Origin of the sequence: Oceanisphaera ostreae (assembly GCF_042676125.1) — a bacterium.
Taxonomy (GTDB): Bacteria; Pseudomonadota; Gammaproteobacteria; order Enterobacterales; family Aeromonadaceae; genus Oceanimonas; species Oceanimonas ostreae.
In genome coordinates this window covers 57,672-114,921 of sequence record NZ_JBHTJS010000006.1, presented here as the reverse complement: position 1 = coordinate 114,921, position 57,250 = coordinate 57,672, and the positions used below count along the sequence as shown (strand labels likewise).

Annotated in this window: 57 protein-coding genes (2 of these 57 only partly in view); 28 read left to right on the top strand and 29 right to left on the bottom strand. The window is 50.1% G+C overall.

Translation table 11 applies throughout. From position 1 onward, the window contains the following. The 11 genes from ACFQ1C_RS02925 to leuS all read right to left on the bottom strand — a co-directional run. Positions 1–118, bottom strand: partial view of a serine hydrolase gene (locus tag ACFQ1C_RS02925; protein ID WP_379557035.1) — the start only. It extends 1,049 nt beyond the left edge of the window; only the first 118 of its 1,167 coding nucleotides appear in the window; the start codon lies at positions 116–118; its stop codon lies off the left edge, out of view. Between the two features lie 71 nt (positions 119–189). Then, positions 190–1,110: a septal ring lytic transglycosylase RlpA family protein gene (locus ACFQ1C_RS02920; RefSeq protein ID WP_379557034.1), complete on the bottom strand. Its 921-nt coding sequence runs from the start codon at positions 1,108–1,110 to the stop codon at positions 190–192. Further along, complete coding sequence (gene mltB, locus ACFQ1C_RS02915; RefSeq protein ID WP_379557033.1) at positions 1,094–2,068, bottom strand: lytic murein transglycosylase B; 975 nt, start codon at positions 2,066–2,068, stop codon at positions 1,094–1,096. Before mltB ends, ACFQ1C_RS02920 begins: the two co-directional genes overlap by 17 nt. A gap of 12 nt (positions 2,069–2,080) precedes the next feature. Next, a complete protein-coding gene (gene rodA, locus ACFQ1C_RS02910) occupies positions 2,081–3,187 on the bottom strand; it encodes a rod shape-determining protein RodA (protein WP_379557032.1) in 1,107 nt (368 codons plus the stop codon). Beyond that, positions 3,180–5,072 (bottom strand): penicillin-binding protein 2, encoded by a 1,893-nt coding sequence (mrdA, locus tag ACFQ1C_RS02905; RefSeq protein ID WP_379557031.1) that lies wholly within the window; start codon positions 5,070–5,072, stop codon positions 3,180–3,182. The genes rodA and mrdA overlap by 8 nt, the downstream gene beginning before the upstream one ends. Positions 5,073–5,074: 2 nt before the next feature. Further along, positions 5,075–5,545 (bottom strand): 23S rRNA (pseudouridine(1915)-N(3))-methyltransferase RlmH, encoded by a 471-nt coding sequence (gene rlmH, locus ACFQ1C_RS02900; RefSeq protein WP_379557030.1) that lies wholly within the window; start codon positions 5,543–5,545, stop codon positions 5,075–5,077. Beyond that, positions 5,545–5,886 carry a ribosome silencing factor gene (gene rsfS, locus ACFQ1C_RS02895; protein WP_379557029.1) on the bottom strand — a complete coding sequence of 114 codons (342 nt, stop codon included), beginning with the start codon at positions 5,884–5,886 and terminating at the stop codon, positions 5,545–5,547. Before rsfS ends, rlmH begins: the two co-directional genes overlap by 1 nt. 34 nt (positions 5,887–5,920) lie before the next feature. Continuing rightward, positions 5,921–6,568 carry a nicotinate-nucleotide adenylyltransferase gene (nadD, locus tag ACFQ1C_RS02890; RefSeq protein WP_379557028.1) on the bottom strand — a complete coding sequence of 216 codons (648 nt, stop codon included), beginning with the start codon at positions 6,566–6,568 and terminating at the stop codon, positions 5,921–5,923. Between the two features lie 379 nt (positions 6,569–6,947). Further along, a complete protein-coding gene (gene holA, locus ACFQ1C_RS02885) occupies positions 6,948–7,970 on the bottom strand; it encodes a DNA polymerase III subunit delta (protein WP_379557027.1) in 1,023 nt (340 codons plus the stop codon). After that, positions 7,970–8,455 (bottom strand): LPS-assembly lipoprotein LptE, encoded by a 486-nt coding sequence (locus ACFQ1C_RS02880; protein ID WP_379557026.1) that lies wholly within the window; start codon positions 8,453–8,455, stop codon positions 7,970–7,972. The genes holA and ACFQ1C_RS02880 overlap by 1 nt, the downstream gene beginning before the upstream one ends. 116 nt (positions 8,456–8,571) lie before the next feature. Next, positions 8,572–11,154 (bottom strand): leucine--tRNA ligase, encoded by a 2,583-nt coding sequence (gene leuS, locus ACFQ1C_RS02875; RefSeq protein ID WP_379557025.1) that lies wholly within the window; start codon positions 11,152–11,154, stop codon positions 8,572–8,574. A 125-nt stretch (positions 11,155–11,279) separates the two neighbouring features. Here leuS and ACFQ1C_RS02870 point away from each other — a divergent pair, with 125 nt between their 5' ends. Further along, positions 11,280–11,765, top strand: coding sequence for a zinc ribbon-containing protein (locus ACFQ1C_RS02870; RefSeq protein WP_379557024.1), 486 nt, complete (start codon positions 11,280–11,282; stop codon positions 11,763–11,765). Between the two features lie 180 nt (positions 11,766–11,945). Here ACFQ1C_RS02870 and lnt read toward each other — a convergent pair whose 3' ends face one another. The 5 genes from lnt to miaB all read right to left on the bottom strand — a co-directional run bounded on the left by lnt (position 11,946) and on the right by miaB (position 17,503). Further along, positions 11,946–13,502, bottom strand: a complete 1,557-nt coding sequence (lnt, locus tag ACFQ1C_RS02865) for an apolipoprotein N-acyltransferase (RefSeq protein WP_379557023.1) — start codon at positions 13,500–13,502, stop codon at positions 11,946–11,948. 2 nt (positions 13,503–13,504) lie between these two features. Next, complete coding sequence (gene corC / locus ACFQ1C_RS02860; RefSeq protein ID WP_379557022.1) at positions 13,505–14,386, bottom strand: CNNM family magnesium/cobalt transport protein CorC; 882 nt, start codon at positions 14,384–14,386, stop codon at positions 13,505–13,507. A 9-nt stretch (positions 14,387–14,395) separates the two neighbouring features. After that, positions 14,396–14,860 (bottom strand): rRNA maturation RNase YbeY, encoded by a 465-nt coding sequence (gene ybeY, locus ACFQ1C_RS02855; protein WP_379557021.1) that lies wholly within the window; start codon positions 14,858–14,860, stop codon positions 14,396–14,398. After that, positions 14,857–15,948, bottom strand: a complete 1,092-nt coding sequence (locus ACFQ1C_RS02850; RefSeq protein ID WP_379557020.1) for a PhoH family protein — start codon at positions 15,946–15,948, stop codon at positions 14,857–14,859. The genes ybeY and ACFQ1C_RS02850 overlap by 4 nt, the downstream gene beginning before the upstream one ends. 124 nt (positions 15,949–16,072) lie before the next feature. Then, on the bottom strand, positions 16,073–17,503 hold the full coding sequence (gene miaB / locus ACFQ1C_RS02845; protein WP_379557019.1) for a tRNA (N6-isopentenyl adenosine(37)-C2)-methylthiotransferase MiaB: 1,431 nt from the start codon (positions 17,501–17,503) through the stop codon (positions 16,073–16,075). Between the two features lie 211 nt (positions 17,504–17,714). On the opposite strand from miaB, the gene ACFQ1C_RS02840 reads away from it, so the two are divergent. The 9 genes from ACFQ1C_RS02840 to ACFQ1C_RS02800 all read left to right on the top strand — a co-directional run bounded on the left by ACFQ1C_RS02840 (position 17,715) and on the right by ACFQ1C_RS02800 (position 28,274). Continuing rightward, entirely contained in the window at positions 17,715–18,896 is a 1,182-nt protein-coding gene (locus ACFQ1C_RS02840) for an FAD-dependent monooxygenase (protein ID WP_379557018.1), read from the top strand. A 345-nt stretch (positions 18,897–19,241) separates the two neighbouring features. Then, entirely contained in the window at positions 19,242–20,360 is a 1,119-nt protein-coding gene (locus ACFQ1C_RS02835) for a bifunctional tRNA (adenosine(37)-C2)-methyltransferase TrmG/ribosomal RNA large subunit methyltransferase RlmN (protein ID WP_379557017.1), read from the top strand. A 483-nt stretch (positions 20,361–20,843) separates the two neighbouring features. Beyond that, positions 20,844–21,758, top strand: a complete 915-nt coding sequence (locus tag ACFQ1C_RS02830; RefSeq protein WP_379557016.1) for a RodZ domain-containing protein — start codon at positions 20,844–20,846, stop codon at positions 21,756–21,758. An 18-nt stretch (positions 21,759–21,776) separates the two neighbouring features. Beyond that, positions 21,777–22,895, top strand: a complete 1,119-nt coding sequence (ispG, locus tag ACFQ1C_RS02825; RefSeq protein WP_379557015.1) for a flavodoxin-dependent (E)-4-hydroxy-3-methylbut-2-enyl-diphosphate synthase — start codon at positions 21,777–21,779, stop codon at positions 22,893–22,895. 109 nt (positions 22,896–23,004) lie between these two features. Next, positions 23,005–24,276, top strand: coding sequence for a histidine--tRNA ligase (hisS, locus tag ACFQ1C_RS02820; protein ID WP_379557014.1), 1,272 nt, complete (start codon positions 23,005–23,007; stop codon positions 24,274–24,276). After that, complete coding sequence (locus ACFQ1C_RS02815) at positions 24,277–24,921, top strand: YfgM family protein (RefSeq protein WP_379557013.1); 645 nt, start codon at positions 24,277–24,279, stop codon at positions 24,919–24,921. Then, positions 24,921–26,093, top strand: a complete 1,173-nt coding sequence (gene bamB, locus ACFQ1C_RS02810) for an outer membrane protein assembly factor BamB (RefSeq protein ID WP_379557012.1) — start codon at positions 24,921–24,923, stop codon at positions 26,091–26,093. The genes ACFQ1C_RS02815 and bamB overlap by 1 nt, the downstream gene beginning before the upstream one ends. A 72-nt stretch (positions 26,094–26,165) precedes the next feature. Continuing rightward, entirely contained in the window at positions 26,166–27,704 is a 1,539-nt protein-coding gene (gene der / locus ACFQ1C_RS02805; protein WP_379557011.1) for a ribosome biogenesis GTPase Der, read from the top strand. Between the two features lie 129 nt (positions 27,705–27,833). Continuing rightward, positions 27,834–28,274 carry a universal stress protein gene (locus tag ACFQ1C_RS02800; protein ID WP_379557010.1) on the top strand — a complete coding sequence of 147 codons (441 nt, stop codon included), beginning with the start codon at positions 27,834–27,836 and terminating at the stop codon, positions 28,272–28,274. 103 nt (positions 28,275–28,377) lie between these two features. Here ACFQ1C_RS02800 and accC read toward each other — a convergent pair whose 3' ends face one another. The 9 genes from accC to ACFQ1C_RS02755 form a co-directional block, all read right to left on the bottom strand. Further along, positions 28,378–29,718, bottom strand: a complete 1,341-nt coding sequence (gene accC / locus ACFQ1C_RS02795) for an acetyl-CoA carboxylase biotin carboxylase subunit (RefSeq protein WP_379557009.1) — start codon at positions 29,716–29,718, stop codon at positions 28,378–28,380. A gap of 9 nt (positions 29,719–29,727) precedes the next feature. Beyond that, positions 29,728–30,189, bottom strand: a complete 462-nt coding sequence (gene accB / locus ACFQ1C_RS02790; RefSeq protein WP_379557008.1) for an acetyl-CoA carboxylase biotin carboxyl carrier protein — start codon at positions 30,187–30,189, stop codon at positions 29,728–29,730. A gap of 32 nt (positions 30,190–30,221) precedes the next feature. Then, complete coding sequence (gene aroQ, locus ACFQ1C_RS02785; protein WP_379557007.1) at positions 30,222–30,671, bottom strand: type II 3-dehydroquinate dehydratase; 450 nt, start codon at positions 30,669–30,671, stop codon at positions 30,222–30,224. 383 nt (positions 30,672–31,054) lie between these two features. Beyond that, complete coding sequence (acs, locus tag ACFQ1C_RS02780) at positions 31,055–33,004, bottom strand: acetate--CoA ligase (RefSeq protein WP_379557006.1); 1,950 nt, start codon at positions 33,002–33,004, stop codon at positions 31,055–31,057. A gap of 317 nt (positions 33,005–33,321) precedes the next feature. Continuing rightward, a complete protein-coding gene (locus ACFQ1C_RS02775) occupies positions 33,322–33,753 on the bottom strand; it encodes a YqaA family protein (protein WP_379557005.1) in 432 nt (143 codons plus the stop codon). Then, positions 33,753–34,442: a gamma-glutamyl-gamma-aminobutyrate hydrolase family protein gene (locus ACFQ1C_RS02770; protein ID WP_379557004.1), complete on the bottom strand. Its 690-nt coding sequence runs from the start codon at positions 34,440–34,442 to the stop codon at positions 33,753–33,755. The genes ACFQ1C_RS02775 and ACFQ1C_RS02770 overlap by 1 nt, the downstream gene beginning before the upstream one ends. Beyond that, a complete protein-coding gene (locus ACFQ1C_RS02765; protein ID WP_379557003.1) occupies positions 34,430–35,398 on the bottom strand; it encodes an amidoligase family protein in 969 nt (322 codons plus the stop codon). Before ACFQ1C_RS02765 ends, ACFQ1C_RS02770 begins: the two co-directional genes overlap by 13 nt. Positions 35,399–35,453: 55 nt before the next feature. Beyond that, complete coding sequence (locus ACFQ1C_RS02760; RefSeq protein ID WP_379557002.1) at positions 35,454–35,822, bottom strand: DUF2956 domain-containing protein; 369 nt, start codon at positions 35,820–35,822, stop codon at positions 35,454–35,456. Beyond that, entirely contained in the window at positions 35,823–36,443 is a 621-nt protein-coding gene (locus ACFQ1C_RS02755) for a molecular chaperone TorD family protein (RefSeq protein WP_379557001.1), read from the bottom strand. A gap of 290 nt (positions 36,444–36,733) precedes the next feature. Between ACFQ1C_RS02755 and glyA the strand changes: the two genes are divergently transcribed. Next, positions 36,734–37,987, top strand: coding sequence for a serine hydroxymethyltransferase (gene glyA, locus ACFQ1C_RS02750; protein ID WP_379557000.1), 1,254 nt, complete (start codon positions 36,734–36,736; stop codon positions 37,985–37,987). Between the two features lie 577 nt (positions 37,988–38,564). Here glyA and ACFQ1C_RS02745 read toward each other — a convergent pair. Beyond that, entirely contained in the window at positions 38,565–39,578 is a 1,014-nt protein-coding gene (locus ACFQ1C_RS02745; RefSeq protein ID WP_379556999.1) for an IS110 family transposase, read from the bottom strand. A gap of 569 nt (positions 39,579–40,147) precedes the next feature. Between ACFQ1C_RS02745 and nrdR the strand changes: the two genes are divergently transcribed. From nrdR to ACFQ1C_RS02690, 11 genes are all read left to right on the top strand, one after another. Next, the gene (gene nrdR, locus ACFQ1C_RS02740; RefSeq protein WP_379556998.1) at positions 40,148–40,597 is read left to right on the top strand and encodes a transcriptional regulator NrdR; all 450 of its coding nucleotides are present in this window, start codon (positions 40,148–40,150) and stop codon (positions 40,595–40,597) included. Beyond that, complete coding sequence (ribD, locus tag ACFQ1C_RS02735; RefSeq protein WP_379556997.1) at positions 40,598–41,761, top strand: bifunctional diaminohydroxyphosphoribosylaminopyrimidine deaminase/5-amino-6-(5-phosphoribosylamino)uracil reductase RibD; 1,164 nt, start codon at positions 40,598–40,600, stop codon at positions 41,759–41,761. Positions 41,762–41,834: 73 nt separating this feature from the next. Next, complete coding sequence (gene ribBA / locus ACFQ1C_RS02730; RefSeq protein WP_379556996.1) at positions 41,835–42,944, top strand: bifunctional 3,4-dihydroxy-2-butanone-4-phosphate synthase/GTP cyclohydrolase II; 1,110 nt, start codon at positions 41,835–41,837, stop codon at positions 42,942–42,944. Between the two features lie 129 nt (positions 42,945–43,073). Continuing rightward, the gene (siaA, locus tag ACFQ1C_RS02725; protein ID WP_379556995.1) at positions 43,074–45,077 is read left to right on the top strand and encodes a biofilm regulation protein phosphatase SiaA; all 2,004 of its coding nucleotides are present in this window, start codon (positions 43,074–43,076) and stop codon (positions 45,075–45,077) included. 10 nt (positions 45,078–45,087) lie between these two features. Then, entirely contained in the window at positions 45,088–45,630 is a 543-nt protein-coding gene (gene siaB, locus ACFQ1C_RS02720; RefSeq protein ID WP_379556994.1) for a biofilm regulation protein kinase SiaB, read from the top strand. Beyond that, positions 45,627–46,034, top strand: coding sequence for a biofilm regulation phosphoprotein SiaC (gene siaC, locus ACFQ1C_RS02715; RefSeq protein WP_379556993.1), 408 nt, complete (start codon positions 45,627–45,629; stop codon positions 46,032–46,034). Before siaB ends, siaC begins: the two co-directional genes overlap by 4 nt. Further along, entirely contained in the window at positions 46,015–46,797 is a 783-nt protein-coding gene (siaD, locus tag ACFQ1C_RS02710; protein ID WP_379556992.1) for a biofilm regulation diguanylate cyclase SiaD, read from the top strand. The genes siaC and siaD overlap by 20 nt, the downstream gene beginning before the upstream one ends. 51 nt (positions 46,798–46,848) lie before the next feature. Beyond that, entirely contained in the window at positions 46,849–47,406 is a 558-nt protein-coding gene (locus tag ACFQ1C_RS02705; RefSeq protein WP_379556991.1) for a HutD/Ves family protein, read from the top strand. 1 nt (position 47,407) lies between these two features. After that, a complete protein-coding gene (locus tag ACFQ1C_RS02700; protein ID WP_379556990.1) occupies positions 47,408–48,076 on the top strand; it encodes an alpha/beta hydrolase in 669 nt (222 codons plus the stop codon). A gap of 258 nt (positions 48,077–48,334) precedes the next feature. Continuing rightward, on the top strand, positions 48,335–48,682 hold the full coding sequence (locus ACFQ1C_RS02695; RefSeq protein ID WP_379556989.1) for a HopJ type III effector protein: 348 nt from the start codon (positions 48,335–48,337) through the stop codon (positions 48,680–48,682). A 15-nt stretch (positions 48,683–48,697) separates the two neighbouring features. Further along, positions 48,698–49,609 carry a DUF808 domain-containing protein gene (locus tag ACFQ1C_RS02690; protein ID WP_379556988.1) on the top strand — a complete coding sequence of 304 codons (912 nt, stop codon included), beginning with the start codon at positions 48,698–48,700 and terminating at the stop codon, positions 49,607–49,609. 14 nt (positions 49,610–49,623) lie between these two features. Here the strand turns inward: ACFQ1C_RS02690 and ACFQ1C_RS02685 are convergent, their stop codons facing one another. Then, complete coding sequence (locus ACFQ1C_RS02685; protein WP_379556987.1) at positions 49,624–50,526, bottom strand: DMT family transporter; 903 nt, start codon at positions 50,524–50,526, stop codon at positions 49,624–49,626. Between the two features lie 382 nt (positions 50,527–50,908). On the opposite strand from ACFQ1C_RS02685, the gene ACFQ1C_RS02680 reads away from it, so the two are divergent. The 5 genes from ACFQ1C_RS02680 to ACFQ1C_RS02660 all read left to right on the top strand — a co-directional run bounded on the left by ACFQ1C_RS02680 (position 50,909) and on the right by ACFQ1C_RS02660 (position 54,625). Continuing rightward, the gene (locus tag ACFQ1C_RS02680) at positions 50,909–51,862 is read left to right on the top strand and encodes a mechanosensitive ion channel family protein (RefSeq protein ID WP_379556986.1); all 954 of its coding nucleotides are present in this window, start codon (positions 50,909–50,911) and stop codon (positions 51,860–51,862) included. Between the two features lie 143 nt (positions 51,863–52,005). Beyond that, complete coding sequence (gene ribH, locus ACFQ1C_RS02675; RefSeq protein ID WP_379556985.1) at positions 52,006–52,476, top strand: 6,7-dimethyl-8-ribityllumazine synthase; 471 nt, start codon at positions 52,006–52,008, stop codon at positions 52,474–52,476. Positions 52,477–52,486: 10 nt separating this feature from the next. Further along, on the top strand, positions 52,487–52,897 hold the full coding sequence (gene nusB / locus ACFQ1C_RS02670; protein ID WP_379556984.1) for a transcription antitermination factor NusB: 411 nt from the start codon (positions 52,487–52,489) through the stop codon (positions 52,895–52,897). Positions 52,898–52,943: 46 nt separating this feature from the next. Continuing rightward, the gene (gene thiL, locus ACFQ1C_RS02665; protein WP_379556983.1) at positions 52,944–53,906 is read left to right on the top strand and encodes a thiamine-phosphate kinase; all 963 of its coding nucleotides are present in this window, start codon (positions 52,944–52,946) and stop codon (positions 53,904–53,906) included. A gap of 239 nt (positions 53,907–54,145) precedes the next feature. After that, positions 54,146–54,625, top strand: coding sequence for a phosphatidylglycerophosphatase A family protein (locus ACFQ1C_RS02660; RefSeq protein ID WP_379556982.1), 480 nt, complete (start codon positions 54,146–54,148; stop codon positions 54,623–54,625). Between the two features lie 183 nt (positions 54,626–54,808). Here the strand turns inward: ACFQ1C_RS02660 and ychF are convergent, their stop codons facing one another. Beyond that, a complete protein-coding gene (gene ychF / locus ACFQ1C_RS02655; RefSeq protein ID WP_379556981.1) occupies positions 54,809–55,900 on the bottom strand; it encodes a redox-regulated ATPase YchF in 1,092 nt (363 codons plus the stop codon). A 68-nt stretch (positions 55,901–55,968) separates the two neighbouring features. Continuing rightward, entirely contained in the window at positions 55,969–56,565 is a 597-nt protein-coding gene (gene pth, locus ACFQ1C_RS02650; RefSeq protein WP_379556980.1) for an aminoacyl-tRNA hydrolase, read from the bottom strand. Between the two features lie 404 nt (positions 56,566–56,969). Between pth and ACFQ1C_RS02645 the strand changes: the two genes are divergently transcribed. Then, positions 56,970–57,250: the 5' portion of a sulfite exporter TauE/SafE family protein gene (locus ACFQ1C_RS02645; RefSeq protein WP_379556979.1), read on the top strand. 448 nt of this gene lie beyond the right edge of the window; only the first 281 of its 729 coding nucleotides appear in the window; the start codon lies at positions 56,970–56,972; the stop codon falls past the right edge of the window.

Below are 57,250 nucleotides of genomic sequence, written 5' to 3'. Positions count from 1 at the left end.
ATAGATAAGATTTTGCTGCAATAGAAGGCGCCTCTGGGATCATGGGCGTTAATACTTGCGCTTGGCTAGAAAAAGACACCACAGCGGCAAGAAAGAAAGTTGGAAGAGTATTAAGCATGCGCATAACGTCGGTGAAAACCCTGTAAGTATAGGCAAAAACTGCCAATGATAAGTTAAAAACCAAACCCATTAATTAAGAAAATAGGCCTGAGCATACCCTTCGGCAACTAGCCGATTTAAGGTTGCTTGTGTTTTGTTGGTTGGAATTGGACCCATTTGCAGGCGGTACCATTCAGACTGACGCTCAACTCGGGCCGGAAAACCATACTCTTTGCTTAGCTGAGCGGCAAGCTCCTTGGCTTTATCGCCAGAACGGGTGGCCAGTAACTGTATGTGCTTACCGTGAGCCGATGCTGTTGGCTTCGTTTGCGCCAAGTTTATGTCTTGGTTGCTCGCTTGTTTACCATTGGCCTGTTGCGCCAATTGCGTTTCTTTGCCGGTGGGAGCAACCTTGATCAGCTCCACTTTTACGGCGGCCGTACCCGTAGCCAGTATGCCCAGCTTGTAAGCTGCGGCATAAGACAAGTCAACTACTCTGCCATCATGAAAAGGGCCTCGGTCGTTAACGCGTACCACCACCTGCTTGCCATTTTCTTTGTTGGTAACACGCAAGAAAGAGGGCAACGGTAAGTGTTTATGGGCTGCGGTCATGGTGTACATGTCGTACACCTCACCGTTAGAAGTATGGTAGCCATGAAACTTGGCGCCATACCAAGAGGCCATACCCTCATCACGGTAATTTTCTACATCTTGCCAGACCTCGTAGTCTTGACCCCACACATTGTAATTCTTATTACCGCCACGCGTATAGGGTTCATAACGGGGCACCGCATCTTTAACGTGATCTAAGTTAGGCGCCTTACCCGGCGGCTTGTCTTGGCGCAAGCTATAACGGCCTCCGGCAGTTTCCTTTTCCCACTTGGCATCCTTGGCTTCGTTTTGAGGTTTGCCGTGCTTTTGCTGTTCTGCTTTCTCGATGCTGGACTGAGAGCTACAGGCCGTCAATACCAAGACGGTTAGGGGCAGGAGAGCTTTATAAAGATTTTTCATAGGCTTGTTTTAGCTGCTCACTCAGTTGATAAACCGCCATGGCGTATAGAGGGCTGTGATTATAACGGGTAATCACATAAAAGTTATGTCGAACTACCCAATATTCAGGGCCCTCTGCACCTTCTAAAAGAAGCAGTTTAACGGGGGTGTCGGCGTCTAACTCTTGCTCAAGCACCACACCGGCCGCCACTAATTCAGCCCAGCTATGAGAGATCTCAAGAGCGGGGTTCAATAATGCTGCGGCGGCGTCAGGATTGGTTACTTTAGCCGGGTAGGCGACGCCTTCATTTGGGTGCCATTTATGTTCGTAAAAATAGTTGGCGACACTGCCAATGGCGTCGTCAGCAAGAAAGAGGTTGCGCTCGCCGTCGGAGTCGAAGTCTACAGCGTAGTGGCGATAGCTGGAGGAAATAAACTGCCCCATGCCCATCGCGCCCGCATAAGAGCCTTTTTGTTCACCTACAGACCAGCCTTGCTCTTTGGCCAACTCGAGGTAGTGGCCAAACTCCGAGCGAAAGAATTCCCCCCTAGGTGGATAATGAAAACCTAAGGTATACAGTGCATCCAACACTTTATGGCTGCCCATGTTGGTACCATAAAAGGTCTCTACGCCAATAATGGCGGTGATCATCTCGGCTGGCACTTGTAGCTCTTGTTCAGCTTGAGCGAGCAGCTCGCTATGCTGTTGCCAAAACTCCACCCCTTTATCTAAGCGCTTTTCGGTTAAAAAGATGGGGCGATATTGATGCCACGGCTTCGCTTCGGCCGGGCGCGTCATGGCGTCAATAATGGATTGCTGATACTCAGCCTTGGCGAGCGCGTCGTTTAACTCGCTAAGGGGTAATTCAAACTTGCCAGCCAGCCCATCCAGCCAAGCTTGTTGTTCTGGATTAGAGTCTGCGGCCAACACCGAAGAGCTCAGTAATAAGCCAGCAGCAGAAAGAAGAGCAACACGCATTCAATAATCCTTTTATTTAGCCAATAGGCGCTTGTGGGTATGCACAGACATAAGAATGCCAAATCCGGCCATGAGTGTCACCATGGAGGTGCCGCCGTAACTGATTAACGGCAATGGAACGCCCACTACCGGCAACAAGCCGCTCACCATGCCGATATTAACAAATACATATACAAAAAAAGTAAGGGTGAGAGCTCCGCCGAGTAGGCGTGGAAAAGCGCCGTGTGCCTGCATGGAAATATACAGACCGCGCCAAATAATAAACAGATACAGTACCATCAGTAGGCACACGCCTACCAAACCAAACTCTTCACTTAATACCGCAAAAATAAAGTCGGTATGGCGTTCGGGTAAAAACTCCAATTGTGACTGGGTACCTTCCAACCAGCCTTTTCCCCACAGGCCTCCCGAGCCAATGGCAATCTTGGATTGAATAATATGATAACCGGCGCCTAACGGGTCGCTTTCTGGGTTAAGCAGAGTCAAGACTCGTCGCTTCTGATAGTCGTGCATCAGAAAAAACCACAGCGCGGGTAAGAACGCGGCGATGCTCACCACGGCGGCTAGAATAAGGCGCCAAGACATACCGGCCAAAAAAATCACAAAAAATCCCGATGCCGCCACCAAGAGTGCGGTGCCTAAGTCGGGTTGGTTGGCAATTAACAAGGTGGGCAGAAGGACCATACCTAACGCCAAAAATACCCGCAATAGGCTTGGTGGTAAGGGATAGCGGCTGATGTAGGTGGCGATCATCATTGGCATTACTAACTTCATGATTTCGGAAGGCTGAAAACGAATGCCACCAACTTCGAGCCAGCGCTGGGCACCCTTACCGATATCACCGACTAATAACACGAGTATTAGTAAGATAGCGCCTAAAATAAAGATCGGCGGAGCCCAGCGGGAGTAAAAGCTCGGTGGTAATTGGGCAAGCCCTACCATCACCACTATGGATATGCCAATGCGTATGGCTTGGCGGAGCAGGGAGTCCATATCCTCGCCTGAGGCGGAATATAAGATGGCTAAGCTGGCACTTAATAAGGTAAGAATAGCCAATAACAGCGGCCAATCTAGGTGCAAGATTTCCCATAGTGGGCGACGGTGCTGATGTTTATTCATCGGCTTGCTCCTGGGAGTCGGGCGCGTTGAGTATGTCGGGGATCATATACAAGTCGAGCAAAGCTCGGGCGACGGGAGCAGCATTAGAGCTACCACCTCCGGCATTTTCTAATACCACAGACACCACTACTTCGGGGTTTTCATAAGGAGCAAAGGCGATAAACAGGGCGTTGTCGCGCAGATGTTCTTTAGTGCTGTCGTGGTTATATTGTTGGTTTTCCGCCAAGCTAAATACTTGCGCCGTGCCCGACTTACCCGCAGCCGTATAAGGCGTGTTGGCAAAGGCGCGTCTGGCGGTGCCTTCTCTACCATTAATGACTCGGTGCATGCCGGTTAATGCCACATCCCAATAGTTATCTTGTTTAAGCTCAATGGGGGTGCCTTTACTGACCGGCATAGGGATCATGCCATCGGGTCCGCCAATGCCATTTAGTAATCTGGGGTGAATGGTTTCCCCTCGGTCCACTAGTATGGTGGTGGCGCGCGCCAGTTGTAGCGGGGTTGCCGTCCAATAGCCTTGGCCAATGCCCACCGAAATAGTATCGCCCTGATACCAAGGCTGTTTGTGCCGCGATTTTTTCCATTCGCGCGAGGGCAAGTTGCCGCTGGCTTCTTCGTGCAGGTCAATGCCTGAATATTCACCAAAACCAAAGCGGCCCATATAGTCATTAATGCCGTCTATGCCTACTCGATACGCGAGATCATAAAAAAAGGTATCGGCCGAAATTTCGATGGCTCGGTACACATCCATCCAACCATGGCCCCAGCGACGCCAATCGCGAAACTTGCGTTTGGTGTTAGGTATTTGAAAATAAGGGCCACCAAAGAAACGGGTGTTGGTCGTAAAGGCACCTTCGTTTAGCCCCATAATGGCTAGCATAGGTTTAACGGTAGATGCTGGCGCGTAAATGCCTTGGCTGGCACGGTTAATCAGCGGTCGGTCGGGGTTGTTGAGCAATTCCCGATATTCTGGGCCGCTAATGCCATGAACAAATAAGTTAGGATCGTAACTGGGGCTGGAGATCAGGCTCAGTATTTTGCCGTCTTTCGGCGTCATGATCACCGCGGCACCGCGACGATTGGCCATCAGCTTCTGAGCTTTTTGTTGCAACTTCACGTCAACGTTCAAGTAAATATCACTGCCGGGGATGGGGGGCTGATATTTAAGGGTGCGTATAACGCGGCCCCGATTGTTCACCTCAACTTCTTGATAACCGGTTTGGCCATGCAGAGTGTCTTCGTAATAACGCTCGACCCCCAGTTTGCCAATATCGCGGGTTGAGGCGTAGTTGGCCAGCTTGTTGTCTTCTTTTAGTCGTGTTACGTCTCTATCGTTAATACGCGCCACATAGCCAATAACGTGGGTAAAGGTGTCGCGATAAGGATAAAAGCGTTTTAGATAGGCCTCAATGGCGGCACCGGGATATTTATGCTGATTAATACTGAAGCGAGCCACTTGTTGTTCGTTAAGTCGGTTGACCAGTACTACGGGAGTAAAGCGCCGTTGGCGACGTACTTCAGTAAAAAACCGGTTTTTAACAGTAGGATCGAGATCAAGTAGGGTGATGATTTCATCCACGGTATGATCAAGGTCTTGGGCTTGCTCGGGGGTAATCTCTAGGCTGTAAATAGGGCGATTTTCAGCTAGCAAGATACCGTTACGATCATAAATAAGACCGCGTGTTGGGGCGATAGGCAGTACTTTGATGCGGTTGTCGTTCGAGCGGGTTTGATAGATTTGGTGTTCGTTAATCTGCAGGTGATAAAGATTAGCAACTAACACCCCCATTAGCACCACGATGCCCGTAAAGGCAATCACAGCACGACGCCAATACAAGGATGATTCGGCGCCATGATCGCGCATCTTTACCCGAGACGAAGCCATGATTATTCCCGGTGGTAGGGGTGGTTGTTGTTAATGCTCCAAGCGCGATACAGGCTTTCGGCCGCCACTACACGTACCAACGGGTGAGGTAGTGTGAGCGGCGATAAAGACCAAGACTGCTCGGCTGCCGCCTTGCAAGCGGGAGCTAACCCCTCTGGGCCACCTATTAAAATGGCCACGTCGCGGCCGTCCAGCTGCCAGCGGGTTAATTCGGTTGCTAACTGGGGCGTTGTCCAAGGTCGGCCAGGAATATCAAGCGTTACGATGCGCGCCGATTTGGATACGGCCGCTAGCATCTGCTCGCCTTCGCGCTGTAATATCCGCTCTATGTCTGCATTTTTACCGCGCTTGCCCGCTGAAATTTCAATCAGCTCTAATGACAAGTCTCTAGGAAAGCGTCGTTGATATTCCTGAAAGCCGATAGTTACCCAATCGGGCATTTTGGTACCCACGGCCACCAGTTGTAACTTCATTAAGCCGAGGCTCCAACGGCATTGCCGCCCCACAGCTTTTCAAGCTGATAAAAGTCGCGGGTTTCTTCTTGCATCACGTGCACTATGATATCGCCCAAATCGACCAGCACCCATTCACCCGCATCTTTGCCCTGTAGGCTAAGAAACGTGAGGCCTGCATGCCTGGCTTCGGCGGCTACGTTTTCGGCAATGGCATTTACATGGCGGCTAGAATTACCTGAGCACACTATCATGCAGTCGGTAATGCTCGATTTGCCGGTAACGTCTAACACTTGTATGTCGCGGGCTTTGCTATCATCGAGTTTATCGACGATAAAGTCGTACAGTTCTTGACCTTGCAAGGGGACTTTCTCCAGAATTAAAAATGACGGCATATTATAACACGGGCGATTGATAGAGTCGCTTTTCTCGAACGTAGTTGATAACAGGCTCTGGCAACAAATATTGCGGATTGTTCCCTAACCGAATGCAGTTGCGAATTTGGGTCGATGAAATATCCAATTGTGGGTTGTCGAACAGGTAAATGCAGCCGCCCAAACGACGCTGTAACTGCCCGCCATCCGTGGTGCCGTGCACCTGATATAAGGTGTTAATCGTGGGGTTAAAATCTGGTTGCCAGCCGGGCCGATGGCTCACCACTAAATGCGCATACTCCAGCAACTCTTGCCAGCGGTGCCAGCGGTTAAGGCTACATAGCGAGTCCATACCCATTAAAAAGCACAGCGGAGTATCGGGCAGCTCTTTGCGCAGCTCAATCAGCGTCTCTACCGTATAAGAAGGGCGGTTGCGCTTTAGCTCTCGCGCATCAACCACCAACTTGGGTGTGTAATCTGCCGCTAACTGCACCATGGCTAATCTGTGTTCGGGCGCGCTGTCGGGGGGGACTTTGTGCGGAGGAATATAATTGGGCAGCAGCCGCACTTCGGCCAAATTAAGCCGCTCTAACAGCGCTATCGCTGGGCGTAAATGACCGATATGAATCGGATCAAAAGTACCACCCAACAAACCAATCGCTTTTTTCATATTGCTCCCAAGGGTGAAGGTGAAACACTAAAAATTAAAGCCTTTTCGCCACGGAATCCACGGAACCCACGGAAAAATAGGGATAAGATCTGAAAAAGCATAATATTGGTAAGGTCTAAAGAAAATATTTTGTAGCGGGCTATGTTTTAGGTAGGTGTATTGGACCGCTTCTGACCTGTGCCCCCATTTTGGTTGAACCCTTTTACCTAAGTAAGGCGGCCCTACAAAACCTCTCCCGAAGAGCTTGGTCTTACCAAAGAAATCTCTTGGCTCTTTTCGCTCTTATCTCATCTTAATTTTTCCGTGGATTCCGCGGGTTCCGTTGCAGATCTAGGTTAGTGCTGGTGTTTTCTCTTAACTTGGTGCTGGGCGACTGGCGCTATGGGTTTATAACCATCAAGCGTTCGTCGAGAAAGCCGACGCAGATGCTGTATAGCCAGCGCCAGGCCTCATCATCATCAAAAGCTGCTATGGCACGGTCGGCGGCGGCGAGCATGGCTTGCAGTTGTTGCAACTTGGCCAGTGGCACCCGAGCTAATGCCGATTGCATTAAACTTTGGCGACTCGACCATACATGCAAGCTGGTGGCTAATTGCGCAAATGACTGGCCACTTTGTAACCCCAGTTGTAGCTGCTGCAGGGTGCTTAGCTCTCGAGCCAACAGGTGACACAGCATGCCCGCTTCTATACCTTCGGTGCGCAGTTGTAACAAAATACGGCAAGCGCGTTTTACCTTGCCCTGCAACAGCGGATCTAACAGTTGAAACGGATTAAATTGATGATGGGGCTGCACCAAATTTTGTAATACTGGCAGCGTTAATGGCTGAGGCAGGTTTTGTAGCGCCAGCTTTTCTATTTCGCCGTTCACCCCCAGCAAATTGCCTTCAAAGGCATAGGCTAGCCATTGCAGCGCTTCGGAGTCGGCACTCATGCCATGTTGTTGCAGGCGCTGAGCTAGCCAACGACCGAAGTGTCGGGCATCTGGGGTAAATACAGGCATCACTGGGCCGGCGGCACTCAGCGCCTTAAACCAGGCACCTTTTTGTTGTTGCTGATTTAGCTTAGGGCCGGTGACCAGCAGCAATAAATCGGGATGACATTGTTTGAGCAATTCGCGTAGCCGTTCCGAGGCGGTTTTATCAAGCTTCTCGGGTAGGTGCACTTCAATAATTTGTCGTTGGCTGAACAGACTTAAGCTTTGGCTGGCCGAGAAAATGTCGTCCCAGTCTAGGCTTGGGTCGGCATCGAAACGCGTGCGTTCGTCAAAGCCCAAGGTGCGGGCAGTGTGGCGCAGGGTATCTAGTGCTTCTTGCTTTAACAGCGGCTCGTCGCCATAAATAAAATAGCAGGGGGCGAGCCCTGCTTGTAGGTGGGTTGCTAGCTGTTCAGGATATAGACGCATTAGAACGACAGACGATTAAGCTGGCGTATAATTTGCTCGGCAGCTTCATGCTCCATCTGCTCGCGCAATTGAAATTGCTCGCGGCTAGAGGCCAGCGCCTGTGCCGATTTATCGAGGAAACTGCGGTTGAAGGTCACAGTAAAGACCTGACGGGCTTGGTCTGGCATATCGAGGGTAAAGCGAGTACCAAAACGAGTCGCGTATTCTAGTGCGTCGGCTCGGTTGTTAACTGAAGCCACGCTGTTACCTTGGCCTAAGCCCGAGATGCTAAGCACGGGAGTGAGGGCGTCTGGTTCGACTAACTGAGCACCGGCGCGTTGCAGCCGTGCCGACACTAGGCGATAAAACTGGCTTTTGTCGTCGCCAACCAAGGCTAGACGCTGAAGCTCGGGAGCCAAGTTATCGCCCCCCCTGAGCTGAAAACCACAGCCAACTAGCAGCAAGGTTAATAAAACTAAGGTCGTGGCTTTAATGCGATAAAGCATACAAATTCCTCAAAAAAAGCACCAAGCGCCATGCGCTGAGCACCAAGCTAAAACTAAACCAAGCGCCTTAATATGCATGGCGCTCGGTTTGTCTTACAGCGTAAAGCGTACGGCTGTTAGTTAGCCACTATATTCAGCAGTTTACCGGGCACGTAAATCACTTTGCGCACGGTTTTTCCTTCAAGATGGCGGGTTACATTCTCATCGGCTTGTGCGGCTGCGTCCACGTCATCCTTGCTGGCGTCTGCCGGCACGGTTATTTTGCTGCGTACTTTGCCGTTAACCTGCACTACCACTAGCTTTTCGTCTTCGACTAAGGCGTTAGCATCGGCAACGGGCCACGCGGCATGATCGATATCGGTGTGTCCCAGCCCTTGCCAAAGCTCAACACCGGTGTGCGGCACTATGGGGTGTAGCATCACGGTAATGGCTTCTAGCGCTTCTTGCAGCAGGGCGCGGTTTTGCTCATCGCCCATGTCGACTTTGGTCAGCTTATTCATCAGTTCCATCACCGCAGCAATGGCGGTGTTAAAGGTCTGACGGCGGCCAATATCGTCGCTCACCTTGTTAATGGTTTTGTGCACATCACGGCGCAGCGCTTTTTGCTCGCCGTTTAAGCCGGCTATATTCAACGCGGCAACGGGACCATGGGACTGATGCTCAAACACTAAGCGCCACAGACGTTTAATAAAGCGCTGTGCGCCTTCTACGCCCGAATCGGACCATTCCAGCGTCATGTCGGCAGGTGAGGCAAACATCATAAACAGACGTACCGTATCGGCACCATACTTGTCGATCATCACCTGTGGGTCGATGCCGTTGTTCTTCGACTTCGACATTTTGGTCATGCCGGTATGTACTAGTTCATGACCTTCTTGGTCTTTAGCACTTTTTACGCGGCCTTTGTCGTCGCGCTCTAGGGTGACATCTAATGGGCTTACCCAAGTGCGCGCGCCCTTTTCATCGGTATGATAGAAGGCGTCGGCCAACACCATGCCTTGGCATAATAAACGCTTAAAGGGCTCGTCTGATTCAACTAAGCCGGTATCGCGCAACAATTTATGAAAGAAGCGAGCATACAATAGGTGCATACAGGCGTGCTCTATACCGCCAATGTACTGATCAACGGGCAACCAGTAGTTGGCTTTTTCTGGATCCAGCATGCCTTGGTCGTAATCTGGGCTGCAATAGCGAGCGTAATACCAAGATGACTCCATAAAGGTGTCGAAGGTGTCAGTTTCACGCAGCGCCGGCTGGCCGTTATAGGTGGTTTTGGCCCACTCTGCGTCAGCTTTAATCGGGCTTTGAATGCCGTCCATCACCACATCTTCTGGCAATATCACCGGCAAGTCAGCCTCTGGCACCGCTACTACCGAGCCGTCCTCTAAGTTCAGCATCGGAATAGGCGCGCCCCAATAACGCTGGCGGCTCACACCCCAATCTCGCAGACGATAGTTTACGGTACGTTGGCCGAGTTTTTTCTCGGTTAAGGTATCGGCAATGGCATTAAAGGCGGCTTTAAAATCCAGGCCATCAAATTCGCCTGAGTTAAATAAGATACCTTGTTCGGTATAGGCCTCGGTGCTGATATCCAGCTCGCTGCCATCGGCCGGCTTGATCACGGGGGTGATCTCTAGGCCATATTGGGTGGCAAACTCGTAGTCACGCTGATCGTGAGCCGGAACAGACATTACGGCGCCTGAGCCGTAATCCATTAATACGAAGTTAGCAGCCCAAATAGGCACCTGCTTGCCGGTTAGCGGATGCTCGGCATATAAGCCGGTGGCCACGCCCTTTTTATCCATGGTGGCCATGTCGGCCTCAGCCACTTTACTGTTGTGTTTGCACTCGTCGATAAAGGCGGCCAACGCGGGATTATTTTTTGCAGCCTGCTCAGCTAATGGGTGACCGGCGGCAATGCCCACATAGGTCACACCCATTAGGGTATCGGGGCGGGTGGTATAGACATCAAACGACTGATCTTGATCTACCACTTTAAAGCTGAGGTTTACGCCCTCGCTGCGGCCAATCCAGTTACGCTGCATGGCTTTAACTTGCTCTGGCCACTCGTCTAAGTTGTCCAGTTCGCTTAGCAGCTCGTCGGCGTATTCGGTGATTTTAATAAACCACTGTGGAATTTCTTTACGCACCACTGGGGTGTCACAACGCCAGCAACAACCTTCGTTTACTTGCTCGTTGGCCAACACGGTTTCGTCGTGAGGACACCAGTTAACCGATGAGGTCTTCTTGTAAACTAAACCTTTTTCGTACAGCTTAGTAAAAAACCATTGTTCCCAGCGATAATACTCAGGCGTACAGGTTGCAAACTCACGATTCCAGTCGTAACCAAAGCCCAAGCGCTTAAGCTGGTCTTTCATGTAGTCGATATTTTCGTAGGTCCAAGGAGCCGGCGCGGTCTTGTTATTGATGGCGGCATTCTCGGCGGGTAGGCCAAAAGCGTCCCAACCAATGGGCTGCAGCACATTTTTACCTTGCAGCCGTTGATAGCGAGAGATAACGTCACCTATGGTGTAGTTACGTACATGCCCCATGTGCAGTCGGCCCGAAGGGTAAGGAAACATGGATAGGCAATAAAACTTGTCCTTGCCAGCTTGTTCGGTGGCCTTAAAAGTCTGCTGTTCTGCCCATAAGCGTTGTACTTTGGGCTCAATGTTTTGGGGAATGTATTGCTCTTGCATTAGTGACATCCGGATCTGTGAAATGGGTGAAAAACCACGACGATAAATTGCAATAGAATACCCTAGGGGAAGAAAGGCAACAATAGCCGAGCCCTTAGTGCTCATTATGATAAGGGAGATCGAGCATGGATAATCAAGATAAGAAAAAGAAAAGTGGCTACGACGCCTTCGTTGACGATTTACATAAACGCTGGCAAGAGAGCGAAAATACCAGCATTAAGGAGCTGGTTGAAACCACACAAGCCTATATGGAAGCCGCCAGCGATTTGACCAAAGACGAGCTGGCGCTGATTGCAGAATATGTAAAGCGGGACTTAGTTGAGCTGGAAGACAGCGGGGACGAGTTTAGAGACAGCCTGTTTTATCGGCGCATTAAAGAAACAATATGGGGCTGGGTGTCTGATATTACTGACAAAAGCCAGCTGGAGTGGCATGAACTTGCCACGGAGTTAACCAACCACGGGGAATACCAAGCAGGTGAAGTAGTCGGCCCTGGCCGCTACGACTGCACCCTGTGCGCGCATTCTCACGAAGTCACTCACCCCGAAGTGCTCAGCACCTGTTTAGAGTGCAATCACTCTCACTTTATCCGCAGGCCGTTAGCTGTGTAATAGACAGCCGTACGTGATCCGCCGTACGCCATACGTAACTACTAAATAATCGTGTTACGCCGTACTGTTTATTCTGTTTATTCTGCATATTAGGACAATAAAAAACGCCATATCAGATGATGTGGCGTTTTTGTTTTTTCCGTATAGCCTATGACGTACAGCTTACAGCGCTATTTTCCGTTAACTCCTGGCTTTCACACGTAGATTTTCTTTTGCCGCTAGCTTTCGCTGGCGACCGCGGTGTTGGCGGCGACCTTGGGTGGCGCCGAAGAGGCCACTAATTAATAGCCAAGCCAATAAGGGCGTGCTGCCAAAGCGGGCGTAGGGAGTTAGGCCGGTCATGCCCATCACTTGAGCATTGAGCACGCCAGACTCAAACTGCGGCAGGCTGCTCATCACGCGACCCTTTTCATCGGTGATTAAGGTGACGCCATTATTAGTCGCGCGGATCAGCGGGCGGCCCAGCTCGAGGGCGCGCATGCGTGCAATTTGCTGGTGCTGCCAAGGCCCTATCGACTGACCAAACCAAGTGTCGTTAGACAAGGTTAATAGGTAATCGGTATCGGGTTTCATGTTATTGCGTACTAGACTTGGAAACGCCACTTCATAACAAATAGCGACACTTAACTGCCGGCCAGCAGCCGTTAAGTCCGATTGGCCAGAAGCACCGCGAGAAAACGACGACATCGGCAAATTAAAAAATGGCGCTAGAGGGCGCAATAAGTCGCCAAAGGGCATAAATTCGCCGACTGGTACTAAGTGCTGCTTATAGTAACGGTTACTGTGCTCTAGCTCATAAGGAATGACATTTTTGCCGAGAGTGATAACCGAATTATAAACATCCCCCGAGCTTGGCTGCGACACTAAGCCGGTGACCAAGCTTTGGTTGCGCTCACGCATCAGGAGGTCTACTTGCTGCAGCCAAGGCGCCAGTTGTTGCTCACTGGCGGGCAGGGCTGATTCGGGCCAGATCACCACATCGGCTTGACGCTCGGGCAGAGTGAGGGTCATATAGCGCTCTAGGCTTAATTCAAGCTGGCCTGGAACCCACTTTAATGATTGCTCAATATTGCCTTGGACTAACGCAAATCGGCTGCTCTGGGTGGGTGTTACCCACTGAATGTAGTTAGTGGCAAAGGCTGCTGCCCACAGCATAAGGGCCCCAAGCCCCGGCCACCAAAACCAGCGAGAATTACGACGTACGCCCAACCATAGGGCTGCGGCCGAAAATGTCAGCAACCAGCTGATCCCTTGTACGCCAATAATGGGCGCCAGACCGGCAAGCGGGCCATCAAGTTGGCTGTAACCGAACCACAACCAAGGAAACCCAGTGAGCACCCAGCCTCGCAGCCAATCAGCTAATATTAGCAGCGCGGGTAGCACCAGCAGTGCACGCCAACGAGGGGTCGGCACTAGGCGTTGTGCCAGCCAAACGGCTGCGGCCGTATATAGGCTAAGGTAGGCCGCCAGCAGTGCAACCAGTAAAAAAGCGGCCCACAAGGGCAGGCCGCCAAAAATGGTCATACTATTATGGATCCACCATAAGCCGGGTAAATACAGGCCCATCGCCCATATAAAGCCCCGCTTGGCAGCCTGTCTATGAGGCTGCTTTTGGGTGACGGCGTACAGACCGAACAAGGACACGACAGCGAATGGCCAATACCCAAAAGGACTAAAGGCTAAAACGCCAAGAGCCCCGCTAAGCAGGGCCCCAAAGATAGGTAGATAGTGACGCACGTTTATATGGTTTCCGAGGTGGATGTTTCCTGATTGGTCGGTATCTTAACCTGTAACTGCAGTAAACGTCGACGGTCTGCATGAGCGACTTTGAAGATAAAGCCGTTAATTTCGAGTTGTTCACCTTTGGCGGGTAAATGACCAAAGGCATGCATCACCAAGCCACCCACCGTATCAGCTTCTTCGTCGCTAAAGTCGGTATGAAAAAATTCGTTAAAGTCTTCGATGTCAGTTAAGGCGGCAACTGCAAACATCCGCGACGTAATTTGGCGGATTTCGGCACTTCCCTCGGCGTCAAATTCATCTTCAATGTCGCCAACAATCAATTCAAGAATATCTTCGATGGTGACCAGACCGGATACACCACCAAATTCATCGACCACGATGGCCATGTGATAGCGTTGTTGGCGAAATTCTTTGAGCAGCTTATCGAGTCGCTTACTTTCGGGAACGACCACCGCAGGGCGCAACACTTTGTCGATAGAGAAGTCATCATCGGTGAGGGAAAAGCCGTATTGCAGCAAGTCTTTAGCCAGCAATATGCCCTCTATGTGATCTTTGTCTTCATTGACCACAGGAAAGCGCGAGTGAGTCGATTCAATGATCATGGGCAGAAAATGAGAAACCGGCTGAGATTTCTCTACCGTTACCATTTGCGAGCGGGGGATCATAATGTCGCGCACTCTTAGCTCGCTAACATCAAGCACCCCTTCAATCATGTCTTTGGTATCTTGATCGATCAGCTCGTGCTGACTGGCCTCCATGATCACTTCTACCAATTCTTCACGATTCTTCGGTTCGCCCTGAAAAAGCTGACCTAGCTTTTCTAGCCAGTTTTTCTTACTGGACGAACCGCTTTCTGAGTTCGAATTATCGTCGCTCATTGACCTTGTTTAACCTTCATCATCGATATAGGGATTGGCGATGCCAAGTGTTGCCAGAATGGCAATTTCTTTGGCTTCCATTACGTCGGCTTCATCATCCTTAATATGGTCGAAGCCAAGTAAATGCAAGCAGCCATGAACCACCATGTGGGCCCAGTGGGCTTCAAGTGGTTTATGTTGTTCCTGTGCTTCACGTTCGACGACTTGGCGACAAATTACTAAATCGCCCAGCAGCGGTAAGTCGATACCAGGAGGTGCTTCAAACGGAAACGATAACACATTAGTCGACTTATCTTTACCGCGATAATCACGATTAAGCTCGCGACTTTCAGTTTCGTCAACCAAACGTACTGTCAGTTCAGTTTCGTCTCGCTCGTTACCTAATGTTGCCTGTAACCAGCTTTCTAGCTGTTGTTCACTAGGTAGACCGGGAGCATCATCACAGGCCATTTGCACATCTAACCACAAAGTCATGGTGCAGTCTCATTGTTGTTTGTTGTATCGGTTTGGCTAGTTACCGCGTTGCGCGCCGAGTGTGGCGAAGCGTTAACCGGTGATACTGGCAGTTGTTGATTATCAAATGCTTCATAAGCGCGCACTATACGGGCCACTACAGGGTGGCGTACTACATCTTCGGCATGGAAAAAGTCAAACGACAAACCTTCAACGCCGTTCAAGACTTCGATAGCATGGCGCAAGCCCGACTTGGCATTACGCGGCAAATCAATTTGGGTAATGTCGCCGGTGATCACCGCCCGAGAGTTAAAGCCTATACGGGTCAAAAACATCTTCATCTGTTCGACGGTGGTGTTTTGGCTTTCGTCGAGAATAATAAAAGCATCGTTTAAGGTGCGCCCGCGCATATAGGCCAGAGGGGCAACTTCAATTATATTGCGCTCAAGTAATTTTTCTACCTGTTCAAACCCCAGCATTTCAAAGAGTGCGTCGTACAACGGCCGCAAATAAGGATCAACTTTTTGGCTTAAATCACCGGGCAAAAAGCCCAGCTTTTCACCCGCTTCTACCGCTGGGCGTGTTAGCAAAATACGTCTAACCTCTTGTCGCTCTAGCGCGTCTACCGCCGCTGCCACCGCCAGATACGTTTTACCGGTTCCGGCAGGGCCTATACCAAAGGTGATGTCATGAGTCTGAATATGGGCGACATAATGCGCTTGATTGGGCGTGCGAGGTTTGATCAGACCACGTTTGGTTTTAATCGTGACTTCTTTACCGTACTGATAACCTTCGCTTGGCGCGGTATCTTGCTCCAATACTTGGCTGCTTTTAATGGCCAAATGTACTATGTCAGGGGTGATGTCAGGAATTTCCTGACCCCGTACCGGCTGGGTGTCTACATATAAATCTTGCAGTAAGTTGGCGCCTGCTTTAATTAAATAGGCAGGCCCTATTAGCGTAAAATGTTCATTACGGTAATTAATACCTATACCCAAGCGGCGCTCTAATTGCTTGATATTGTCATCAAACGGGCCACATAGGCTGGCCAGACGTTGACCATTGGCGGGGTGTAATTCAAGTTCCAGAGTAGTTACGGCAGAGGTCAAATTAACTCCTGTTATTTAAATAAAGCTATCAGCCTTAAGCTTTCAGCCATAAGCTAAATCTTAAACACCGCTTCTGTAGGCTAGTGTTTATTTTTAACATCCAGCTGACAGCTTAAAGCTTTATTTAAGGGGTAAAGGTGGCTACGCCTACTTCGTCAGCCACGCCATCGGGGCGACGCGTTAGAATGCTCTGGGGCGAAACCTGTACTCGCAAGCCCATTTCATTTTCGCCGCGTAAAAACAGGCCGCGTAAGCTATTTGGTCTGGCTTCAATGATTTCTACGTCGGCAAAGCCACCAATCAGAGAATGAGCGCCCTCGAAGTTTACTACGCGGTTATTTTCGGTACGGCCACGCAGTTCCATTGGATTCATCTTCGATGGACCTTCAACCAAGATGCGCTGGGTGGTGCCCATCATTTGGCGGCTGATCAGCTGTGCTTGATTATTAATTAAGGTTTGCAAACGCGCAAGGCGCTCTTTTTTCTCGCTCAATGGCACGTCATCGGGCAAGTCGGCGGCCGGTGTACCGGGGCGCGCACTAAAAATAAAGCTGTAGCTTAAATCAAAGCCGACATCTTCAATGAGCTTGATGGTGCGCTCAAAGTCGTCAGCATCTTCACCGGGAAAACCAATAATAAAGTCGGAGCTGACGGTGACTTCGGGGCGCGCAGCGCGCAGTTTGCGAATTTTGGACTTATATTCCAATGCGGTGTGCGGGCGCTTCATCAGCGTTAAAATGCGGTCTGAGCCACTTTGTACCGGCAGATGTAAGAAACTCACCAACTCTGGCGTGTCTTTATAGACCTCGATAATGTCGTCGGTAAATTCAATCGGGTGGCTGGTGGTGTAGCGCACACGGTCGATGCCATCGATGGAAGCGACTAAGCGTAATAATTCGGCAAAACTGCAGATTTCACCATCGTGAGTATCGCCGCGATAGCCGTTTACGTTTTGGCCTAATAGATTAACTTCGCGCACACCTTGGTCGGCCAACTGAGCGATTTCATACAGTACATCGTCCATCGGGCGGCTGACTTCTTCACCACGGGTATACGGCACTACGCAAAAAGAGCAGTACTTAGAGCAACCTTCCATGATGGAGACATAGGCGGTTGCACCCTCGGCTCGAGGGGCGGGCAAATTATCGAATTTTTCAATCTCAGGAAAGGCAACGTCTACCTGAGCGCCGTTGCCTTCCATCACCGATTTGATCATGGCGGGCAGACGGTGCAAAGTTTGCGGACCAAATACTAAGTCAACATAGTGGGCTCGCGCGCGAATTGCAGCACCTTCTTGAGATGCCACGCAACCGCCCACCCCAATAACTAATTTAGGGTTCGCGACTTTAAGCGGGCGCCAGCGACCCAATTGATGGAACACTTTCTCTTGCGCTTTTTCGCGAATAGAGCAGGTGTTAAGCAGCAGCACATCGGCTTCTGCTGGATCATCGGTCAGCTGGTAGCCATGGGTGGCGTTTAGCAGGTCGGCCATCTTAGATGAATCATATTCATTCATCTGACAGCCCCAAGTTTTAATATGAAGTTTTTTGCTCATGGCACTCTTTGAATAACGGTAAGGGACATGGGATCAGGCCGATAATTCTACTCTTTTAAAGCGCAGCTGACCAGCTACCCGTGTGACGAGAGAAGGGTAAAGAGTGAAATGCCGTACTGGGCGTCAAGCGCGGTATTCCACTCTTTACTCTCAAGTAACTATGCCAAGCTAGTTATTGTAGAATGCCCTAAAAATCGCGAGGTGTGCAGCTATGGACGGACAACAGGAACATTGTGATATTGCTATCGTTGGCGGCGGTATGGTCGGCGCCTTGTCAGCGGCGTTGCTGGCGCCATCCGGCTTGTCTATTCGAGTAATAGAAGCCAGAGAGCCTTTGGCATTTGCCACCGAACAGGCTCCCGATTTGCGCGTGTCGGCCATTAGTGCAACGTCGGTACGGCTGTTGCAGCAAGCGGGTGCTTGGTCCCGTATTTGTGCCATGCGCGCGTGGCCGTATCAATGCTTAGAGGCTGCTGAATTAGCAGGGTTTTATACTCGATTTCATGCCGATGAACTCGAGTGTGAATACTTGGGCTATATGGTCGAAAACCGCATTATCCAGTTAGGCTTGTGGCAAGTATTAGCCGAATGTGGAAATGTACAACTCGACTGCCCTAATGGCTTGAGTGCCTTACAGCAAAATGATGCGGGTGCCGAGCTTACCTTGACCGGCGGCCAGCGTGTGCAAGCTAAGCTGGTGTTGGCCTGTGATGGTGCTGAGTCATTCACTCGCCAATTAGCCGGCATTGGCGTAACGGCTTGGGATTATAGCCAACATTGCATGCTAATCAGTATTGAGGCCGACGACTTAGAATCAGACACCACGTGGCAACAGTTTAGCGCCAGTGGCCCTCGGGCATTTTTACCCATGGGTCCAACGCGCGGCTCTTTAGTGTGGTATGACCAAAAAGACCGCATAAAAACGTTGGCGGCGTTGGATAATTCGGCGCTGGCCGAACAAGTTAAGGCTCACTTTCCGCCGCGCATGGGCAATGTAACCGTATTAAATAAAGGCAGCTTTGCCTTACGTCGTCGTCATGCCAATCAATATGTAAAAGGGGCCGTGGTGCTATTAGGCGATGCGGCGCACACCATTAATCCGTTAGCGGGGCAGGGGGTCAATTTAGGCTTTAAGGATGTAGCCCTGCTAAGTGAACTGATTCACCAAGGGCTTGAGGCCAGATTAGACTTTGCCACACCAGAACGTTTAGCACGCTACCAGCGCCGTCGCCGACCAGATAACTTGCTGATGCAGTCCGCCATGGATGTGTGCTATCACACATTTAGTAATAATTTTTTACCGCTAAAAGTGCTACGCAACCTCGGATTAAAAGCGGCCGAACACAGCGGCCCGCTCAAAAAACGCGTCATGAAATATGCGATGGGACTTTAAAATACAGCGCCGAACACCAAGCGCACAATTAAATAAAGAGCATGTGAGGGAGGAAGCGTAAGGAGTGAAGGACAATACTGGATCAGCAGGAGTGGTGTTTATCTTTATACCGTCTTCCTGAGCTCGCTTCAGGATCTGCTTTTAAATATAGAGCAGATGCCGGATTGAGTCCGGTAAGGCGGCATAATGAGAAGAGCCAACCAAGGCTGGTGTCTATCTCTAGCTGAGCGCTTATAGCTTACGGCTTCCAGCTGTCTTTCACGGTTTCACTGGCATGCCTTTGCTAAATTCTGTACAATTTCGCGCCCCTGTGGGCACTGGTCAGTAAGCGATGAGGCAACCGAAATGAGTGAAAAAAAAATAAACCTGCTGGATCTGGATCGTGACGGCATACGAGCCTTCTTTAGCGATATCGGTGAAAAACCGTTCCGTGCAGATCAGGTGATGAAATGGATTTATCACTTCGGTTGTGACGACTTTGAGCAGATGACCAACATCAATAAGGTGTTGCGTGCCAAGCTTGTACAAAAAGCGGAAATTCGCGCCCCCGAAATTACCGTCGAAAAAATATCCGACGATGGCACCATCAAATGGGCCATGCAAGTGGGCGACCAAGAAGTAGAAACTGTTTATATTCCCGACGGTGACCGAGCTACCTTGTGTGTATCTTCCCAAGTGGGCTGTGCGCTAGACTGTAAATTCTGCTCAACGGCGCAGCAAGGTTTTAACCGTAACCTTAAAGTATCAGAAATTATTGGTCAGGTGTGGCGTGCTGCTAGCCGTGTGGGCTTTGTGCGTGACACCGGCCGTAAGCCCATTACCAATGTGGTGATGATGGGCATGGGTGAGCCCTTGCTTAATTTGAACAACGTTGTGCCTGCGATGCGCTTAATGCTAGAAGACTTCGGCTTTGGCTTGTCGAAGCGCCGCGTTACTCTGTCTACTTCTGGTGTAGTACCCGCGCTGGACAAAATGGGCGACATGATAGATGTGGCTCTGGCGGTTTCGCTGCATGCTGCCAATGATAAGCTGCGCTCCGAGATCATGCCGATTAACGACAAGTACAACATTGCCACCTTGCTTGAGAGCGTGCGCAATTACATAAGCAAATCGAAAGCGAATCATGGCAAGGTGACCATCGAGTATGTGCTGCTCGATCATGTTAATGACGGCACTGAGCATGCTCATGAATTGGCTGAATTACTAAAAGACCTGCCTTGCAAGATCAATTTGATCCCGTTCAACCCCTTCCCAGGTAATGACTATGGAAAGCCGAGTAACAGCCGTATCGATCGCTTCAACAAAGTATTGATGCAATATGGCAATACGGTGACTATTCGTAAAACCCGAGGTGACGACATTGATGCGGCCTGTGGCCAGTTAGTGGGCGATGTGATTGACCGCACCAAGCGCACCATGAAAAAACGGATGCAGGAACAAACTATATCCGTCACAATGGTTTAAGGGAAAGATTTAAGAGTAAGCGTGTATGGTGGCTGCTTTTTTGAGCGTTTCGAAGGGGCTGACTGAACAGGGTCTTTTACCAATGGGAACGTTTTTATAAAGCGGTGGTCATGTTTAGCAGGGTAGCAACGTTACCTCGACTATATTAAAGCTGTAAACGGTGACAAATTACGGCTATGTGTGTATCAATGCAGTGTGCGGCAAACAGGATAAGCAACGAGATGAGTTGCAGTCAGGTACTGTAAGCAACCGTTTATCTAACACTCCAACGGCGTTAACAGCTGTGGGGTACTGATAGTATTAGGTAATAACACTGCTGTACTGGGGGTATCTTGCCTATTATCAAACACGGCACCCATGCCACAAAGTTTATGGTTAACAGCGCGTATTGCGTAGGTACAGGGTCATCAGACCAAGACCACACCAGTGGGCCTGCGATATGCTTATTTCCAGCTCCAGAACAGGCTAGGCGATTGTTATTAAATGACTATAAATGAAGCAGAACCACAGCCACAGGCTGACCCCGTGGTCACTACTGGCCCCGGCATCTTATTACGTGAAGCTCGTGAAGCAAAAGGCTGGACTCAAGCCGAGGTTGCCCGCAGGCTTAATTTACGGTTGGCGGTAATTGAAGCAATCGATAACGATCATGATAAAGCAGGCGTCGCACTCACTTTCTTACGCGGTTATGTAAAAGCTTACGCTAAAGTGGTTGGCGTGCCTGAAGCGCAGGTATTGAGTGCGTTTGATAGCATGAGTGGCCATCAGCCGGAGTCTGATGCTCCCATGAAAAGCTTTTCGAAGAAAACCCGTCAGCAAGCCAGCGATAAGTGGCTTAAACGTATCAGCTGGTTGGTGTTTTTAGGATTGTTGGCTTCTTTGGTCTATTGGTGGTGGCAAGACGGCGGAGCTCAGCAAATGGGTCGTGGACTGCCCCCTGAAAGCGAGCAAACCATGGCCAGCGAACCTCTTGTAGCCGATTCCGAGGCGCCAGCGTTATTACCGACGCCACGGGAAGATGTCGGTGAGCTTGTACCATTAGCGCCGACTAATGCTGATTCAAATATAGTGCCAAATGCAGAGAGCAATGGCGAGGCGGCTCCAGTAGCAGAGCCTACACCTCAACCAGAGCCTGTCCCGGAGCCTGTAGTTGATCCCCGTTTACTGACGATGAGCTTTAGTGATGATTGTTGGATTAAAGTGACCGACAGTCGTGGCCAGGTACTTAGCGAAGGCGTTAAAAAAGCCAAGCAAACACTGGCGTTGGCAGGTGAACCTCCGTTTCGCGTAATTTTAGGCGTTCCCACTGCGGCTAGTGTTGAATACATGAACCAAGAAGTGGACTTATCCTCCTTTAGTGCCGGTCGGGCCGCCCGACTGACAATACCTAAATCCTGATTAAAGCAAGAGAACATCATGTCCTTATATGACTCTCCCATCGTTCGTCGTCAATCCAAACAAATTCGTGTAGGTTCCGTGTTGGTGGGGGGTGACGCGCCCATCAGTGTACAGACCATGACCAATACGTTGACCACGGATGTTGAGGCAACGCTGGCCCAAATTCGGGCAGTAGAGAAAGTGGGGGCCGACATAGTACGAGTGTCTGTGCCGACCATGGAAGCGGCAGAAGCCTTTAAACTTATTCGTGCCGGCACCACCATGCCGCTGATTGCCGACATTCATTTTGACTATCGCATTGCTTTGAAGGTAGCCGAGTACGGTGCCGATTGTTTGCGTATCAACCCAGGTAACATCGGTCGAGAAGATCGCGTGCGTGCGGTCGTTGATTGCGCGCGCGATAAAGGTATTCCCATTCGTATCGGTGTTAATGGCGGTTCACTCGAAAAAGATCTGCAAGAAAAATACGGTGAGCCTAATCCTGCCGCCTTAGTTGAGTCGGCACTGCGCCATGTTGATATTCTTGACCGCCTTAACTTCGACCAATTTAAAGTCAGCGTGAAGGCCTCCGACGTATTTTTAGCCGTGGGCGCCTATCGTGAGTTGGCGCGTCAAATTGAGCAGCCTCTGCATCTGGGTATTACCGAAGCCGGTGGCTTTCGGGCTGGCGCGGTTAAATCCGCCGTGGGCTTGGGCATGTTATTGGCCGAGGGCATTGGTGACACACTGCGGATTTCGCTGGCCGCAGACCCAGTAGAAGAAATTAAAGTCGGTTTCGACATCTTGAAGTCGCTGCGCATTCGCTCTCGCGGCATTAATTTTATTGCCTGCCCCTCTTGCTCACGCCAAGAATTCGATGTGATAAGCACCGTCAACGAACTAGAACATCGTCTTGAAGATATTGTTCTGCCTATGGATGTATCCATTATTGGCTGCGTAGTAAATGGTCCTGGCGAAGCGCTTATTGCCGACTTAGGGATAGCTGGAGCACAGCGTAAGAGTGCTTTGTATGAAGGTGGCGAGCGTGTGGGCCGACTGGATAACCGCACCTTGGTCGATACCCTAGAAAGTCGAATTCGTGCCAAAGTGGCCATGATGGACCCTAATGGTCGCATTCCGGTGCAAGGTAAAGATTAAACGCGGGCCGAGAGCCATTTGCCATCGGCGATGAGCCTTTTTAACCCCCTTAGGGTTAGTATTTAATTGAAGCCCATTAATTTAAATCGTCAGACATAGAGATATTTTCGTGGCCAAACAGATTCAAGCAATTCGTGGAATGAACGACTGCCTGCCGGAACAAACTCCGGCTTGGCAACACGCTGAAACCGTATTACGCAATTTGATGAGTGGCTACGGCTACGCCGAAGTGCGCATGCCAATTATGGAAAGTACTGGTTTATTTCGCCGCGCCATTGGGGAAGTGACCGACGTCGTTGAAAAAGAAATGTACAGCTTTGATGATCGTAATGGCGACAGCATGACCCTACGCCCCGAAGGTACCGCCGGTTGCGTGCGTGCCGGTATCGAGCATGGCCTGCTGTACAATCAAGAGCGTCGTATGTGGTATATGGGCCCAATGTTTCGCTATGAACGCCCACAAAAAGGCCGCTATCGCCAGTTTCATCAGTTTGGTGTAGAGGTATTTGGCCTACAAGGGCCAGACATTGATGCCGAGCTTATAATGCTGACCGCCAGATTGTGGAAGCAGCTAGGGGTCAGTGAGCATTTAGTACTGCAACTTAACAGCCTAGGACAGCCCGACGAACGCGCCGAATATCGCCAAGCACTGGTTGCCTATTTAGAGCAATATCACGACCAGCTGGATGAAGACAGCCAGCGTCGTCTGCATACCAATCCTTTGCGGGTGCTCGACAGTAAGAGTCCACAAGTACAGGCATTGTTACAAGGTGCGCCAATATTAAGTGATTACTTTGGTGAGGCTACTCAAGCGCACTTTGCCGGCCTAACGGCGTTGTTAAGTGCAGCAGGCATTGCTTTTGAAGTGAATCCGCGTTTAGTTCGCGGCTTAGATTATTACAACCTCACCGTTTTTGAGTGGGTCACCGAAAGCCTCGGTGCTCAAGGTACCGTGTGTGGTGGTGGTCGTTACGACGGCCTAGTTGAACAACTGGGTGGCAAAGCGACGCCTGCCGTAGGCTTTGCCATGGGCATGGAGCGACTCGTCTTGTTGTTAGACACGCTGCAAGAGGAAAAAGAACAGCCAGCGTTAGCGGATGTGTATATCGCTATGATGGGCGACAGTTCAGTGCCCGGCTTTGCGCTTGCTGAGCAGTTGCGTGATCAACTGCCGAATTTAAGGGTCATGAGTCATTGTGGTGGTGGTAATTTTAAGAAGCAGCTAAAACGAGCAGACAAAAGCGGTGCCAGCATCGCGCTCATTTTAGGGGAAGATGAAATAGCGCGCGGTGAAGTAACTATTAAGTATTTACGTGGCCAAGGTGAGCAACAGACCTTGGCGATTAACGAGATGATTGAACAGCTGAAAAAGGTGGTCTAAGTGGATTTTAATAGCACGGAAGAACAGCAACTAGAAACCATCAAACGCTGGTGGGCAGAGTATGGTAAGTCGATCATACTGGGTGCCGTGATTGGCTTAGGCGGTTTATTTGGCTGGCGTTACTATCAAAATCACCAAATAGAAACCCGTGCCGCCGGTGCCGACAGTTTCTCCTACATTAGTAGCGAATTAGTGAGTAAAGGCCCCGATGCTTTTACTGCGGCTTTGGCTTTTGTTGAGCAAAACCAAGGTAATAACTACGGCGAGTTAGCGGCACTCTTATTAGCTAGCGAGGCTGTAAAAGCCAATCAATTACCGCTAGCTCAGCAGCAACTGGAGCTGGCGCTTGACGGTACTAAAGACGAGGCGTTGAGCCACACCATTCGTCTGCGTTTGGCTCGAGTATTGCTGGCTCAAGATCTAGTGGAACAGGCGCAAACCCAGCTGAACAACATTAATGCCGATGCCTTTGCCGCTCAGCGTAGCGAGATACAGGGCGATCTATATATGGCGCAAGACAAACCTACGGATGCGAGTGAGGCCTATCGCGCCGCCAGAGATGTAGGCGGGTTAGCTGATAATCCGAGCCTACGGCTTAAATTAGATAATTTGGGTGTAACCAGCGACCCAAGTAAGGATGCATAATGATACGTAAACAGGGAACTTTATTACCCTTAATGCTGGTGTTGGGGTTAACCGCTTGCTCTAGTAATACTGACGTCGTGCAGGTGAGCCCGCTACCTGATGTTGATAATACGTTGAATACTAAAGCGCGTTGGTCAACATCGGTAGGCAATGGTGTGGGTGAGTATTACTCCCAGCTGGCACCAGTGGTTGATGGTGAATCTATCTTTGCCGCATCGCGAGACGGTGTGTTGGCCAGCTATGATCGCAGCAGCGGTAAGCGTCAGTGGCAGCAAAAGCTAGGTAAGCTGGCGATTAACGATAACCAACGTAGCCCGCGCATTTCAGGTGGCTTAGCGGCCGCTTATGGTAATCTCTATTTTGGTTCCGAAAACGGCATTGTGTATGCAGTTGCTCAGTCGGACGGTGAAGTACTGTGGACCAAAGAAGTACCCGGTGAAGTATTGGCCGCGCCCGTCGTTGATGACGGCAAAGTGGTCGTGCACACCAGTGCTGGCAATTTGGTGGCACTAGACTCAACCAGTGGTGAGCAACAATGGCAGCTGCGTAACGAGCAACCTAGCTTAACGTTACGTAGCATGGCCACGCCGGTTAGTGTTGGCGGCGCGGTATTATATGGCCGTGCCGACGGACGTTTAGGCGTGGCGTTATTAGCCAATGGCCAACCGGTACGCGATACGCGTATTGCTAGCCCGCGCGGTGCAACTGAGCTGGAGCGCATGGTAGATGTTGCCGCCAAACCGGTGATTTTGGGCGATATTCTATTTACTATCGCCTATAATGGCCAACTGACTGCTCATCAGTTGATTTCGGGGCAAGAATTGTGGAAGCGCCAGTATCAGGGCTCTCAGGATCTGAGTACCGACGGACGCCTACTTTACATCAGTGATAGCCGCAGCCACCTGTTTGCGGTGGATGCCCGAAGTGGTATGGAAGTATGGTCGAATACCGAGCTGGAAAATCGTCAGCTAACCGCGTCTGCGGTGTTCGGTGATTATCTGGTGGCAGGTGATGCACAGGGTTATTTGTATTGGTTTAACCGTCAAAGCGGCGTGCTTGAATCCTTACAGCGCATAGACAGTAAAGGGCTTTATATTGCGCCTTTAGTTGTTGGCGACACTCTTTATGTGCAGAGCCGTAGCGGCGACTTAGTGGCCATAGGCCAACCTTAATCGTTGCATAAGTACACCACCGGCTCCTGATCCACGATCAGGAGCCGTTATTGTTTTTTGGAGACTGATTTTATGATGCCAGTAGTGGCACTGGTGGGGCGCCCCAACGTGGGCAAATCCACTCTATTTAACCGCTTGACCCGTACCCGAGACGCTTTGGTGGCAAACTTTCCCGGCTTAACCCGAGATCGTCAATATGGCCAAGCCAAAATTGGTGAGCTGGAATTTATCGTGGTTGATACCGGCGGTATCGACGGCACCGAAGAAGGCATAGAGCTGGAAATGGCCGCACAGTCACTGGCCGCTATCGATGAAGCCGATGTCGTGCTGTTTATGGTCGATGGTCGCGCGGGGCTCAGCTCAGCCGACGAAGGCATTGCCAGTCACTTACGCCGTTGCCAGAAAAGAACCTTGCTAGTGGTGAATAAGACCGACGGCATCGATGCCGATTCGGCAGTAAGCGAGTTTTATCAGCTGGGCTTGGGTGACGTCTACCCCATTGCCGCCAGCCAAGGCCGGGGAGTATTAAGCCTAATAGAAACGGCGTTAGCGCCTCAGCTGGAAGAGCTGGCTGTTGAGCAAGAGCAGTTGATTGCCGAATTAGCCGTCGACTCAGAGAATGAGTCTGATGACGAAAGTGGCGATGAATTCGACTTTACTGATCTGGATGAAGATCAAGTACAAGATTTGCTGGCAGTGATGGATCAGGCCAACGAAGAAGATGCCCAACAGTTTGCAGACTTACCTATTAAGCTTGCCATTGTTGGCCGTCCTAACGTGGGCAAATCGACGCTAACTAACCGCATTTTGGGTGAAGAGCGAGTGGTGGTTTATGACCAGCCAGGTACTACTCGCGACTCGGTTTATATTCCCATGCAGCGCGACGAGCAAGACTACATCCTGATTGATACCGCTGGTGTCCGTCGCCGTGGCCGTGTGCATGAAACCGTTGAAAAGTTCTCGGTTATCAAGACTCTTAAAGCCATTGAAGATGCCAACGTGGTGTTGCTGATTTTGGATGCGCGCGAAGGCATCTCAGATCAAGATTTAAGCTTACTCGGTTTCGTGCTGAACGCGGGTCGTAGTATCGTGCTGGCCGTTAATAAGTGGGATGGCATTGAGAAAGATGTACGCGAAGACATCAAGCGCGAATTAGACCGTCGCTTAGGCTTTATCGATTTTGCACGACTGCACTTTATTTCCGCCTTGCACGGCAGTGGCGTGGGTAATTTGTTTGATTCGGTTAAGGAAGCCTACGAGTCAGCTACTAAGCGGGTGAATACCTCGATGCTGACGCGGATCATGATGATAGCCCAAGACGATCATCAGCCACCGTTGGTGAGTGGTCGTCGGGTTAAGCTGAAATATGCTCATGCGGGTGGTTATAACCCACCGCGTATTATCGTGCACGGTAACCAAGTTAAAGCCTTGCCTGAGTCGTATAAGCGTTATTTGATTAACTACTTCCGTCGTTCGTTAAACATAATGGGCACGCCTATTCGTGTGGAGTTTAACGAAGGGGTGAATCCGTACGAGGGCAAGAAGAACAAGCTGACTGCTACTCAGATGCGTAAGCGCAAACGCTTAATGCGTTTCAATAAGAAAAAATAGCTCCCAAACGCCGGCTCCTAGCCGGCGTTTTTTATGGCCCTCTCTCCTTGCTCTATCTCCTCAGAACTTACATTTCTTTTCATAGTCTAATATAAGTAGATAACGTGTCTGATGGATGTGGAGGAACACATGTATAAGTCGTTACTAGTTGCGGTTGATGGCTCTACACAAAGTGAAAAGGCGCTGATATTGGCCTGTCATTTGGCTCTGTATGATGATGCCGAGGTGCATATAGTACATGCGCCAGAAGTTTTGCAGCATCCAGCAATGATGACGTGGGGCATAGGGTCCGTCTCTATGGAAGATAGCCGTGAAGAGCTGGAAGCCACTGGCAGTAAGGTGGTGGAGCGCGCGGTATTAGCAGCACAAGAGCTAGGAGTCACTAAAGTGCACGGGCATGTGGTTCGCGGTGAACCCACTCGCGCTATTATTCGACAGTCAGAGGAGCTGGGTGTAGATGTTATCGTGATGGGGTGTCGGGGCTTGGGCAACCTGTCAGGACTGGTGATGGGCAGTGTCTCGCATAAGATAACCCACAGTGCCAAGTGTGGTGTGATTACCGTACGCTAATATGGTGGAATACTGCTTGGCGTTTATAATAGCCATGTATTTGTGGATTAAATAAAAAACGGCGCCAAAAAGGCGCCGTTTTAATCGTGCAGTGACTCAACAATTACAAACCCAGTTTCTTCTCTAGGTAATGAATGTTGGTACCGCCGTTGCGGAAATTTTCGTCACGCATAATTTCTTGGTGCAGTGGAATGTTGGTTTTAATACCTTCAATTACCAGCTCGTTCAAGGCGTGCGTCATGCGGGCGATCGCGATGTCGCGGTTTTCGCCGTAGCAGATCAGTTTACCAATCATGGAGTCGTAATATGGAGGTACTTTGTAACCTGCATAAATATGCGAATCCCAACGTACCCCTAAACCACCTGGAGAATGAAACAGCGTGATTTCACCTGGGCTTGGAATAAAGGTATTAGGATCTTCGGCGTTAATTCGACACTCAATAGCGTGACCATGAATATTAACTTGGTCTTGAGTGATCGACAACGGCATACCTGCGGCTATGCGCAGCTGCTCTTTAATTAAATCGATACCGGTGATCATCTCAGTAATGGGATGCTCAACCTGAATACGGGTGTTCATTTCAATGAAATAAAACTCGCCGTTTTCATATAAGAACTCGAAAGTACCGGCACCACGATAGCCAATATCAACACAGGCTTTACAGCAACGTTCGCCAATAAATTTACGCATGGCAGCGGTAATGCCCGGTGCTGGCGCTTCTTCCACTACTTTTTGGTGACGACGTTGCATAGAACAGTCGCGCTCACCTAAGTGGATCGCTTTGCCTTGGCCGTCAGCTAAAATCTGAATTTCGATATGGCGTGGGTTCTCAAGGAATTTCTCCATGTACACCACGTCACTACCAAACACAGAGCCGGCTTCAGCTTTAGTCATGGTGATGGATTTTTCTAGTTCGCTTTCGTTGCGCACGACACGCATGCCGCGCCCACCGCCACCAGCCGAGGCTTTGATGATTACCGGGTAGCCGATACGTTTGGCAATGGCGGCATTCTTCTTAGCATCGTCGCTAATAGGGCCGTCAGAGCCAGGTACACAAGGCACGCCGGCTTTTCTCATTGTGGAGATGGCTGATACTTTATCGCCCATCAGACGAATAGTTTCGCCACGTGGCCCGATAAATACGAAGCCTGATTTTTCCACCTGATCGGCAAAGTCGGCATTTTCTGCCAAAAAGCCGTAACCGGGGTGAATCGCGACCGCGTCAGTAACTTCTGCAGCAGCAATAATAGACGGTATGTTTAAGTACGACTGGCTAGACTGATTGCCACCAATACAGATGGACTCGTCGGCCAGTAAGACGTGTTTTAGCTCACGGTCGGCAGTGGAATGCACTGCTACCGTTTTGATCCCGAGCTCTTTACAAGCGCGCAGGATCCGTAAGGCAATTTCACCGCGGTTAGCGATGACTACTTTATCCAGCATGAGACTTCCTTATTCGATGATGAACAGCGGCTCGTCAAATTCAACCGGCTCGCCATTATCAATCAAAATGGCTTTGATCACGCCGCCTTTGTCGGCTTCAATCTGATTCATCATCTTCATGGCTTCAACAATGCACAGCGTGTCACCGGCATTAACGGTTTGGCCAACTTCAGCGAAGTTTTTAGCCTCTGGGTTAGCGGCACGGTAGAAGGTACCTACCATAGGAGAGCGCATAACGTGACCGCTAGTGACAGGGGCCGCTGCTACTTCGGCTGAAGCAGGAGACAAGGCTGCAGCCATAGGTGCGGGAGCTGGTGCAGCTTGAAGCTGCTGATATTGCGGTTGTACATTTTGGCCGGGATTACCGTAACGGCTGATGCGAACCGATTCTTCGCCTTCGGAAATTTCCAGTTCGGCAATGCCAGATTCTTCTACCAGTTCGATCAGTTTTTTAATTTTACGAATATCCATGAGCATTCTCTTGTTATGTTGGTACTAAATTGTTAACGGCAGCTTAAATGTCTGGCTGCCGCTTCTAGGGCAAATTCATAACCGCTGGCACCAAAACCACAAATCACTCCGACTGCCTTATCGGCTAAATAGGAGTGATGGCGAAAGGGCTCACGGGCATGCACATTCGATAAATGTACCTCAATAAAAGGAATATTCACTCCTAATAGGGCATCACGAATGGCTACGCTGGTGTGCGTAAATGCAGCAGGATTAATAATAATAAAATCTTGCTGGCCGTAAGCTTGGTGAATAGCGTCAATCAGTTGATGCTCTGCATTCGACTGCAGGTGGCTGAGTGTAATATCACGTTCGGCTGCTTGTTGAGTCAGTTGCGTAACAATGTCACTCAGGCTATTTTGACCATAGATGCCGGGTTCGCGCTGACCCAATAGGTTTAAATTGGGTCCGTTAAGCAGCAGGATTCGGAATTTATCGGTCATTATGTAGCAATCCTCGTCAATCTTGCAGTGTTCATATCAAGTTACAGGGAGATTAGCCGTTTTTGCCTATCGCTGGCAAATAAAATCGACTCCTTCTACCCAGACTGACCAATTATAGTGATTTCGTGAAAATTGGCAGCAATTTACTGGTCTAATCACTAAAAATAGCTGAAATGTTGGTAGCCGATGATAGTGTTAACCGCAAACTGCGCCATGATAGCGGGACTGGGCCGTGATGTAGTGGGCTTCTGTCATTAAGGCGACATGTTCAGACATTAGCATGATAATTGCCCTAAATGAGTAACACAGCTAGAAATTTATTGCCTAAATAATAAAAGCGCCGCCCGTAGGCGGCGTGAGTCATAATCTCAGCAAGACTTCATTTATGCGTGGCGATCGCGCTCTTCAATGAGACGGTCGACTACCGCTGGATCGGCCAGCGTAGATGTATCACCTAAGGTATCGGTTTCACCGGTGGCAATCTTACGCAGAATACGCCGCATAATTTTTCCTGAGCGCGTTTTAGGTAAGCCTTCTGCCCAGTGAATGACATCGGGCGTGGCAATGGGGCCAATTTCTTTACGCACCCAATCTTTCACTTCTTTGTGCAGCTCGGCACTGGGTACCTCACCGGAGTTTAGGGTGATATAGGCGTAAATACCTTGGCCTTTAATTTCGTGCGGTACGCCAACAATGGCCGCTTCGGCTATTTTAGGGTGCGCGACTAAGGCTGACTCAATTTCGGCGGTGCCCATGCGGTGTCCAGATACGTTTAACACGTCATCTACGCGGCCCGTGATCCAGTAATAGCCATCTTCGTCGCGTCGCGCGCCATCCCCACAGAAATAGGTACCGGGAAAGGTCGAAAAGTACGTTTGCTCAAACCGGTCATGATCACCATAAATGGTGCGCATCTGCCCTGGCCAAGAATCCAAAATAACCAAGTTACCGTCTGTGGCTCCATCTAAGATGTTGCCTTCACCGTCAACCAGTGCAGGCTGTACGCCAAAGAAAGGACGAGTAGCCGAGCCCGCTTTTAGCAAGGTGGCGCCGGGTAGCGGGGAGATTAAAATGCCGCCGGTTTCAGTTTGCCACCAGGTATCAACGATAGGGCAACGTTCTTCGCCAATCACTCGATAATACCATTCCCACGCTTCTGGATTGATAGGCTCACCCACGGAACCCAAAATGCGCAAGCTGGAACGGCTCGTGCCCTCTACCGCCTCATTGCCCTTGGCCATAAAGGCACGAATGGCGGTGGGTGCGGTATACAAAATGTTGACCTGATGTTTATCAACAATTTGGCTCATACGGTTAGTTTTGGGGTAGTTGGGCACACCTTCAAACATTAAGGTAGTGGCGCCGTTGGCCAGAGGGCCATACAAAATATAGGTGTGGCCGGTTACCCAGCCGACGTCTGCGGTACACCAATGCACATCACCTTCGTGGTAGTCAAAAATGTACTCGAAGGTCATGGCGGCATAAACCAAATAACCGCCCGTGGTGTGCAGTACCCCTTTTGGTGTGCCGGTAGAACCTGAGGTATAGAGAATAAACAGCGGGTCTTCGGCGCTCATTTCTTCGGGTTCGCAGTGTGCATCTACCTTGGCAGCGGCCTCGTGCCACCAAATATCACGAGTCTTATCCCACGCCACATCACCACCGGTGCGGCGATAGACAATCACTTTACAGTCGGCACTCACGCCAGATTTGGCAAGCGCCGCATCCACATTGGCTTTAAGTGGCACGGTACGGCCACCGCGCAGACCTTCGTCGGATGTGATCACGAGTTTGGCATTAGAATCGATAATACGGCTGGCTAGGGCATCGGGGGAGAAACCACCAAACACCACCGAGTGCACAGCACCTATGCGGGCACAGGCCAGCATGGCCACGGCGGCTTCTACCACCATGGGCATATATAAACTGACCACATCGCCTTTTTTCACGCCTTGCGCTTTTAATACGTTGGCAAAGCGACATACCTGTTCGTGTAGCTCGCGATAGGTTACTTTTTTATCGTCGTCTGGGCTATCGCCTTCCCAGATAATAGCTACCTCATCGGCTTTGGTCGCCAAATGGCGATCGATACAGTTGGCGGAAAGGTTAAGGGTTCCGTCTTCAAACCACTTGATGCTGATGTGACCCGGGTCATAAGAGGTGTTCTTGACCTTGGTATAGGGCTTTATCCAGTCAATACGTTTACCTTGTTCGCCCCAAAATTGCTCTGGATTTTGGATCGACTCTTGGTACATGCGCTGATAGCCCGCATCGTCTATCAAGGCATGTTCGGCAATATGTGCCATGACAGGATGAACCTTAACTTCACTCATTATTCCACTCCTTGGTGTAATCCCAACAACCCCTAGGGTATCGCCTATATGTAAAGGGTATAACTAATGTGTAACAAGGTGACGCAGATAGTCGCTGCGCTCAATTAGACTTTTGGCTAGCCATGCCACATTACTAGCATAATTTGCGTGGTTTGTTGTTGGTTTGTATGGCAATTGTGTGCGACTCGTTCAATTTTAGCGCGTTGTGATAGGTAAACATAGCGCCCAGCAACCAGCACCAAGCTAAACAAAAGGTGGTGCTTGTATTTTACTCGGCGCTGGGCGCTTAGCGCTCGGCGCTATCATCCACTTATAAATTACAACAAAAAACGGTCGGCAAAATACAGTACAACGGCATAACGTGTGGCTTTGCCGATGAACACCAGCAAAGTAAAAGGCAGCAGGCGTACCTTCATGATGCCAGCAATAAAAGTCAGCGCATCGCCGCCCACTGGTGCCCAGGCCAATAATAAAGACCAGACGCCAAAGCGCTGAAAGCCAGCCTGTGCCCGCGCAAGCTGCTTCTCCTTGATAGGAAACCAGCGCTTATGGCGATAATGCAGCAAATACTTACCTAACCACCAGTTGATGATGGAGCCCAAGGTGTTGCCGACACTGGCTAATAACCACAGCAGTAGGGCGGCGTCAGGTTGGCGGATGAGCGCGGCGGCCAGCACCACTTCCGAATAAAAAGGCGCAATGGTGGCGGCCAGTAAACTGCTACTGAATACAATAATATAATCCAGCATTAAGGGTACAGCCTCTCGGGAGTGGTGGTCTTAGCCTGTTCAATTAAATGGCGAAAGATAGCCCGTTGGCCCGACAGGTAGGACATATATTCAGGATGCCATTGCACGCCTAAAATAGCGTGATCGCCCTGATATTCGATGGCTTGCACAAAGCCGTCTAAATCGCGAGCCGTCACGTCAAGCCCAGCCCCCAGCCGCTTAATGGCTTGATGATGCAAGCTGTTAATACGCCAGCGAGTTAGGCTAATAATGGCATGTAATCGGCCCCGGCCGGTGCCAACGGCGGTTTTGCGTGGCAATAAGGTGCGACGATTAGACGTAAGCTTGCGCAGCGGGCGAATATCGGCGTGCAAAGATCCTCCCAATACCACATTGATCAACTGCGCTCCGCGACAAATTCCTAACAGCGGCAACTGGGTTTGCAAGGCATGCTTAATGAGCTCAATTTCAAAAGCATCCCGTTTCGCATCGGCCGGTGCGCGGCCCGTGTCCTCGCCGTATAACGCGGCATCGATATCGTCTCCACCGCCAATAATCAGCCCTTGCAACTTGTCTCTTTTATGGGGTTGAAAATGTGCGGGCGTTAAACGCAAGGCACGCCCCCCGGCAAGAAAAATGGCAAAGCGAGTTGCCCACCAAGCCCAAGGCAGTTTGCTATCGGGGCCGGTCACGCCAATCAGCGGAGCCATTGTGTCACCTTGTGTTTCCAGGGGTCTAAAAAGTCCAGTGTGATGTGGTCGAGGTGCTTGGCATAATGCCGGCATACTTGCGCCAGTTTTTGTTCATCGTTGGCTAACGCTTCTACTTGCAGCCATCCTTGCCAGGCATGATTGAGTGACCAGCGCGGATTGTCGATATCCGAGTTGGGGAGGCGATAATGCAGGGTGGGGCGCTTGTTCACTTTAGGATCTTGAACCACGCTTTGCACCAAGGCTTCATCGTGCCAAGCCAGTAAGGGTAGTAAGTCGAGCGAGCGATTACGGCTAGGGTTGAATTTCAAATAGTCGGTGCTAAAAGCAGGCAAGCTGGGCCAGTATTGTGGGGCAATAACCAGACGGCTGTACTCTTTACTAAAAGCGCGAATATAAGGAGAAACTTTGCGGGCGGCCACTATATCTTCGTGTGCATCCAGCCAGTCGTGTAAGCATAAATAGGCTTTAAAGTAGCGCAGTAGGGTGTGGCTGTCGTTATCGGGCAATTCCGGATTCAAGTGTAAGCCAAAGGCATAGTGTAGGGCGTGACGGGTACCTTTAGCGCCGGCCAGCCTTAAGCGCTTAAACAAAGGAGTTAAGGCATCAAGTTGCGACAGCGGCAGCGGTGGGCTGACCAGTTCGAGTGGTACCAGTTGAAAGGCCAAGTTACCTAATAACTCGGTGGCCGCCAGCTCTAGCTCGCCAGGCGGTTGCTGGCGCTGCTCTCGAGCCAGCCGTTTCAGATAATCGAAGTCCAGCTCGGCCCTAAACGTCCCCAGTGGTGTCGCTATGTTTATTTCGTATTCAGACTGGGGTTGCAGGGAGCCATTGAGCTGATCAGCGACCAGCTCGACCAATACCGACAAGGGCAGACCGTTTAGCTCCAGCTCAACACCCACGCGGCGCTCAGACCCTTCAACGGTTAGTGTGTATTCGGGTAAGCTAAGGGGCATGGATCTTCCTAATCTATAAGAGGTCGAGCAAAAGGTATTTACTCCCGACCCTATACTACAGTGTTGCCTGTTGTAACCACCAGTAAACGGCAAAGCCTAACCAGCTTAATCCCAGTAATGCCCACGGCAACCAAGATGTGCTTGCCGTTGGCTGAGGAAGCACTTGCGACTCTTGCTCATATTCTTGCCCGTTTTCTTGGTCTGATTGCTGCTCGCGGCTGCGTTGTTTTTTCGCTTTATCGGTGGCACGGGCCCGGGATTTTTGCTGTTTCTTATATTCGTCTATGCCTTTTTGAATGCCTTGGGCAATGAGCCGGGTTTGCTCTTTAGTTTGTCCCGGCTTTTGGGTGGCCTTGGCCATGCGTTCAGCGTCTTCTTGAGTTTGCGGAGACGGGTTAGCTTTGCCATGTTTATGGTGTGCCATTTATTGCGCCACATTATTGAGATAATGAATATCCATGCTAAACATGGCCAGTAGCAGCTTGGCGGCACTGGCATAAAAACCAAAAGGATCTTCTTGCTGGCACCGCTTCACAAATACCGGCAGCCAATTAAGTAGTAGTTGGTTAGCCAGCTCTCGTTGTTGATCAAGTAGATGAAGGCGTTGAGCTTCATCTTGGGTTGCAGCGGCAGCCATGGCAAGCGTGGCCATCATTTCTAAATGATTACAGACATGCAAAGGATCATCATCTGGCAGCTGGGTACCGTGTTGGTGCAACAATACACTCATAAAAAGCAGCGCATCTTCACCGCAATCTGTAAAAGCTGAGGTATCAAGTAACTGTTTTTCAACAAACAGCTGTTGATAATATTGGCTCAGATCACGCTGCGGCTGCGTTAGCTCTAATACTTTGCTGGCGTGCAGACGAAACGCTTCGGTGGCATCACGCAAAGGATCTAGTGTGGCCAAGCTGTTTAAAAAGGCGTGCATGTCATAGCCGCCAAACTGTTGGATTTCATCGTCGACCAAGGGCGCCGAAAATAGGGTGGTAAACCAGTAATAGAGTTCGGCTCGGCGTTGCGAGGTCACTTGGAAATCTTGCATATACTCCTCAACGAGTTTGGGGCCACATATTTAAAAACAATGTCTTTAAATACAGGCAAGCTCAACTAAAGGCGTCTATTCTATCGGCTTTATCCTTCAGATCTACCCCATAACGCCTGCGAATGAATAGCGAGTTAAATGTTAACTTGTTATGATTGGTTTGTTATTTTTTCTACGTGAAGATAAATAATTGTTGTTAACTGTGCGCTCGGCACTAGGCCGCGCGCAGCCTAAAGGGTAGACTTAAGCAAAATAAGTGCATACCCCCATGAGTCAGGAGAGACAGACAAATGTTAAAGCGTGAAATGAACATCGCCGATTATGATCCCCAGTTGTGGCAAGCCATTAGCGATGAGACCCAGCGTCAGGAAGAGCACATTGAGCTGATTGCTTCTGAGAACTATACCAGCCCGCGCGTAATGCAGGCCCAGGGTTCTCAGCTGACTAACAAATATGCCGAAGGTTATCCGGGCAAGCGCTTTTATGGTGGCTGTGAATATGTTGATATCGTTGAAGAGCTGGCTATAGACCGCGCTAAAGAATTGTTTGGTGCTACCTATGCCAACGTGCAGCCGCACTCCGGCTCTCAGGCCAACTCGGCGGTATTTATGGCATTGGTTAAGCCTGGCGATACTGTAATGGGTATGAACTTGGCCCACGGTGGTCACCTGACTCATGGCTCGCCTGCCAACTTTTCTGGCAAAATGTACAACATCGTACCTTACGGAATCAACGAAGCCGGTGTGATCGATTACGAAGAAATGGAGCGTTTGGCAGTTGAGCACAAGCCGAAAATGATTATCGGTGGCTTCTCTGCTTTCTCTGGCATCGTTGATTGGGCACGCATGCGTGAAATCGCCGACAAGGTAGACGCCTGGTTCATGGTAGATATGGCACACGTAGCCGGTTTGATTGCTGCGGGTCATTACCCAAGCCCAATCGCCCATGCCCACGTTGTGACTACAACTACCCATAAAACGCTGGCTGGCCCGCGTGGTGGTTTGATTCTGTCTGCCGCCAACAATGAAGATCTGGAGAAGAAGCTGAATTCGGCAGTATTCCCAGGTGGTCAGGGTGGTCCTCTGATGCACGTTATCGCCGGTAAGGCAGTCGCCTTCAAAGAAGCGCTAGAGCCCGAGTTCACTGAATACCAGGGTCGAGTGCTGAAAAACGCTCAGGCCATGGCCGATGCTTTCCAAAAGCGTGGCTACAAGGTAGTTTCCGGTGGTACTTACAACCACCTGTTCCTGCTGGATCTAATCGACAAAGACATCACCGGTAAAGATGCGGACGCAGCCCTAGGCCGCGCCTTCATCACCGTGAACAAGAACGCCGTTCCCAACGACCCGCGCTCTCCGTTCGTGACCTCTGGTATTCGTCTTGGTACTCCGGCAGTAACCCGCCGTGGTTTCAATGAAGCCGACGTTCGCGAACTGGCAGGCTGGATCTGTGATGTGCTGGACGACATCAACGATGAAGCTACCATCGCCCGCGTGAAAGAGCAGGTGCTGGACATCTGCCGTCGTCACCCAGTTTATGCATAATCGCATAATCTAGATGTTGAAAAAACGGGGCCTTCGGGCCCCGTTTTTATTTTATGCAGCGTGAAGAGCGAAGGGTAAAGAGGGCGAGATAAGCTTAAAAACTAAACCTAAAATCATTTTGCCACGGAATCCACGGAAGAAGTCAAAAGCGACAAATGAGTAAAATTTATGGGGTTAAGATCTTATACCAATCACACTAAACAAATGGTCTGATTTTATTTCATGTATAAGGTCGAACAAAGGTTCTCCTCCACCGACACGCTGCAAGCACCTATATGGACACCTCGCTTTTAGCAAGTGGGGTTTCTGTTATTGTCGGTAGCCAGGATAAAACTGCGTACGTATATTCGGCCTGTATTGATGAGCAGGTCTCTATTGACTCACTCTGGCCCTAATGAAATCCGCGCCCTTGCAGCATTATCGTCCCTACGGAATCTAGGTTCCGTGTGCTTCACCAGCGTTGGCAAGGGCCGGTCTTACCTGTTACCACATTAACGTCATTCCCACGCGCAGTACCTCGGGGTGATAAAACTCTTTTATTGCTAAACTATTCTTTTACTAACTTTTCGTCACGTCTTTAGGCTAGTTGGTAATGCGTTTGTTTAGACAGCATCGCCCAAATAATACGGGCCAATTTATTCGCAATCGCTATCGCTGTGCGCTGTTTACCGCGGCGCTCGATGAGTGTTTTGGCCCACAGTGACAGCCTGTCTGTCGACTTGTCGACGTAGCGGATAATCGACCACGCCCCCTGCACCAACAGCTTACGCAAGTAACCGTTACCACGCTTGGTAATGCTGCCCAAGACGTGTTTGCCGCCGCTAGAATGCTCTTTGGGGACTAATCCCAAGTTCGCGGAGAAATGGCGACCGCTACGATAATGACGCGCATTCCCTGCGAAGGCGACTACGGCGGTGGCGGTGATATCACCGACGCCTTTAATGTCTGTCAATCGGCGGCAGGCCTCATTGGCACGACACTGTCGGCGAATATCTGCATCCAATTGCTTTATCGACTCGTTGATTGCCCGCCACTCTTCCAGCAGGCTGTGAAAGTAAATCCGTGCCTGCGGTGTCAGCTCGTTATCGACCGCTTCCAATATATCGGGCATCGCCGCCTGCAGAGCTTCTTTGCCACGAGGTTGGACAATGCCATATTCATTAAGCAGACCACGGAGCTGGCAAATGAGCCGAGTACGTTCTTCCACTCGGCGTTCGCGGATACGATGGACTAGATTCATATCCGTTTGTTCTAACGTTCTGGGCGTGACGGTGGTCATATTAGGCCGCTTCGCCGCCTCACAGATAGCAAACGCATCGTTGCGGTCATTCTTGTTCCCTTTGACGAAGGGTTTAACGTGCTGGGGTGGCAATAACATCACCGTGTAACCCAGTTTCTGTAATGTTCGACCCCAGTAGTTAGAGCCACTACAGGCTTCCATCGCAATAGTCACTCCAGGATATTGCGCCAAGAAATTAAGCAAGTTAGCGCGACGAACCTGACGGTTAAATATCGCCTTACCTGCTCGATTCACGCCACAAACTTGAAACAGATTCTTTGCTAAATCGATACCTATCAGCGTAATGTTCATAGTGGACACCTTTTGTGATGACATTTGAGTGTGTAACCCAAATATGGCGCGTAATGACGCCGGTTGCACAAGAGGTGTCCATCTCATCATCCCTGTGGCGCTCAAACACATAACATCCCTGTTATGTGATGGTCGGTGGAGTAGAACCCTTTATCCGCCCCTATGCCACGGAGCCGCCTGAGGGTGGGGTTAGCAGACAACTCGGTGCTTAAAGAGAGGTAACAGAGATGGCCTCCCACGACCGTGACATGCCAAGGATGGCATGTCCGAGCTTACATGGATGTACTCGTAGCGAGTCATGGGAGGCGGCTGTGTTACCTCAGACGTTCCGACCCAACACCTGACCAAATATTTAATGTGATTGGTATTAACCATAAAAATCACTCTTTGATCTTGTCTCAGCTTAATTTTTTCGTGGCAAAGAGATCTTTAGTCTCTAGGTATTTGACGTTGGCACTATGGTTTACCCCTCACACTTCACGTTTCACTCCTTGTACGCCCTTAAGCCACTGGCAATCTTATGTCTGCTTATTTACACTGAAGGCCGAAATTTAGCCCTCGGAGGCACCATGCACTGTCCCTTCTGCCAAGCAACCGAAACCAAGGTGATCGACTCCCGATTAGTCGGCGAAGGTTTACAGGTGCGCCGTCGGCGAGAATGTAACGCCTGCAAAGAGCGTTTTACCACCTTTGAAAGTGCCGAATTGGTCATGCCAAGGGTGATCAAAAATAATGGTATTCGTGAACCCTTCAACGAAGACAAGCTGGAAGCGGGCATGCAGCGGGCGCTAGAAAAGCGCCCGGTGAGCATAGAAGCCATCGAACAGTCAGTAAGCCGCATCATGTCCCAGCTCCGCGCCACCGGCGAGCGAGAAATAAAATCAGAATACATAGGTAATCTCGTTATGGAGGAGCTAAAGCTACTCGACAAAGTAGCCTATATTCGTTTTGCCTCCGTGTACCGTTGCTTTGAAGACTTACGCCAATTTGGTGAAGAAATAGCCCGGCTGGAGCAATAAGTGTTTAACTCTCAAGATGCAAACTATATGGCCAGAGCATTGGAACTCGCCAAGCGTGGCCACTTTACCGTTAGCCCAAATCCTGCCGTAGGCTGCGTTATCGTGCAACATGATCAGGTAATTGGCGAAGGTTATCACCGCCAAGCCGGTGGTCCTCATGCCGAAGTATTTGCTCTGCGCCAAGCGGGGGCCGCAGCGTTGGGGGCAACCGCCTATGTAACACTGGAGCCTTGCTCTCATTATGGCCGCACACCACCTTGCGCTCAGGCTTTAATTGATGCGGGTATAGCGCGAGTGGTTGTAGCGAGTGTGGATGCCAATCCGCAAGTGTCAGGCCGGGGGTTAACCATGCTGCGCGCAGCGGGCATTCATGCCGAAGCGGGGCTAATGGCAACAGAGTCGGAAGCCATTAATCGCGGCTTTATGCATCGCATGCGCACGAGTTTACCGTTTGTAACGGTAAAGCTGGCGGCTAGTCTAGATGGGCGCACCGCTTTGGCTAACGGACAAAGCAAGTGGATCACCGGCCCTGCGGCGCGGCGCGATGTGCAACGCCACCGCGCCTTAAGCTGCGCTATTTTGTCGGGAGCCGATACGGTACTCATCGACAACGCCAGCCTTAATGTGCGCTGGAACGAGCTGCCCGAGTCGGTGCAAGCCAGCTATGGCGAGTATAATGCTTCTGATAATATCGATGATGTGGCTACTCACCAAGTTCACCAACCATTGCGCCAACCGCTGCGGGTGATCATAGACACCCGTAACCGTTTGACATCTAACCTAGCGTTATTCAGCGTATCTGGTCCTATTCTCCTCTTGCGCACTCAAGTTACGGGGGGCTTTAACGCTGAGGTAGAAGAGTGCGTATTGCCACTTACCGACCTCGGTCAGCTGGACTTACCCGAGTTAATGGCCGAGCTTGGCCGTCGCCAAATTAATCACCTGTGGGTAGAAGCAGGAGCTCGGTTAGGAGGAGCCTTATTAGACGCAGCACTCATTAATGAGCTGGTGCTTTATCAGGCGCCTAAGTTGATGGGCAGCAGTGCTCGTGGTTTATTCGATGTGTCAGAGCGGGTGGCTATGAGTCAAATCACCGAGTTAGAATGGCAAGATTGCCGTAAAGTGGGCGACGATATTAAATTAACCGCAAAAGTAAAAAATTGATGTTTATCGGTATTGTAGAAGCCACTGGCACCTTGGCGGCCAGCGGTTTGATCATTTATTAAGGGAGAGTCCCATGGCTTTAAGCAGTACCCAAGAGATCATCGACGATATCCGTCAGGGAAAAATGGTTATTTTGATGGATGATGAAGACCGTGAAAACGAAGGCGATTTAATTATGGCCTCGCACCATGTGCGCCCAGAAGACATCAATTTTATGGCGAAATATGGCCGCGGCCTGATTTGCCTGACCTTGACCGAAGCCCGCTGCCATCAGCTGGATATTCCACAAATGGTCAGCCGCAATACCGAGCAGTTTTCTACGGCCTTTACCGTGTCAATTGAAGCCGCCAAAGGCGTGACTACCGGCATTTCTGCAGCCGACCGCGCGCGAACTGTGCAAGCGGCCGTAGCTCCCGATGCCAAACCGTCCGACTTAGTACAACCGGGGCATATTTTTCCGTTGAAAGCCCAAAATGGTGGTGTATTAACCCGCGCCGGCCATACCGAAGCCGGTTGTGATCTGGCCAGACTGGCGGGGCTGGAGGCTTCGTCGGTGATCGTGGAAATTTTGAATGAAGACGGCACCATGGCGCGTCGTCCCGATCTGGAAGTGTTCGCTAAAGAGCACGACATTAAACTGGGTACCATTGCCGATTTAATTGAGTATCGCAATCAACATGAAACCACAATCGAGCAAGTGGCGCGTTGTCATTTGCCCACTGAGTACGGTGATTTTGAGCTGGTTACTTTTAGAGATACCATCGACAATCAGGTGCACTTTGCGCTGAAGAAAGGCGACATCCAGCAAGACGAGCCGGCACTGGTACGAGTGCATATTCACGATATGTTTACCGATGTGTTGATGACCGACCGTCACTCGTCTCGCACTTGGCCTTTGGGCAAATCTATGCAGCGTATTGCCGATGAGGGCGGTGTGCTGGTGATTCTGGGTCGCGAAGAAACGCCGGATCACTTGTTGTCATTAGTGCGCCAGTTTGAAGCCGTAGACCGTGGCGAGCGATCAGCCGCCGCCAAGTGGCAGGGGACCTCACGCCGTGTTGGTGTGGGCTCGCAAATTCTGCAGGCCATGGGCGTGGGGAAAATGAAGCTATTAAGCTCACCCAAGCGCTACCATGCGCTGTCTGGCTTTGGTCTGGAAGTCGTCGAATACATTACCGATTAATGCTGGGTTGCGGCTGTTTATCAAAGAAGCCTACTTTATGTGGGCTTTTTTATGGGAGTTGATTGAGTTTTCACACTCAAGCGTCAACAATGAGCGCCTTAACTGAATTATCTTGTTACAAGGACGTCGATGGCTATTTGGGGAAAAGGGCTGCGAGCCAAGGCAATGTGGACACTATTCGTTGCCTTCTTGCTGGTATTTATTCCGGCCGTGGGGATGGGTTGGCAGATAATGTCTGGGGTGCAAGAGCACTTTGGCAACGCCTTTGCTCGTAACTTCACACAACTGAACCGACAACATATCTTGGTGCCCTTGTCTCGAGATCTCGCCTTGGCTCAGCGCTTTGCTGATTCTATCTTGATGCAACAATGGCTGAGCAATGAAGATGATGAGCAAGATAAAGCCATGTTATTTCGTGAAAGCGAAGGCTATATCAAGGATTTCAGTAGCCATTCCTTCTTTATTATCAGCGCTCGGTCGGGAGCTTACTATTATCGGGAAGCCAACAGGCCTTTCGATGGTCAACCCGAATATATTCTTGCTGCCAACAACCCCGATGATGCCTGGGTTTACAATGTACTAGCTAATGGTCACAAGGTTAATATTAACGTTAATCATGATACTCGGCTTGAAACGACGCGTGTTTGGTCAAATATTCTAATTGAAGATCAAGGCAAGGTCTTGGGGCTGGCGGGTACGGGCATCGATCTCACCAAATTTATCGAACAGTTTATTGCTACCGATGAAGTCGGTGTGACCCCCATGATCATCGATGAGCAGGGCGCCTTTCAGGCACATCCCGACAAAGACTACATTGCAATAGGGTCGGCGACGGGATCCGATGTCCAGAGTCGTACGTTATTGGCGCAATTACCCGAGGCGCAACGACCGCAGTTGCAAACGTTGATGGCGCAAGCCAAATCTAGCCCCAACCAAGTGAGTATTGACAGCTTTACTCTGGCCGATAAGCGTCAGTTAGTCGCCATGAGCTTTATTCCCGAGTTGGGTTGGTATGTGGTAACCGCCATTGATCTCGACGCGGCGCAGATACTGGAGTCCGTTTGGCTAACGGCCTCCTTGTTGGCCTTTGTCATCATGTTGGTGCTACTGCTGTTGGCCTTAGCTTATGCGGTAGAGCGATTGATATTACGGCCGTTGCGTCAGTTGCAAAGTTCAGCCAGTGCGATTGCCGATGGTAATTACCAGATGTCGTTACCCCCATCAAAGGGTGATGAAATTGGCGATTTGAGCACGGCGTTTAGCGTGATGGCAAATAAGGTGCAAACTCATACCCAAGAGCTGGAGCATAAGGTACGCAGCCGTACCTCTGAGCTGGAAGCCGTCAACAACCAAATGCGCCAGGCTCATCAACAGATTAATGACTCCATTGATTACGCCAGCTTAATACAAAAAGCGATTTTGCCCGATCAGCAGCTAAAGCAAACTTTGGGTGAACATCACTTTGTATTGTGGCATCCCCGTGATGTGGTGGGCGGAGACTTTTATGTCTTTCATCCTGCAGAACAGGGGCGCTTCTTGGTTGGGGTCGTCGATTGTGCGGGGCACGGCGTGGCAGGGGCGCTGATGACCATGCTGGCCCGAGCCGCGTTAGACCATGCCATTCATGATTGCGGCATTGCCTCGCCGGCCAGCATTTTGCAGCAGACCGACCTTATCTTGCGCGGCATGATGCAAGATTGTGAGTTGCCTCGTGGGCTTGCCACCAATATGGATGTTGGCTTAGCCAGTGTTATGCCGGAGCAGCAACGACTGGTGTTCGCAGGCGCTAAAATGTCGCTTTATCACAGCGATGGCAAACAAATAGTCGAAATCAAGGGGAACCGACGCACTCTGCTTGATCGTCGCCATGTGCAATTTACCGATACAGAGCTCACCCTACAGCGGGAACAGACGTATTATTTAGCCACCGACGGCTATTTGGATCAGGCTGGCGGTGATAAAGGATTTGGTTTTGGGAATAGCCGTTTTTGCGATTTATTAAAAACCCACGCCGGTTTTCCCTTGGATGAGCAGGCTCAATCTCTTAAGCTGGCACTAGATGATTATCGGGGGGATTACCCTCAGCGGGATGATATAACCCTACTTGCGTTTAAAGTGGATTCGTTTGAATGAGGATATTGAGATGTCATCGATTGACCTGCTGTCGATAAGAGAACAGTTTAACAAGAACCACATACTACTGTGCTTCAACGGCCCTATTTCTCGTAGCCTTATTGAAGAAATAGGAAAAGCCCTGAAAAACTATCTGCAGGAAGATAATGCCCTGCCGAGTGCCGCCATGGATGTGTTCGGTGTCTATATCGAGTTGACGCAGAATATTCGTCATTACGCTGCCCGCATGAAATATAGTGAGACTGAGGGCTCGGCGACTGTGGTGGTGGCGCGCAATGCCGAGGGGAGCTATCTGGTGTTGGCGGGCAACCAAGTGGAGTTAGCCGATGGTCAGGCAATGTGCCATCGTATTAACCAGCTGACCGAGATGGACAAAGCAGAATTGAAAAAAGCCTATAAAACGCAGTTACGTCAACCTCGGAGTGACGATGCCGCCAGTGGCGCAGGACTGGGTCTGTTGGATGTCGCCCGAAAGTCCTCACACCCCATGGTCGCCAAGCTGGTGGATACCGGCTCGAACCGTGGTTTTTTAAGCTTGTTGGCGGTGATATGAAACCAGAAATAGTCATGAAATCATTAAATATAGTGGGCAGTCAGTCTACTCCCACTATTTTCTGCAACGCAGACAGCGGCGTGATGACGATGCAGGGTGACTCTTACCCAGAAAACTCGTTTGAGTTTTTTAGTGAGATAATTAGTTGGGTCGAGCAGTTTTTACAACACGCCACCTTGCCGCTGCAACTGGAGTTACGCCTGATCTATATGAATACCAGCAGCGTTAAGGCGATGATGGATATTTTCGACTTACTGGAAGCCGCTCATGAGCAAGGCCGCTCGGTGAGTGTGTGCTGGTACTATGATCCGGAAAACGAACGGGTCGTGGAGCTAGCTGAAGAGTTTAAAGAAGATTGCTCCTTTACTTTCAATATTGAGCCGCATGATGAAACCATGGACTGATGCCGAGCTGGAGCGCTTGTTGGCTGAACCTGAACATCAGGAGAGTCCACTGCTTCCGGCATTACAGTGGCTGCAACAGCGAGAGCAAACCCAGCGCAAGCAGCTTGAAAAACTGCTGCGAATTGCCGATTGCAGCGACGGCCTAGCCCGTTCACAGACTCAAGATCTGCTGGGGCAGTATGATAAACAACTACGGCGGCTGGAAAAAATCACCCGAATTTCCGATCGATACCAGCATAATCTGATGGCACTGAACGAGCAGCTAAAACAGGCGGCACAGCAGGATCCCTTGACCAAGCTGGCTAATCGTCGACTGTTATTGGCTCGGCTAGGTGAAGAAGTCGAGCGATGCCGCCGAGGTACAAAACCCTTCGTTATGGTCATGCTGGATGTCGATTACTTCAAGCGGATCAACGATAATTTTGGCCACGAGACGGGGGATAGAGCCTTGTGCATGATGGCCGAGACGATAGTCCAACAACTACGGGGCTACGATTTATGCGCGCGCTGGGGTGGGGAAGAGTTCTTGTTATTGTTGCCGGAAACCGGACTGGAGCAGGCTACCCATATAGTAGAGCGTGTCATGGCGGCGGTACGGGCACTACGACTGGCGAAGGATGAAACGATTCGGCTCAGTATCAGCGCGGGGCTGGCCATCTATCAGCCTGATGAAAACGTCGATTTCACCATCAGCCGTGCTGATGCCGCGCTTATTCAGGCCAAAAATAATGGCCGAGATCAATTGCAGGTCGCTCTGGCCTAGCTTCGCTACCATCGCCTCCTTTTATTACCCTAAATTCGGAGCAACAAACCCATGGCAATACGACTGGGGCCTGAAGACTTTATCGATATGCCCTGGAAAAACGGTGGCGGCGTTACCCGAGAGCTGTATCGGCTGCCCGGCGAACCAGGCAGCGATTTTGGCCTGCGGATATCGATGGCCCGAGTAGGGCAAAGCGGCCCTTTTTCTTTGTTTCCCGGTATCGACCGTATCCTAATGTTGGTAGACGGTGCTGGTTTCAAGTTAGACATGAACGGTCAGGTTTATACCCTAGACACCCCCTTCGTGCCGTTGGCTTTTTCCGGCGAAGAGCCGGTTGCGTGCACATTGCTAGGCGGAGAGAGTTTGGACTTCAATGTGATGAGCGATCGACATTGGGGCCAGGCCGAACTGCAGGTACATGAGCTGGCGCCGGGGCAGATTTATCGTTGTCATAGCGTGACGCCTAGGCTGCTGTATCGTCATGCTACGGGTCAGTATGCCGAGCCAGAATTGTGGGTGCTGGCGCCCGGCGATAGCCTAGATCTAACCGCAGACGAACAGGGCGCGACCCTAGTCGATATTATCCTTTATCCTTTGATTGGAGTCTGAAATGACTACACTGAATTCTATTGTGCGAGACACGGCACCCACCCCAGATGCCTGTGTGATCTGGTTGCATGGCTTAGGCGCCAACGGCCATGACTTTGAGCCGATAGTACCTGAGCTAGGTTTGCCTGTGGGCAGTGCTATTCGTTTTATCTTTCCCCATGCGCCACAAATACCGGTGACGGTAAATGGTGGCCATCGCATGCCCGCTTGGTATGACATTATTGCCATGAACATAGACAGAGAAGTCGATGAGCGCCAGTTGCGCGTGTCGGCTCGCGCCATTCAGGCCATTATTGACCAGCAAATAGCGGAGGGAATCGATAGCCGCCGTATTGTGCTGGCCGGTTTCTCTCAGGGCGGTGCGGTTGCCTATGAGGCGGCACTAAGCTGTGCTCAGCCGTTGGGCGGGCTGATTGCCATGTCTACCTATTTGGCTACAGCTAATAGTGTGCAGCGCCATAAAGCCAATGCCGCCTTACCAATACAGGTATTACACGGCACGCGCGATGCGGTGGTGCCACCTGTGCTAGGTGAACGTGCCTGCCAGCAGTTACAGCAATGGGGTTATGCGCCCGAGTTTCATAGCTACTCGATGGAGCACAGCGTGTGCGCCGCCGAAATAACCGACATTAGCCGTTTCTTGTGTCAGTGTTTAGGGCTTAAAGCTTAAAACCTAAACCATTTTGCCACGGAATACACAGAACACACTGAAAAATAAAGACAAAAGCGTCAAGAGCCTTTAACGGGTAAGACCTTATAAAAATAAGGAATTTCACTTGTCGTCTTTGAACTGGCTTTACGTCTGTGCGTTCTGTGCTTCTCGTAGTAAAAAGTTGTGGTGAAATATCCCTAATTTTTAGAACTTTTGTTGGTCTGTTCCACTTCACGCTTTATCCTTGACTCTTCCCATCAAAGTTAAGGAATATTAATGACTGAAAACGAGTTGATTACGGCGCTACAGCAGCGACCAGAGCAAATTGAATTTGCAGATGCCTTGGCGGTGATTGATGCCGCTTATGATTTTATCCCGACGGCTTTTAGTAATGGTGGGCTGGAAAATGCCGCTGGGCAAAACAATGGCTCATGCAAAATTTTTGCCTTTGGCCAATTACATCAACTAACTCCCGATCAAGCCTTAGCCTGTTTTGGCGAACATTATCGAAGCGTATTAGCGGATCTGTCTGGAGAAAGTCATCAAAATATCCGACACTTCATGCAACACGGTTGGGCTGCTATTGACTATGAAGGACAGCCGTTAACGCTCAAAAAACGATAATAAGGGGAGTTTATTATGGCCGGAGCTAACCTGTTAACCCTGATCGACGATATTGCGACCTTGCTCGACGATATTTCATTGATGACCAAGGTGGCGGCCAGAAAAACCGCCGGTGTGCTGGGTGATGATTTGGCTCTAAATGCACAGCAGGTCTCTGGCGTGCGGGCAGATCGAGAGTTGCCGGTGGTGTGGGCGGTGGCAAAAGGCTCTCTGCGTAACAAAATAATATTGGTGCCAGCCGCGCTGGTAATTAGTGCATTAGCGCCTTGGGCGATAGTGCCGTTACTGATGCTAGGCGGGGCTTTCTTGTGCTATGAAGGTGTAGAGAAACTAGTACATTCATTTGTGCATAAGAAAGACGCCAAGGAGCTGCATTTGGCGGACCTCGACGCATCGGTGGATAGGGTAGCGTTTGAGCAAGACAAGATAAAAGGCGCAATTCGTACGGACTTTATTTTATCGGCCGAAATAATTGTGATTACCTTGGGCACGGTAGCGGCAGCCAGCTTTGGTCAGCAATTGACGGTATTGGCCAGTATTGCCTTGCTGATGACGGTGGGGGTATACGGTTTGGTAGCGGGCATTGTTAAGTTGGATGATTTGGGTTTGTACCTCAGCCAAAAAAACGGTGTGCTGCAAAAAACGGGGCAGATATTGCTGGCAGCGTGTCCGTATTTAATGAAAGGGTTGTCGGTAGTCGGAACCGCCGCCATGTTTTTGGTGGGCGGCGGTATTTTGGTACACGGCTTGCCGCCCATTGAGCAAGTCATTCACCATTGGGCCGAGCTGAGTCAGGGGCTGCCCGGGGTGGGAGGCACGCTGGTCTGGCTGACACCTCTGTTATTGAACGCCGTTATCGGCATACTCGCCGGCATGGTGGTGCTGTTGTTGGTAAAAGCGCTCAGTCTGTTCAAACGCAGCGCTTAAGGCTATTGGGGCGATTATCGCCGGGTGCCTGCCCGCAATGCTCGGCGGCTGCGATACCAGATTAATAAGCTGGCACTGCGATAGCTGAGCAAAGCCACCAAAATCAATATGCAGCCAAATACTTTTTGGATAGGCATCGGCTCGTGATACCAAAAGACGCTGATCAACACCGTCCAAATGGGCTCTAACATCATGATGAGGGCTGCATTACCTACGTTACTGTATTTTTGTCCTACCGTCTGGCAGCCAAAGCGTAGTGAGGTGGCGAGCAATACGCTGGCAGCAAACCAGCCCCAGGTGACAGGCGCTATGCTGTCTGGCCACTGTTCAAATAAGCCGGAATAAAACAGATGAATAATGCCGACGACTGACAGCTGAATGCAGGTGAGCGCCATGGGGTCGATACGTCGGGCAAAACGACTGTTTAAATTAAAATACATGGCCAGCGATAACGAAGCGGCCAAAAAGAACATTTGTCCTTTAGAGAAGCTCAAACCATTGCCCATCGTCAGTAGCAGCAATCCGACGACGGCAATCGGCAATGCCAGCCAAAAAGAGTGGCTAGGGCGTTCTTTAAAAATAAGCCAAGCTAACGGCGGCACCAACAGCATCGCCAAGCTCATAATAAAAGCCCCTTCGCCTATGCCGTCACTGTGAGAAATACCTTGGATCCAAAAAATCAGGTTGAGGGTCATCACCAGTCCAATAGCCGCAGCTTTTAGCAGTAATTCTCGGGAAAGAGCCAGCAAGGGGCGATAACAAAAGGGCAGCATAATTAAGGCCGCCAGCAAGAAGCGCCAGCCAACAAACCCTATTGGTGGTAGCCCGGCAATGGCTTCTTTAGAGAATAACCAGCCGGCTGAAGCTAACAGGGTTGCCGTTAATATAAATAAATCGCCGCGCCGTTCTGGCAGCATAAACAAACCTCGCCCTGATTTTAATGAAAGTATTCTGCAGTATAAGAGAAAGAATATAGCCGAAACCGAATAGAAGTTTCGTGATTATCGAGCAGGAGTGCTGGGTGTATCCGACAGTGGCCTTACTTTATGTTATTTCACTGCATTTGCACTCAGTACCGCTTGCCGCTGTGAGGTAACCGACATTTTAAGAGGCGTTGACCTTTAGAGATAACATTTTCAGCAGTTGCTGCCCAGCGGGTTCTGCTAGACGTGTTGATTCTGAATTAAATTTAACCACTAAGGGTCGACAGATCCTAATAAAAATGGCTAAACCTGTGTCTGTTACATAAGCTTGAAGCCAGTGGGTTAGCGTAATGGCATGACCGCACAGGAGACGAAAATGGCAGATAATACCGTATCGACAACTGAACCCAGCGTAAGTCAGGATACACCACAACAAGTTGATATGGACTTCGGTGTGGCGATAGAACGTATCGACAGCTGGATAGATGGCAGCGTTCGCCTGCTGCCCAACCTGATTGTTGGCATTATACTGCTGATCATATTTTATGTTGTTGGTGTGCTGGTACGTCGGCTTATTTTGCGCCAAACCATTCAACATGGCCGTGATAACTTAGGCGAGGTGTTGGGCGGGTTCGTTAAGTGGACTATCATTTTATTCGGCTTTTTGCTGGCTGCTACCATCGTTATTCCGAGCCTCAAACCCGGTGATTTAATCGCTGGGCTGGGTGTGAGTTCGGTGGCCATCGGTTTTGCGTTTAAAGATATCTTGCAAAACTGGCTGGCAGGCCTGCTTATTTTACTACGTCAGCCCTTTAATATTAACGACCAAATCGAGGTCAATGGTCATGAAGGCACGGTGCAGCGTATTGAAACTCGCGCCACCATTATTAAAACCTATGATGGCCAGCGCATCGTGATCCCCAATAGTGATATTTATACTAATGCGGTGAGGGTGCTTACTGCCCATGACTACCGACGTAGTCAATATGATGTGGGCATTGGCTATGACGATAATATAGACCAAGCCTGTCAGCTATTAACGGCGGCGGTCGCTAAAGTGGCACAAGTAGAGCAAGCCCCCGAAGCAGAAGCGCTGCCGTGGGATTTAGCGGCTAGCTGGGTCACTATTCGCGTGCGCTGGTGGACCCACAGTCACCGCGCAGATGTAACCCGAGTACATGCCGAGGTTATTCGTACCATTAAACTCACCTTGGATGAAGCGGGTATCGAGATGCCCAGTGAGAATTTGGTGTGTTTAGTAGATAGTCAGAATGATGCTGAGGGCGAAACAGAAAGCGAAGATAAAGACACGTCCGCGTCGCGGCATTAGCTTGCTTGTTACCGAGCGACGTTAGGTGTTTTGAGCGTCAGGCGTGAAGCGTCAGGCGCGAGACGTAAGTTCGTCATCTAATGACTTTTGTCACCAGCAGGTTGTGTTAGAATATGCGCACTTTTGTCAACGCAGGGATTCCCATGAAGGTAATCGAAGGGCTAATGGCCGCTCCCGAAGCCAAGGTGGCGATCGTTGTCGCTCGCTTTAATAGCTTTATTAACGACAGCTTAGTGGCAGGCGCATTGGATGTGCTCAAGCGTCAAGGGCAAGTGAAAGATGATAATATCACTCTGGTAAAAGTACCGGGTGCCATTGAAATGCCGTTGGTTTGCAAAAAGCTGGCCAAAACCGGTAACTATGATGCCATAGTGGCGCTGGGTTGCGTGATCCGCGGTGGAACTTATCACTTCGACTTAGTTGCCAATGAAAACAGCAGCAGCATGGCTCAAGTGATGATGGACTTTGAAGTGCCGATTGCTTTCGGGGTATTAACCACCGAAAATATAGAACAAGCCATCGAGCGTGCTGGCACCAAGGCGGGTAATAAGGGCGCAGAAGCCGCCCTCAGCGCACTTGAAATGATTAATGTCCTGCAAGCGCTGGACAAATAGGAGTACTGCATTGAAACCGTCCGAACGCCGTAAGGCCCGCCGTCTCGCTATCCAAGCTATTTACCAATGGCAAATGACGAAGGATAACGTGGCCGATATTGCCCAGCAATTTGCACTAGAACAGGACACCAAAGGGGTGGATCTGGATTATTTTCGTGATCTGCTGTTTGGGGTCTCGGTTCATGTTAACGAACTGGATGCGGTCTACTCACCTTATCTCTCACGTCCACTGGCCGATTTAGATATGGTTGATAAGGCGGTATTGCGACTAGCCACTTATGAGCTCACGCGGCGTGAAGATGTACCTTATCGCGTAGTGATTAACGAAGCCATTGAACTGGCTAAAGCTTTTGCTGCTGAAGAAAGTCACCGTTTTGTGAACGGTGTACTCGATAAAGTCACCAAGCAATTGAAAAAATAACAATAAGCACGGGAAAAAAGCCAGCAATTGCTGGCTTTCATTTTTTATGAATGAATTCGATATAATAAAACACTATTTCACCGTTGCTAGCCATCGTAAAGATGTGGTGATGGGACCCGGCGACGATTGCGCCTTATTGCAAGTGCCGCCCAACACCTTATTGGCGGTCAGCACGGATACGTTAGTAAGCGGTGTGCACTTTTTTGCCGACATGAAGCCTGAGGCTTTAGGTCATAAGGCGCTGGCGGTTAACCTGTCTGACTTGGCAGCCATGGGCGCCGATCCTTGCTGGGTGTCGCTGGCGCTCACCTTACCCGAAATAGACGAAAACTGGATAGAGCAGTTTTGCTCTGGCTTTTTTGAGTTGGCAGAGTACTACAACGTGGCACTGGTAGGTGGTGATATGACCAAGGGACCGTTATCGATTACGGTGACGGTACAAGGCACTCTGCCCGCAGGTAAAGGTCTAAAACGCAGCGGCGCCAAAGTAGGCGATGGCATTTATGTGACCGGCACTTTGGGCGATGCTGCGCTTGGGTTGCAGCAGGTATTGGGTAATATTGCCGTGCCCGAGAAATATAAAGAATTTGTATGCCATAAATTTGAACATCCGCATCCGCGTATTTTAGTGGGCCAGGCATTGCGTGATATTGCTTCTAGCGCGCTGGATTTATCTGACGGCTTGGTGGGCGATTTAGCACATATTACTCGGGCGTCGGGTATGCGGGCGCAAATTGAGCTAGAACAGGTGCCGTTAAGTGACGCCATGCAAAATACTGTGTCCCAAGAGCAGGGGTGGGAGTTGGCGCTGAGCGGAGGGGACGACTATGAATTATGTTTTACTGTGCCAGAGTTATATCGTGGTCAGTTAGAAACGGCATTAGCCAATTGCGGGGTTAAATTTACTCGTATTGGTCGAATGTATTCTGGAGAGCCAGAAGTTGAGTTAGTATTTGAAGGGCGACCTTATCAGCTACAGAGCCAAAGCTGGGATCACTTTCGCAAGTAAGTAGTAAAGGGGGAGGGGTAAGATAGCGCCGAGCGCCCGGCGCCAAGCTAGAGCCAATAAAAGACGGTATTTTTATTTTAGCTCGGCGCTGTTAATACTTTTCGCTTTAATTTCAGCTTAATTTCTTCCGCTGGTTCCGCGTTCTTCCGTTGCAAAAGTCCCTAGTATTTAGCGTTTTGTTGGTCCTTTACGCTTATACGCTTCACCCCTCACTGGGTTCATCATTAAGGAACATTGAGATGAGAAAGCCTGAATTGGCATCCTTGAAGTTATCTAATCCTGTGCACTTATTAGCGCTGGGCTTTGGGAGTGGGCTTAGCCCAATAATGCCCGGCACTATGGGCACGGTGGCAGCTATTCCTCTGTATCTGTTGATACAAGGCCTAGCGGCTCCTTGGTATATCGCCATCTTGGTGGTGGGCTTTATTGTCGGCATTTGGATTTGTGATGTGGCCACTGACGCCATTGGTCAGCCTGATCACGGTGCCATAGTCTGGGATGAAATTATTGGCTTTGGCATTACCATGTTTGCCGCACCAGCTGGCATCGCTTGGATCGTAGTGGGCTTTGTGCTATTTCGCTTCTTCGATATCATAAAACCGTGGCCCATTGGCTGGTTTGATCGTCGCGTGCATGGTGGTTTTGGTATTATGCTCGACGATGTTATTGCGGGTTTATTTGCTCTTGGCTGCCTGCAGCTATTAGCGATGTATTGGTAAAAAAGCGGTAAGTTTACGCTGGTAGGCTTTATAGTGATAAACAAGACCCAAAAAATAAACCCCCGAATCGTCAGATCCGGGGGTTTTTCTTTAGCTGGGTGCTCCGTCATTACGGGCTAGAGCAGGTATGGCTCTAGAGATTAAACGCTTCACTCTTCACACATTACTCTTCACGTTGTCTAACTAAACGTTAAACAAGAAGTTGAGTACGTCGCCGTCTTTCACCACATACTCTTTGCCTTCGGCGCGCTGCTTACCGGCTTCTTTGGCACCTTGCTCGCCCTTAAAGGCAATAAAGTCGTCATAAGCGATGGTTTGCGCGCGAATAAAGCCTTTTTCGAAGTCAGTGTGGATCTTGCCCGCTGCTTGAGGTGCAGTGGCACCCACAGGGATAGTCCAGGCACGTACTTCTTTTACACCAGCGGTGAAATAGGTTTGCAGATTAAGCAGTTCGTAACCGGCGCGGATCACGCGGTTAAGGCCTGGCTCTTCAATGCCTAAGTCGGTCATAAACTCGGCCGCTTCTTCGGCGTCTAGCTCGGCTATTTCCGACTCCATTTCAGCGCACACGGGCACGACAATAGCGTTTTCGGCGGCGGCAATCTCTCGTACCTGATCCAGGTAGGGATTATCTTCAAAGCCGTCGTCATTGACGTTAGCAATGTACATGGTGGGCTTGATGGTTAAGAAGTTTAGGTACTCGATGGCGGCCTTTTCTTCTTTGGTCAGCTCAACGCTGCGTAATACCTTGGCCTCTTCTAATGCTGGCAATAGTTTTTCTAGCACGCTAACTTCAAATTTAGCGTCTTTGTCACCGCCTTTGGCTTTTTTAGCATTGCGGTGAATAGCGCGCTCACAGGTATCTAGATCTGCTAATGACAGCTCGATATTGATGATTTCGATATCGTCTTTAGGCGATACTTTACCCGAAACGTGGATGATGTTGTCGTTATCGAAGCAGCGCACGACATGACCAATGGCATCGGTTTCACGAATGTTGGCCAAAAACTTATTACCCAAGCCTTCACCTTTAGAAGCACCTGCCACCAGACCCGCAATATCAACAAACTCCATGGAAGTCGTCAAAATGCGCTGAGGCTTCACGATGGCCGCTAACGCATCCAGACGCTTATCTGGCACCGGTACTACACCGGTGTTGGGCTCTATGGTACAAAATGGAAAGTTGGCGGCTTCAATGCCAGCTTTAGTGAGTGCGTTAAACAGAGTGGATTTGCCTACGTTAGGCAGGCCCACGATACCGCATTTAAAACCCATGATAAGTGTCCTGAAAGTGATTGCTGAAATGGTAACTAAGAGTGCTTGCTAAGAGCGATGACTAAAAATTACTTGGTAGAGTCGGCATTGAAAGCATGCAGGCGGTTCATTGCCTTGTTTATGCCATCATTATATAGAATATCGGTGCAGCGTGTCGCTTCATCAACCGCCGCTTCTAGCAATGCGTGCTCGGCGGCGGGGGCTTTGGTTAGCACAAACCCAGCTACCTGAGACTTATGGCCCGGGTGGCCAATGCCAATGCGCAGCCGATAAAAATCTTTGTTATTACCCAAGCAGCTTATGGAGTCGCGTAGGCCATTATGGCCTCCGTGGCCGCCGCCTTGCTTAAAGCGCACTGTGCCGGGGCTTAAATCTAATTCGTCGTGTGCAATTAAAATCGACTCGGGAGCAATTTGGTAAAAATTTGCCATGGCGGCTACCGCCTTACCTGAACGATTCATAAAAGTGGCAGGGATCAATAGGCGAACATCGTGGCCTTGAATGCGCACCCGCCCAGTCCAACCAAAAAATTTAGCTTCTTCTTTTAGGGTAGCGCCGTGCATGCGAGCAAGTTCGGCTACATACCAAACGCCAGCGTTATGGCGGGTGTTAGCGTATTCTGGGCCCGGATTACCGAGCCCAACAATCAGTTCGATAGGGTTCATATACAGACCTGGCCATTAAAAATAACGCCACATTCTAATAAAGAGCGGCAATAATGGCCACCTTACTCGTATCAAACCGGCATAATAGCGTAAAATGAGCTGTAAAAGGCGAGTGAAGAGGGAAGAAGTGCATAAAACATAGCGGTAAGCCGTACGCGCTAAGTAAAGTATAAACACCGTCTTTTTAAAGTGTCGTTATTTTTCTGTGGGTTTATATCTATGCCGTCTTCCTGATGACCATCAGGATCTTGGTTTGAGGTTTTGTATTTTAGTGCGAAGAGATAAATATCTGGGCAAACGTGGTAAGACGATGGAAAAGCGCTGGTGTTTATTTTTGTCGTATAGCGTACGGCTTAAGGCGTATTGCTGCCGTAGCGCTAATTTTTAATAACGAAGGGTGAACGATGTTTGAATTATTGGGCTGGTCGCTATTGGCTGGAATTGCTAATGCGCTGGCGGGCGGAGGTCTTTTTTTTACCTTGCCGGCCTTATTGGCATTAGGCATACCGAGTACCTCGGCGGTGGCGACTGCTAACGTGGCCTCTTGGCCTGGCTATATAAGTGCTTTTTGGGGAATTCGCAAAAAGCTACGCACCGGACCTTTGTGGGCATTAACCGTTATAGGTCTGCTGGGTGGGGGATTAGGAGCATTAGTGCTGGTGCAATTTGATGCCAGTAACTTTAA

Excerpts from the sequence above, each read along its gene's own strand:
- ACFQ1C_RS02920 (WP_379557034.1), bottom strand. The coding sequence starts at position 1,110 with ATGAAAAATCTTTATAAAGCTCTCCTGCCCCTAACCGTCTTGGTATTG.
- mltB (WP_379557033.1), bottom strand. The coding sequence starts at position 2,068 with ATGCGTGTTGCTCTTCTTTCTGCTGCTGGCTTATTACTGAGCTCTTCG.
- rodA (WP_379557032.1), bottom strand. The coding sequence starts at position 3,187 with ATGAATAAACATCAGCACCGTCGCCCACTATGGGAAATCTTGCACCTA.
- mrdA (WP_379557031.1), bottom strand. The coding sequence starts at position 5,072 with ATGGCTTCGTCTCGGGTAAAGATGCGCGATCATGGCGCCGAATCATCC.
- rlmH (WP_379557030.1), bottom strand. The coding sequence starts at position 5,545 with ATGAAGTTACAACTGGTGGCCGTGGGTACCAAAATGCCCGATTGGGTA.
- nadD (WP_379557028.1), bottom strand. The coding sequence starts at position 6,568 with ATGAAAAAAGCGATTGGTTTGTTGGGTGGTACTTTTGATCCGATTCAT.
- holA (WP_379557027.1), bottom strand. The coding sequence starts at position 7,970 with ATGCGTCTATATCCTGAACAGCTAGCAACCCACCTACAAGCAGGGCTC.
- ACFQ1C_RS02880 (WP_379557026.1), bottom strand. The coding sequence starts at position 8,455 with ATGCTTTATCGCATTAAAGCCACGACCTTAGTTTTATTAACCTTGCTG.
- leuS (WP_379557025.1), bottom strand. The coding sequence starts at position 11,154 with ATGCAAGAGCAATACATTCCCCAAAACATTGAGCCCAAAGTACAACGC.
- ACFQ1C_RS02870 (WP_379557024.1), top strand. The coding sequence starts at position 11,280 with ATGGATAATCAAGATAAGAAAAAGAAAAGTGGCTACGACGCCTTCGTT.
- corC (WP_379557022.1), bottom strand. The coding sequence starts at position 14,386 with ATGAGCGACGATAATTCGAACTCAGAAAGCGGTTCGTCCAGTAAGAAA.
- ybeY (WP_379557021.1), bottom strand. The coding sequence starts at position 14,860 with ATGACTTTGTGGTTAGATGTGCAAATGGCCTGTGATGATGCTCCCGGT.
- miaB (WP_379557019.1), bottom strand. The coding sequence starts at position 17,503 with ATGAGCAAAAAACTTCATATTAAAACTTGGGGCTGTCAGATGAATGAA.
- ACFQ1C_RS02840 (WP_379557018.1), top strand. The coding sequence starts at position 17,715 with ATGGACGGACAACAGGAACATTGTGATATTGCTATCGTTGGCGGCGGT.
- ACFQ1C_RS02835 (WP_379557017.1), top strand. The coding sequence starts at position 19,242 with ATGAGTGAAAAAAAAATAAACCTGCTGGATCTGGATCGTGACGGCATA.
- ACFQ1C_RS02830 (WP_379557016.1), top strand. The coding sequence starts at position 20,844 with ATGACTATAAATGAAGCAGAACCACAGCCACAGGCTGACCCCGTGGTC.
- ispG (WP_379557015.1), top strand. The coding sequence starts at position 21,777 with ATGTCCTTATATGACTCTCCCATCGTTCGTCGTCAATCCAAACAAATT.
- bamB (WP_379557012.1), top strand. The coding sequence starts at position 24,921 with ATGATACGTAAACAGGGAACTTTATTACCCTTAATGCTGGTGTTGGGG.
- der (WP_379557011.1), top strand. The coding sequence starts at position 26,166 with ATGATGCCAGTAGTGGCACTGGTGGGGCGCCCCAACGTGGGCAAATCC.
- ACFQ1C_RS02800 (WP_379557010.1), top strand. The coding sequence starts at position 27,834 with ATGTATAAGTCGTTACTAGTTGCGGTTGATGGCTCTACACAAAGTGAA.
- accC (WP_379557009.1), bottom strand. The coding sequence starts at position 29,718 with ATGCTGGATAAAGTAGTCATCGCTAACCGCGGTGAAATTGCCTTACGG.
- accB (WP_379557008.1), bottom strand. The coding sequence starts at position 30,189 with ATGGATATTCGTAAAATTAAAAAACTGATCGAACTGGTAGAAGAATCT.
- aroQ (WP_379557007.1), bottom strand. The coding sequence starts at position 30,671 with ATGACCGATAAATTCCGAATCCTGCTGCTTAACGGACCCAATTTAAAC.
- acs (WP_379557006.1), bottom strand. The coding sequence starts at position 33,004 with ATGAGTGAAGTTAAGGTTCATCCTGTCATGGCACATATTGCCGAACAT.
- ACFQ1C_RS02775 (WP_379557005.1), bottom strand. The coding sequence starts at position 33,753 with ATGCTGGATTATATTATTGTATTCAGTAGCAGTTTACTGGCCGCCACC.
- ACFQ1C_RS02770 (WP_379557004.1), bottom strand. The coding sequence starts at position 34,442 with ATGGCTCCGCTGATTGGCGTGACCGGCCCCGATAGCAAACTGCCTTGG.
- ACFQ1C_RS02765 (WP_379557003.1), bottom strand. The coding sequence starts at position 35,398 with ATGCCCCTTAGCTTACCCGAATACACACTAACCGTTGAAGGGTCTGAG.
- ACFQ1C_RS02760 (WP_379557002.1), bottom strand. The coding sequence starts at position 35,822 with ATGGCACACCATAAACATGGCAAAGCTAACCCGTCTCCGCAAACTCAA.
- ACFQ1C_RS02755 (WP_379557001.1), bottom strand. The coding sequence starts at position 36,443 with ATGCAAGATTTCCAAGTGACCTCGCAACGCCGAGCCGAACTCTATTAC.
- glyA (WP_379557000.1), top strand. The coding sequence starts at position 36,734 with ATGTTAAAGCGTGAAATGAACATCGCCGATTATGATCCCCAGTTGTGG.
- ACFQ1C_RS02745 (WP_379556999.1), bottom strand. The coding sequence starts at position 39,578 with ATGAACATTACGCTGATAGGTATCGATTTAGCAAAGAATCTGTTTCAA.
- nrdR (WP_379556998.1), top strand. The coding sequence starts at position 40,148 with ATGCACTGTCCCTTCTGCCAAGCAACCGAAACCAAGGTGATCGACTCC.
- ribBA (WP_379556996.1), top strand. The coding sequence starts at position 41,835 with ATGGCTTTAAGCAGTACCCAAGAGATCATCGACGATATCCGTCAGGGA.
- siaA (WP_379556995.1), top strand. The coding sequence starts at position 43,074 with ATGGCTATTTGGGGAAAAGGGCTGCGAGCCAAGGCAATGTGGACACTA.
- siaB (WP_379556994.1), top strand. The coding sequence starts at position 45,088 with ATGTCATCGATTGACCTGCTGTCGATAAGAGAACAGTTTAACAAGAAC.
- siaC (WP_379556993.1), top strand. The coding sequence starts at position 45,627 with ATGAAACCAGAAATAGTCATGAAATCATTAAATATAGTGGGCAGTCAG.
- siaD (WP_379556992.1), top strand. The coding sequence starts at position 46,015 with ATGATGAAACCATGGACTGATGCCGAGCTGGAGCGCTTGTTGGCTGAA.
- ACFQ1C_RS02705 (WP_379556991.1), top strand. The coding sequence starts at position 46,849 with ATGGCAATACGACTGGGGCCTGAAGACTTTATCGATATGCCCTGGAAA.
- ACFQ1C_RS02700 (WP_379556990.1), top strand. The coding sequence starts at position 47,408 with ATGACTACACTGAATTCTATTGTGCGAGACACGGCACCCACCCCAGAT.
- ACFQ1C_RS02695 (WP_379556989.1), top strand. The coding sequence starts at position 48,335 with ATGACTGAAAACGAGTTGATTACGGCGCTACAGCAGCGACCAGAGCAA.
- ACFQ1C_RS02690 (WP_379556988.1), top strand. The coding sequence starts at position 48,698 with ATGGCCGGAGCTAACCTGTTAACCCTGATCGACGATATTGCGACCTTG.
- ACFQ1C_RS02685 (WP_379556987.1), bottom strand. The coding sequence starts at position 50,526 with ATGCTGCCAGAACGGCGCGGCGATTTATTTATATTAACGGCAACCCTG.
- ACFQ1C_RS02680 (WP_379556986.1), top strand. The coding sequence starts at position 50,909 with ATGGCAGATAATACCGTATCGACAACTGAACCCAGCGTAAGTCAGGAT.
- ribH (WP_379556985.1), top strand. The coding sequence starts at position 52,006 with ATGAAGGTAATCGAAGGGCTAATGGCCGCTCCCGAAGCCAAGGTGGCG.
- thiL (WP_379556983.1), top strand. The coding sequence starts at position 52,944 with ATGAATGAATTCGATATAATAAAACACTATTTCACCGTTGCTAGCCAT.
- ACFQ1C_RS02660 (WP_379556982.1), top strand. The coding sequence starts at position 54,146 with ATGAGAAAGCCTGAATTGGCATCCTTGAAGTTATCTAATCCTGTGCAC.
- ychF (WP_379556981.1), bottom strand. The coding sequence starts at position 55,900 with ATGGGTTTTAAATGCGGTATCGTGGGCCTGCCTAACGTAGGCAAATCC.
- pth (WP_379556980.1), bottom strand. The coding sequence starts at position 56,565 with ATGAACCCTATCGAACTGATTGTTGGGCTCGGTAATCCGGGCCCAGAA.